The following is a 56,963-nucleotide window of genomic DNA, read 5'->3' as shown; positions in this document are numbered from 1 at the left end:
TGGTGTCGGCGAGCCCGCTGACCCGCTCGTCGCATCACGCCGGCGACGATTTCGCGAAGCTGCGGGCGGCGCGCGCGGCGCGAGCCGGCTGAGTCTTCCGATGCCGAAATTCTCCAGCAAGCGCCGGGTCCTTCACAGCGCCGGGCAGATGTTCGATCTCGTCGCCGATGTCGAACGCTATCCCGAATTCGTGCCCTTGTGCCAGGCGCTCAGGATCAGGCAGCGCACGCCCGGACCCGACGGCACCGAAATCGTGATCGCCGACATGACGGTTTCTTTCAAGCTGGTGCGCGAGGCGTTTACCAGCCGGGTGACGCTCGACCGTCCCAACATGAAGATCATGGTGGAATATCTGAAGGGGCCGTTCAGCAACCTGGAGAACCGCTGGAGCTTCGAGCCGCGATCCGAGACCGCCTGCGACGTCGGATTCTTCCTGTCCTATGAATTCAGGAGCCGGATGCTGGCGATGCTGATGGGCACCATGTTCGACACCGCGTTCCAGAGGTTTGCGGCCGCGTTCGAAAAGCGGGCGGATGCGATCTACGGGAAGCCGGCGGCAACCAACTCGCCGTCGTCCCCGGGATGAAACGCAACGTTCACCCGTGAGAGCCTCGGCGCCACAGGATGAAGCATAACGATGTTCACGCCCGCGGCGGTCGCCGCCGCTTCACCGCGCTGCGGCGTGGCGTGCGGGCGACGCGGGGACGTAGCCGGCTCATGGTCTGGCGCCGTGGTTTTGCCGGCGTCTGAGGGCCGCGCGCGATCTCGGTCAGCATGCGCAGTGCCTCCACCACCGAGCGCAGGCGCACCGCGCTGCGGCCGATCGCGCCGAACCGGCATTCGCGGTGCAGGATGCGGCCGTCGCGCGCGGCGACGGCGAGATGGACCAGGCCTACCGGCTTGCCCGGGGTGGCGCCGCCGGGGCCGGCAATGCCGGTGATGGAGACGGCGAGGTCGACGCCGGCTTTCTCCAGCGCGCCGATCGCCATCGCGGTCGCGGTCTCCTTGCTGACCGCGCCGAAGGTCGCAAGCGTCGTGTTCCTGACGCCGAGCATCGCGCGCTTTGCGTCGTTCGAGTAGGTGACAAAACCGCGGTCGATGACGTCGGAGGAACCGGGAATGTCGGTCAGCGCGGCGGCGACCATGCCGCCGGTGCAGGATTCAGCGGTGGCAATGGTGAGCTTGCGCATCCGGCACAGGTCGAGCAGCGAGCGGGAGAGGGCGCGGGCGTCGCTGCCGCTCATGCTACTCGCTCCAGCCTTTGGAATCCCAAGGCAGGCGGATGGTGGCGCTGGCGGTGGCGGCGATGCCTTCCTCGCGACCCGTAAATCCGAGCCGCTCGCTGGTGGTGGCCTTGACGGCGACCCGCGAGACGTCGAGCCCGGTGATGCCGGCGATCCGCGCCCGCATGGCGTCGCGCAGCGGTCCGATCTTCGGCCGCTCGCAGATCATGGTGACTTCGAGATTGGCGATGCGACCGCCGCGCGCGGTGACGCGGTCGACCGCGTATCTCAGGAAGCGGTCCGATGCCGCGCCTTTCCATTGCGGGTCGCTGGGCGGAAAATGCGAACCGATATCGCCGTCCGCCAGTGCGCCGAGGATGGCGTCGACCAGCGCATGCAGGCCGACATCGCCGTCGGAATGGGCGAGAAAGCCGCGGCTGTGCGGCACCCGGACCCCGCAGATCATCAGGTGATCGCCCTCGCCGAAGGCGTGCACGTCGTAACCGGTGCCGGTTCTGACATCGCCGAGCCGGGCGGCCAGGCGCGCTTCCTCGCGGACGAAATCTTCGGGAGTCGTCAGTTTCATGTTCGCCGGATCGCCCTCAAATGTCGCCACCGTCAATCCTGCCCATTCCGCCAGCGCGGCGTCGTCGGTGAAATCACTCAGGCCCTCGCGCGCAGCGCGGCGATGGGCGTCGAGAATCGCATCGAAGCGGAAGGCCTGCGGGGTTTGCGCGATCCGCAGTCGCGCGCGCTCCGGCGTCGCTTCGACATTGCCGCTGCCGTCGACGAGCTTGATGGTGTCGGTCACCGCGATCGCCGGCACCGCGGCGCCGGTGCGGCCGGCAGCTTCGATCGCGCGCGAAATCAGCGCCGCCGAAACGAACGGACGCGCCGCGTCGTGGATCAGCACGACATCCGGCCGCTCGCCGGCAAGCGCTTCGAGACCGGCATGCACCGAGGCCTGCCGCGTCGCGCCGCCATTGGCGGGCGGCGCGTGGCGCAATGTGCTGACGGCCTCGTTGAACATCACCGTGTCATCGGGATTCAAGACCGGCTGCACGGCAAACACCTGCGGATGGCGGCAGAACGGCTCCATCGCCCGAAAAATCACGGTCTGCCCGCCGATCGAACGGTACTGCTTCGGTCCTCCCGACCCGGCGCGCAGCCCGCGCCCGGCAGCAACAAGGATAGCGGCGGTACGCTCGGGTCTGGGCATTGGACCTAATTCACCGGCGAATGGGGTTATGGGGCAGGAAACGTCGGCCGCCTACGCACTGCCCTTATCATGCCGAGGGCTTAAAGACAGGCCGTTTCCCGAGAGCTGTGGGAAAAGCATATTTTGTTGCAGTGCACTTGCACAATTTCAAGAACTGTCTAAAGTGTAGGCATGAAGCTTGACTGCACAAGATTTGTGCTCACAATGACTCTCGGTGGCCGCAATGCTGCGTCCGCCAGAAAAACGAGACATCCGTGACCACCCCGGACTGCTCACAGCGTAAGCCATTGAAGATAGGCGATGTTGATGTCGCCAACCGGGTCTTCCTTGCGCCGATGTCTGGCATCACGGATGCCCCGTTCCGGCGCCTGACTGCGGCGCTGGGGGCCGGACTCGTCGTCTCCGAGATGACCGCCAGCGACGATCTCGTCAATGGCCGCCCGATGTCGCTGCTGCGCTGCGAGGCCACCGGCATCGGCCCCCACGTCGTTCAACTCGCGGGCTGCCAGGCGCACTGGATGGCGGAGGGCGCGCGGATCGCCGAGTCCGCCGGCGCCGACATCATCGATATCAACATGGGCTGTCCGGCGCGTCACGTCACCGGCGGCCAGTCCGGCTCGGCGCTGATGCGCGATCTCGATCACGCCATGACGCTGATCGACGCCACGGTCGCGGCGGTTAAAGTGCCGGTCACGCTGAAGATGCGGCTCGGCTGGGACGATCGCTCGCTCAATGCGCCGGAACTGGCGCGCCGCGCCGAAGCCGCCGGCGTGCGGATGATTTCGGTGCACGGTCGCACCCGCTGCCAGTTCTACAAGGGCGAAGCCGACTGGGGCGCGGTGCGCGCCGTCCGGAATGCGATTGCCATCCCGCTGGTCGTCAACGGCGACATCACCTCGTTCGACAAGGCGGTGACGGCGCTGCAGATGTCCGGCGCCGACGCGATCATGATGGGCCGCGGCGCGCAGGGCCAGCCGTGGCTGCCGGGCCAGATCGGACGCCGGCTCGAATCGGGCATCGCGGAGGCCGCGCCTGATCTGTCGCAGCAGCTGGTTTATATCCGCGCACTCTACGACGAAGTCTGCAGCCTCTACGGCCTGCGGATCGGACTTCGCCATGCCCGCAAACATCTCGGCTGGGCGCTGGACGTCGCAGCGCAGACCAGTAGCGCGCCGGTGGCAGCGCTCAAGGGGTGGCGGCAGAAGATACTGACCACCGACGATCCGGACCGTGTTCACCAATCCCTCGAAGATGCATTCGACGATTTTGCATGGAGTGCTGCTGCATGAGTCTAGCCGCAGACCAACGCCGGCGGGCGCCCTCGGAAAGCGAGGCCATCCTCAACGCCTTGCCGAATCCGGTGCTGCTGATCGCACCCGACGGCAAGATCATGGACGCCAACATGGCGGCGGAATCGTTCTTCGAGATTTCCACCCAGTTTCTGCAGCGCCAGTCGCTGAAGGAACTTGTACCGTTCGGCAGCCCGCTGCTGGCCCTGATCGACCAGGTGCGCTCGAGCGGTTCGCCGGTCAATGAATACAAGGTCGATCTCGGCACGCCGCGGATCGGCGGCGATCGCCAGGTCGATCTGCACGTCGCACCGCTCAACGAGCGACCCGGCCATATCGTGGTGATGCTGCAGGAACGCACCATCGCCGACAAGATGGACCGGCAATTGACGCATCGAAGTGCAGCGCGCTCGGTGATCGCGCTGGCTGCGATGCTGGCGCACGAAATCAAGAACCCGCTGTCCGGCATTCGCGGCGCGGCGCAGCTGCTCGAACAGGCGGCCTCGTCGGAAGACCGCATGCTGACGCGGCTGATCTGCGACGAGGCGGACCGCATCGTCACCCTGGTCGATCGCATGGAAGTGTTCGGCGACGACCGGCCGGTGGCGCGCGGCGCGGTCAACATTCACAGCGTGCTCGATCACGTCAAGCGGCTCGCGCAATCCGGCTTCGCCCGCAACATCCGCTTCGTCGAAGACTACGATCCGTCGCTGCCGCCGGTGCTCGCCAACCAGGATCAGCTGATCCAGGTGTTTCTCAACCTGGTGAAAAACGCCGCCGAAGCCGTCGTCGATCTCGGCAGCGATGCGGAGATCCAGCTCACCACCGCGTTCCGTCCGGGCGTTCGCCTCTCGGTACCCGGCAAGAAATCGCGGGTGTCGCTGCCGCTCGAATTCTGCGTCAAGGACAATGGCGCCGGCGTGCCGGACGATCTGCTGCCGAACCTGTTCGATCCGTTCGTCACGACCAAGCCGACCGGCAGCGGCCTTGGCCTTGCGCTGGTGGCCAAGATCATCGGCGATCATGGCGGCATCATCGAATGCGAATCCCAGCCGCGCAAAACCACCTTCCGGGTGCTGCTGCCGATGTTCAACCCGACCAAACGATTCGACCAAAGCAATCGCGATGGCGTTACGGGGACGCCGTCGCATGCCTCACACGACTCCAGATGAGGAATGACAATGCCCGCAGGTAGCATACTTGTAGCCGACGATGACACCGCCATCCGTACGGTTCTGAACCAGGCTCTCTCGCGCGCCGGATATGAGGTGCGCCTGACCGGGAACGCGGCGACGCTGTGGCGCTGGGTAAGCCAGGGCGAGGGGGATCTCGTCATCACAGACGTGGTGATGCCGGACGAGAACGCCTTCGACCTGCTGCCGCGGATCAAGAAGATGCGGCCCAACCTGCCCGTTATCGTGATGAGCGCCCAAAACACCTTCATGACGGCGATCCGGGCTTCGGAACGCGGCGCCTACGAATATCTGCCGAAGCCGTTCGACCTCAAGGAGCTCATCACCATTGTCGGCCGCGCGCTGGCGGAGCCCAAGGAGCGGGTGGCCAGCCATCCCGACGAAAACGAATTCGATTCGATTCCGCTGGTCGGCCGCTCGCCGGCGATGCAAGAAATCTACCGCGTGCTGGCGCGGCTGATGCAGACCGACCTCACGGTGATGATCTCCGGCGAGTCCGGCACCGGCAAGGAACTGGTCGCCCGCGCGCTGCACGATTACGGCAAGCGGCGCAACGGCCCGTTCGTCGCGGTCAACATGGCGGCGATCCCGCGCGACCTGATCGAATCGGAATTGTTCGGCCATGAACGCGGCGCCTTCACCGGCGCCAATACCCGCGCCTCGGGCCGGTTCGAACAGGCCGAAGGCGGCACCTTGTTCCTCGACGAGATCGGCGACATGCCGATGGAGGCGCAGACCCGGCTGCTGCGCGTGCTGCAGCAGGGCGAATACACCACGGTCGGCGGCCGCACGCCGATCAAGACCGACGTGCGCATCGTCGCGGCGAGCAACAAGGACCTGCGTATCCTGATTCAGCAGGGCCTGTTCCGCGAAGACCTGTTTTTCCGCCTCAACGTGGTGCCGCTGCGGCTGCCGCCGCTGCGCGAGCGGATCGAGGATTTGCCGGATCTGATCCGGCACTTCTTCACGCTGGCCGAGAAGGACGGCTTGCCGCCGAAGAAGCTCGATGTGCTGGCGCTGGAACGCCTGAAGCAGCATCGCTGGCCGGGCAATGTGCGCGAACTCGAGAATCTCGCGCGCCGGCTGGCGGCATTGTATCCGCAGGACGTGATCACTGGTTCCGTCATCGACGGCGAGCTGGCGCCGCCGGCGGTAACCTCGGGGGGCAGCGTCCAGCACGGCGTCGACAATCTCGGGGGCGCAGTCGAGGCCTATCTGTCGTCGCATTTTTCGGGCTTCCCCAACGGCGTGCCGCCGCCGGGGCTCTATCACCGCATCCTCAAGGAAATCGAGATTCCGCTGCTCACGGCGGCGCTGGCGGCCACGCGCGGCAACCAGATTCGCGCCGCCGATCTGCTCGGTCTCAACCGCAATACGCTGCGGAAGAAGATCAGGGATCTCGACATTCAGGTCTATCGGAGCGGGAGTTAGCGGCCGCACGATCCGGAAACTCGTTCATAAATCGGACCTGCGCAGTTCAGCGTCAGCACACGCCGCGGAATTGTCGCAATTTGGCAACATTGTGATATGAATGCATCAGTCCGCTGCCGGCGGACATTGGCCTTCAGCTCACGACCTTGCCGGAATGACCAGCGCAGACACCGCGGCCCCATCGCTCGATCAGACGCTTGCCGAACCCAGGGGGTCGTCCCTGCGGCGGTGGCTGGCGCCGTTCGCCGTCGCCATTGCGCTGCTGTCGGCATTCCTCACTTTCGTCGTCCTGACCGGCCTGACGCCGATCGAACCGACGCGCGAGGTGGTCTATTCGTTCCTGCTGATCAACGCGGCGTGCATCCTGCTGCTGGTCGGCATCATCGTCCGCGAGGTCTGGCAGGTAGTCCAGGCCCGCCGCCGCGGCCGGGCGGCGGCACGGCTGCACGTCCAGATCGTCAGCCTGTTCTCCGTCATTGCCGTGTTGCCGGCCGTGCTGGTGGCGATCGTCGCCAACATCACCATCGACCGTGGCCTCGACCGGCTGTTTTCGGGGCCTACGCGGGAGGTGATTCAGAATTCGCTGATCGTGGCCAACGCGTATCTGCATGAGCATGCCCAGCTCATTCGCGGCGACATTATTGGAATGGCCAACGACATCGCCAACGCGCGGCCGCTGTTCGACCAGGATCGCGGAACCTTTCGCCGGCTGCTGACTGCAAGCGCGGCCTCGCGCAACCTGCCGGGCGCCATGGTGATCGACAAGGACCGCAACGTCCTGGAGACCGCGCAAACCGGCATCGAGCAGGCCTTTACGACGCCGGCTCCGGAGTTCCTCAGCGGCGTCGATGAATCCGAGCCCCAGATCGCGGTGTTCATCGAAGCCAATTACGTCGCCGCCGTGGTCCGGCTGCGCGCATTCAACGACACGTTCCTCTATGTCGCCCGTCTGCTCGATCCGCGCGTGGTGGCGCAGCTCAGGCAGACCCAGGCCAGTGTCGCCGAATATGCCCAGATGGAGTCGCGCAAACTCGGCATCCAGGTGGCGTTTGCGTTGATGTTCGCGGTGATCGCGCTGACCATCCTGATGGCTTCGGTTCTGATCGGGCTGAATTTCGCCAATTGGCTGGTCGCGCCGATCCGGCGGCTGATGAGCGCCGCCAACATCGTCTCCACCGGCGATCTCCATGTGCAGGTGCCTGTCCACAAATCGGAGGGCGATCTCGCCCAGCTCGGCGAAACCTTCAACAAGATGACGCAGGAGTTGCGCACCCAGCGCGACGAACTGGTCGGCGCCAGCGAGCTGATCGACAGCCGGCGCCGGTTCATCGAAGCGGTCCTGTCGTCGGCGAGCGCCGGCATCATCGGCGTCGATGCCGCCGGAAATGTCGGCATTCTCAACCGTTCCGCCGAAAAGCTGATCGGTCATGCGGAATCCGAGACCCTGGACCATCCGCTGTCGGACGTGCTGCCAGAACTCGACGATATGATGAGGACCGCCCGCGAGGGCACCCAGCGGCTGGTACAGGGCCAGATCACGCTTCTGCGCGACGGCCATGAGCGCAATCTCTCGGTCCGGGTCAGCGCCGAGCAGACCAGCCAGTCGCGCGACAGCTATATCATCACGCTGGACGACATCACCGAGCTGGTTTCGGCGCAGCGGACCTCGGCCTGGGGCGACGTCGCCCGCCGCATCGCCCACGAAATCAAGAACCCGCTGACGCCGATTCAGCTTTCGGCCGAACGCATCCGCCGCAAATTCGGCAAGGTCATCACCGAGGACAAGGCGATCTTCGAGCAATGCACGGATACCATCGTGCGGCAGGTCGACGATATCAGGCGGATGGTCGATGAATTCTCGCGCTTCGCACGCATGCCGAAACCCGTCATGGAAGGCGAGGACGTTGCCGACACCGTCCGGCAGGCGGTGTTCCTGATGCGGGTCGGAAATCCCGACATCGACTTCGAGGCCGAGATCAAGGACGACCCGATGCGGGCGCAGTTCGACCGGCGGCTGATTTCGCAGGCGCTGACCAACATCATCAAGAACGCGTCGGAAGCGATTGAAGCCGTGCCTCCCGAGGAATTGGGCAAGGGCCGGATCGAGGTCGTCGCCGCCATCGAGGGAGACGACATCGTGATCGATGTCATCGACAACGGGATCGGCCTGCCCAAGGTGGCCCGGGCGCGGCTGCTCGAACCCTATGTGACGACGCGGTCAAAGGGCACCGGCCTTGGCCTTGCCATCGTTGGGCGGGTGCTGGAAGACCACGGCGGCAAGATCGAACTGCACGATGCCGCGGACATCCGGCCGGGTCAGCGCGGCGCCTGGATGCGGTTGCGATTTGCCATATCGGGCCACGCGCCGAAGGCGGAGATCAAGGAGCCGGCCGCGGAAACAAAGCCGCCGATCCCTGAAACCATTGGGCCCGCTGACACGACCAACAATGAAACAAAGATCGAAGCCGCAACCGGCAACTGACAAGACAGGGCGCGACTCATGGCAAATGACATTCTGATTGTCGATGACGAAGCAGATATTCGGGATCTGGTTGCCGGCATTCTCGATGATGAGGGCTTCAGCACGCGGACTGCGCGCGACAGCGATTCGGCGCTGGCGGAAATCGCCAACCGGCGGCCGCATCTGGTGTTTCTCGACATTTGGTTGCAGGGCAGCAAGCTCGACGGTCTGCAATTGCTGGAGCAGATCAAGAAGGACCATGCCGACGTGCCGGTGGTGATGATCTCCGGCCACGGCAACATCGAGACCGCGGTCGCGGCGATCAAGCGCGGCGCCTACGACTTCATCGAAAAGCCCTTCAAGTCGGACCGGTTGATCCTGGTGGCAACCCGGGCGCTGGAGACGTCGCGGCTGAAGCGCGAGGTGAAGGAACTCAAGCAGATGGCGCCGGCCGCCAGCGTGCTGACCGGACGCTCGGCCTGCATGAACCAGTTGCGCCAGACCATCGAGCGGGCCGCCAAGGCCAACAGCCGCATCCTGATTGTCGGTCCGTCCGGCGCCGGCAAGGAACTGGCGGCGCGCACGCTGCACCACGCATCGACACGTGCCGAGGGACCGTTCGTGGTCATCAACGCCGCGGCGATCACGCCGGAGCGCATGGAAGTCGAACTGTTCGGCATCGAGCAGTCCAACGGCGAGCAGCAGCGCAAGGCGGGCGCGCTGGAAGAAGCCCATGGCGGCACCCTGTTCATCGACGAGATCGGCGACATGCCGCGGGAGACCCAGAACAAGATCCTGCGCGTGCTGGTCGACCAGACCTTCCAGCGCTCCGGCGGCACGACCAAGGTCCATGTCGACGTACGCATCGTATCGTCGACCGCGCGAAACCTGGAAGAAGAGATCGCGGAAGGCCGCTTCCGCGAGGATCTCTATCACCGTCTGTCGGTGGTGCCGATCCGGGTGCCGCCGCTGTCGGAAAGGCGCGAGGATATCCCCGAACTGATCGACTATTTCATGGACCAGATCTCGGTCGCGACCGGGCTGCCCAAGCGTCAGATCGGCCAGGATGCGATGGCGGTCTTGCAGTCGCATGTCTGGCCCGGAAACGTCCGCCAGCTTCGCAACAACGTCGAACGCGTGATGATCCTGGCCAGCGGCGGTCCGGAGGTCATCATCACGGCCGACATGCTGCCGCAGGATGTGGGCTCGATGGTGCCGGCGATGCCGACCAGCAACAATGGCGAGCACATCATGGGCCTGCCGCTGCGCGAGGCGCGGGAGGTGTTCGAACGCGATTATCTGATCGCCCAGATCAGCCGTTTTTCGGGAAATATCTCGCGCACGGCGGAATTCGTCGGCATGGAGCGGTCGGCGCTGCATCGCAAGCTCAAGGCGCTCGGCGTCGGCTAGGTCAGGCTGGGCGTGCTTATTCTTGAGAAAATTCGTCTTTTTCCGTGCATTTACGGCGAATCGCACCGTTGTTATGTGCGCCTGACGCGCGATCCGGCTTGCCTAAAAAGCGCGCCTGCCTTCTAATCGAACTGCCGCGCCCTCGGAGGGGGATCTCAGGGGAAGCCGGCAACCGGGGGACGGCTCCACCAGAGAGCAGCCATCGGTTCAATAAAAAGAAGCAAACAAGACTGCGGGACAAAAACAATGGCGGCAGACCGCGCACAAAATCTACAAGACACCTTCCTTAATCACGTTCGTAAGACCAAGACGCCACTGACGATCTTTCTGGTCAATGGAGTGAAGCTGCAGGGGATTGTCACCTGGTTCGACAATTTCTGCCTGCTGCTCCGTCGCGACGGTCATTCGCAGCTTGTCTACAAGCACGCGATCTCGACCATCATGCCGGGCGCTCCGATCCAGCTGTTCGAAGGCGGCGAGGATGCTCCGGCTTGAGAGTGATCTGATTGGAACCCCGAAATCCTGAAGGGGGCGCCGACCGACCGCGGTCGGCAGGGGGCAAAGAATCAGGGCGGGTGGTTGTCATCGGCCCCTATCTGCGTGTGCGTCGCGGCGACCCCGACGCGCCAACGGAGTCGCATGTCATGCGCAACTCCGAGGCGCGGCTGGAGGAAGCCGTCGGCTTGGCGCGCGCCATCGATCTTGAGATCGCGGACTCGCTGATCGCGCCGATCAGCGAAGTGCGGCCCGCGACCTTTCTCGGCAAGGGCAAGGTCGAGGAGGTCGTCGGGCTGATCACCGGGCACGAGATCGAACTTGTCGTGATGGACTGCGCGCTGTCGCCGATCCAGCAGCGCAATCTCGAGAAGGCGTGGAACACCAAGGTGCTCGACCGCACCGGACTGATTCTCGAGATTTTCGGTCGGCGCGCCAAGACCCGGGAAGGTTCGCTTCAAGTCGAACTGGCGCATTTGAACTATCAGCGCAGCCGCCTGGTGCGGTCCTGGACCCATCTGGAGCGCCAGCGCGGCGGCTTTGGCTTTATGGGAGGCCCTGGCGAAACCCAAATCGAAGCCGATCGACGCCTGATTGGCGATCGCATCGCCCGGCTGGAAAACGAAATCAAAAAGGTACAGGCGACGCGGCGGCTGCATCGTGAAGGGCGCAAGCGGGTGCCGTATCGCGTCGTGGCGCTGGTCGGCTACACCAACGCCGGCAAGTCGACGCTGTTCAATCGCCTCACTCGCGCCGAGGTGCAGGCGGCCGACATGCTGTTCGCGACACTGGACCCGACCTTGCGTGCGCTGCATCTGCCGCATGGCGGCAAGGCGATGTTGTCGGATACCGTCGGCTTCATTTCCAACTTGCCCACGCAACTGGTGGCGGCGTTTCGCGCCACGCTGGAGGAAGTGCTGGAAGCCGACGTCATTCTGCACGTCCGCGACATCTCGCATGAGGATGCCGAAGCCCAGCAACGCGACGTCGATACCGTGCTGCGCCAGCTCGGGATCGATCCGGACGCCGGCCGCATTCTCGAGGTCTGGAACAAGATCGACCGCTTCGAACCGGAAACGCGCGAAAACCTGCAAAACATCGCCGCCCGCCGGCCGCCGGAACGCCCGTGCTTTCTGGTCTCGGCCGAGACCGGCGAGGGGGTCGATGCGCTATTGGCTGCGATCGAGGACCGGCTCGCAGCCAGCCGGATGACGCTGGATCTGTCGATCGACGCCTCCGACGGCGCCGGCATCAGCTGGCTGCACCGCAACTCCGAAGTGCTTGCCAAGGAACTCCACGACGGCCGCTTCGACATGACCGTGCGCGTCGATGAAACCAAACGCGACATCGTGGTGACCCGGTTCGACGCCGTGCCACACGTGATGTAGCTGGCCTGTACGACGAAAATCCTACTCCTTGCCCTTTGCCTCGTCCCATAATGCGTCCATTTCCTCGAGCGAGGCCTGCTCGAGAGACTGCCCCCGTGCCGCCAGCGTTCGCTCGATGTAGCCGAAACGGCGTTCGAATTTGGCGTTGGTGCCGCGCAGCGCCAGGTCGGGATCGGCGCCGACATGGCGCGCCAGATTGACCAGCGCAAACAGCAGGTCGCCGGTTTCCTCGGCGAGTTCCCTGGCGTCGCCGTTATCCAGCGCCGCCTCGATCTCGTCGGCTTCCTCGCGGATCTTGCGCAGCACCTCGCGCGGATCGTTCCAGTCGAAGCCGACGCTGGAGGCCTTGCGCTGCAATTCCATCGCGCGCGACAGTGCCGGCAGTCCCGCCTTGACGCCAGCCAGCAAGGAAGTGGGCGCATTTTCCCCGGCAGGCCGCCTTGCGGCGCGTTCGGCGCGCTCCTCGGCCTTGATGCGCTCCCACGCGCTGGTGACGCCGACCGGCGTCAGCCGGCCGTTCTCGTCGGCGAATACGTGCGGATGGCGCCGGATCATCTTGCGCGTCACCGCCTCGACCACGTCGCCGAACGCGAACGCATCCTGCTCCTCGGCCATGCGGGCGTGATACACCACCTGCAGCAGGAGGTCGCCGAGCTCGTCCTTGAGGTCGTCGAGATCGCCGCGCGCGATGGCGTCGGCGACCTCGTAGGCTTCCTCGATGGTGTAGGGCGCGATGGTCGCGAAACTCTGTTCGAGATCCCACGGACAGCCGCTGCCGGGCGTGCGCAGCGCCGCCATGATGTCGAGCAGGCGTGAAATATCGCGGGAAGGGGTCATGACGCTGCCAAAGGCCGGAGAGAAGATCAGGCCTTATGCCGCAAGCGGGGTCTCCATCCCAGCGAAACGAGCCGGGCAGGGCCAGGTTTCCACCGATTGGCCCCGCGGTCGATGAGTGCTATGGGCACGCCATGAGCGACCAACCCCAGACCGAAACCGCGCTGGTGCTGTTTTCCGGCGGACAGGATTCCGCCACCTGCCTCGCCTGGGCGCTGCAGCGTTTTGCGCGTGTCGAAATGCTCGGATTCGATTACGGACAGCGCCACGCCATCGAATTGAAATGCCGGGACCATCTGCTCGACGGCATGAAATCATTGCGAACGGGTTGGGCAGACAAGCTCGGCGAAAGCCATACCCTGGCTATTCCCACCTTGGCCGATATCTCCGACACCGCGCTAACGCGCGATGTCGCGATCGCCATGGGCGCGGATGGCCTGCCCAACACCTTCGTGCCCGGCCGCAACCTGGTGTTCCTGACATTCGCCGCCGCGCTGGCCTACCGGCGCGGCATCACCCATATCGTCGGCGGCATGTGCGAGACCGATTATTCCGGCTATCCGGATTGCCGCGATGAAACCATCAAGGCGTTGCAGACCGCGCTCAATCTCGGCATGGCCAGGCGGTTCGAACTGCATACGCCGCTGATGTGGCTGGACAAGGCCGCCACCTGGAAGCTGGCGCATGATCTCGGCGGAACAGGGCTGGTCGACCTGATCCGCGAACATTCCCACACCTGCTATCTCGGCGAACGCGGCGCACGGCACGACTGGGGCTATGGCTGCGGCGAATGCCCGGCCTGCGCGTTACGCGCCAAAGGCTGGCGTGAGTATGCAGCGACGTCCGCCTAACTCGCAAAATCTTCCGGCAGCAGCACGATCGGCGAGCCATGCGGGGTGCGGTCGGCGGCGTGGTCCCAGGCGTCGCGGTAGCGGTGCAGGGTGGCCGGCGTGGCGACGCCCTTGTCGGCGATCAGCCTTTCCAGCGTCGCCAGCCAGTGCCGGTAATAGGTTTCGCCGGTATCGGCATCACCGGCCGCCTGTGCGCGCTTGATCTCTTCGGCAAGCGCGGCCGCCCATTCGTTCCAGCTGAACAGGCCTCGCGCATGCAGCGCCAGCGCCATCGCAAATGCCTGCGCTTCCCAGGGCTCGCGGAACACCGGGCCGTCGGCGTCGCGGGGAATGCCGGGAACCGCGCGGGTGGCATCGAGAGCGGCCTGGGGGTCGAGCGACATCAGGCGGGCTCCAGATAGGATTCCCAGGCGTCGACCGAGGTCTTCACGCTGGCGTCGCCGTCGGCTCCCCACAATTCGCGGCCGTCGAAGGTCACGGTGTAAAGCCACTGCGGATTCTCCTGGCCCAGCGCGTTGCTGTCGGGAAATACGTGGACGCCGTGCAGCAGTTCGACCACGCCGACATGCCCGCGCACGTAACGCGGCAGCCTTGTATGGGTCGGGGGATGAATCATTCTGGTGCGGACGCGGTCGCCGACCGCAAACCGGGCAGGGCTCCCCGCCTCGCGCTGGGTCGGTCCGCCCCGATGCAGCATGGCAGCGACGCCGTCGGCCGACAGCGTCCGCGCCACCGGCTTGGCCGGATGCAGCGGCTTGCCGGCCTCGATCTCGTCCGCCGTGACCAGGCCACGCTCCAGCATCAGTCGCTCGAGGCCTGCGAGCCATATCTGGTAATAGCTCAAGCCCAGATAGTCTTCGGGCGGCCGGTTCTCGCGCGCAAAGCGCGACATGTCGATGTTCCAGCCGCCGGGCCTCGCCATGGCCAGCGTGATGGCGAAGGCGCGCCGTTCCCATTCGGCGTGAAACATCGGCTCATCGGGTTCGGGGCGCACCGGGCCGGACCACGCCACGCCGCCCATATCGTGCGCGCCCTCCATCAGGCGGCCTCGTGCGGTTGCTTCGGCAGCCCGGTACCGATCATGCTGTCGCGGGTGACGAGGTCGGCGAGGCGCTGCTCGCTCCAGTCCCCGGTGCCGGCCGGACGCATCGGCAGCACGAAATAGCGAATTTCCGCGGTCGAGTCCCAAACCCTGATATCGGTGCCGTCGGGCAGCTCGAAACCGAAATCAGCCAGCACGCCGCGCGGATCCTTCACCGCCTTGGAGCGGTAGGGCGCCGATTTGTACCAGACCGGCGGCAGCCCGAGCACCGGCCACGGATAGCAGGAGCACAGCGTGCACACGACCATGTTGTGGAGGCGAGGGGTGTTCTCGACCGCCACGATGTGTTCGCCCTGGCGGCCGGCATAGCCGAGTTCCGCGATCGCAGGCGTGGCGTCCTTGATCAGGCGGGCGCGAAACGCCGGATCGGACCATGCCCGCGCCACCACCCGGGCGCCGTTGCGCGGGCCGACCTTGGTCTCATAAGTATCGATCAGAAGGTCGAGCGCGGCCGGATCGACATAGCCTTTTTCGGTCAGGATGGTCTCGAGCGCGCGCACCCGCAGCTCGGTCTCCGACAATTCGGAATGATCGTGGTCGTGATGATGGTGGTCATGGTCATGTCCGGTCATACCGGCAAGATACGCAAGATTGCGGTGATGTCGAGGCCTGCGGGCGCTGCCGTGGTTTGCGAACTGACCGCTCAGGCCGCAACCAGCGGAGCCGCGTCGGTCCGAGCGCGATCGTGTCCTCCTGAATTGACGAGAGACCGGCCATGTTGCGGAGGGATTGAACCCGGCTATAAGAAATCAGTTAAGCGCCATTGGAAAACGGCGCAACGCGACGGGCAGGGAGACGCTGAGTTGGCTGGCTTTGTCACCATCGAGAAGGGCCTCGGGCCCGAGGGACGCATCGCCGTGGTGCGCTTCGACCGCGGCGACGGCATCAACGCGTTGTCGCCGGAAGCGCTGCGCCAGCTAACCGACGCCGCGCGCAGTTTCGAGGACGACGGCGACACCTCGGTGGTGGTGCTGACCGGCGGCGCCAGGGCGTTCACCGCCGGCTTCGACCTGAAGGACCCGGAAGGCCGCGCGCGCGCCACGATGGACCTGGGGACGCTGCGGCGGCACCTGAAACTGGGACCGCGGCTGACCCGCGCCTGGCAGGAGATGGAACAGATCACGATCGGCGCCATCGAGGGCTTTTGCGTCGGCGGCGGCGTGGCCTTGGCGGTGGCGCTGGACTTTCGCGTCATGGCCCGCGACGGCCACATGCGGGTGCCGGAAATCGGCCTCGGCATGAACATGAGCTGGCAGAGCGTGCCGCGCATGCTGCATCTGATCGGACCGGCCCGCACCAAGCAGGCGGTGATCCTGGCCGACCAGCGCATCACGGCTGCCGAGGCCCATCAATGGGGCCTGGTTGAAGAGGTGGCCGACCCTGGTCAGGCCTTCGCCGCCGCCATGGCGCTGGCCGCCAAGGTCGCCGCCCAGCCGCCACTGTCGGTGGCCATGACCAAGCTGACCGTCAACCGGCTGACCCATGCGCTCGACGACCTCGCCAGCCACATGGACCTCGACCAGTTCGCGCTGGCGAGCCTCAGCGAGGACCACAAGGAAGGCGTCGCGGCGTTCCTCGGCCGGCGCAAGCCGACCTTCAGGGGGCGGTAGAGGGGCCCCGGACAAAAAATCGAAAACAACCCCATGCAATGGAAAGTCAAGGGCTGCCCATATCTTTGATTCGCATAAGGTATATTATGGAATATAAAATAGCTTATTTATCCCAGAGGGTTATCTGAAACTCTTTCGATCTCACGCAATTTGGTCCGCGCCTCCTGCGCTTCAGGACCGAAACCAACTTCCGACCCTGCGGCCCGGATCGTAGAGTATGCTGCGCGCAAAATGCGGAAGTCACGGGAGGATCAAATGAGCAGCCAGGATCAGTACAGCATCGGTCTGGACAAGACGCCCGCCAACTACGTGGCGCTGACCCCGCTGAGTTTTCTGGCGCGAACCGCCGCTGTGTATCCGGACCATATCAGCGCCGTCTATGAAGGCCGCAGCTTTACCTGGTCGCAGACCTATGCGCGCTGCCGGCGTTTTGCCTCCTGGCTCGCGGGCCGCGGCATCGGCCATGGCGACACGGTCGCGGCGATGCTGCCGAACATTCCCGCGATGAACGAGCTGCATTTCGCGGTGCCGATGGCCGGCGCCGTGCTCAATGCGCTCAACATCCGGCTCGATGCCGGATCGATCGCGTTCCAGCTCGATCATGGCGGGGCCAGGATCATCCTGGTCGATCCGGAGTTTTCCGGCGTGATCGGCGAGGCGCTGACCCTGATGAAGGGTCCAAAACCCTTCGTCATCGACGTCGACGATGCGGCGTATGCCGGCGGCCAGCGGATCGGCGAACTCGAATACGAGGCCGCGGTGGCTCAGGGCGACGAAGGTTTCGTTGCACGGCTGCCGGCCGACGAATGGGACGCCATCGCGCTCAGCTATACGTCGGGCACCACGGGGAACCCGAAGGGCGTCGTGACCCACCACCGCGGCGCCTACCTCAACGCCGTCAGCAATATCCTCGCCGGCGGGCTCGGCCAGCATCCGGTCTATCTCTGGACCCTGCCGATGTTCCACTGCAACGGCTGGTGTTTTCCCTGGACCATCGCGGCGTCGGCCGGCGTCAATGTCTGTCTGCGCAAGGTCGATCCAACCAGGATATTCGAGTTGATCAAGGCCCATGGCGTCACCCATATGTGCGGCGCGCCGATCGTCTACAATGTGCTGATCAACGCGCCGGACGCGCCCAAGGGAAAGGCCGCGCGGCCGGTCGTCGGGCTGATCGCGGGCGCGGCACCTCCGGTCGCGGTGCTGGAAGGCGCCGAGCGCATCGGCATCAGGCTGACCCATGTCTATGGCCTCACCGAGGTCTATGGCCCGGCCTCGGTGTGCGCGGAGCAGCCGGGCTGGGATGACCTGCCGGCCGACCAGCGCGCGCAGCTCAAGCGCCGGCAGGGAGTGCCCTACCCGCTGCAGGAAGCTGTCACCGTGCTCGATCCCGCCACAATGCGTGAGGTACCGCGCGACGGCGAGACCATCGGCGAAGTGATGTTCCGCGGCAATATCGTGATGAAGGGGTATCTGAAGAACGAGAAAGCCACCCAGGAGGCCTTCGCCGGCGGCTGGTTTCATACCGGCGATCTCGGCGTGCTCGACGCGCACGGCTACGTCATCATCAAGGACCGCTCCAAGGACATCATCATTTCAGGCGGCGAGAACATCAGTTCGGTCGAGGTCGAGGACGTGCTCTACAAGCACCCGGCGGTGCTGTTCGCGGCCGTGGTGGCCAAGCCGGATTCCAAATGGGGCGAAGTGCCCTGCGCGTTCGTCGAATTGAAGGAAAATGCGCAGGCCACCGAGGCCGAGATCATCGCGTTCTGCCGTCAGCAAATGTCCGGCTTCAAGACGCCGAAAACCGTGGTGTTCGGACCGATCCCGAAGACGTCGACGGGAAAGATTCAGAAGTTCATGCTGCGTAATCAGGTGGATTCGGCAAAGGCGATCACGGCATAGCGGTCGTCCCAACTCCACTGTTTGAGTTGCCGCAGGCCGCCGCACCACCACAACTCGTCATCCTCCGCGAACGCGGAGGATGCAGCATTCCAGAGACGCCAGCGGCGAATAGAGAGGTCGCGGCGTACTGGATCCTCCGCGTTCGCGGAGGATCACGAGTTGCGGTGTGGCGGCGCGCGTACCACCTCAAACAGTAGCGCCGGGATGACAGCGTCCCTCACATCTTCTTGTAGGCGTCGACCAGGGCCTGGCCATCGGCCCCGGCCTTCTTCAGCCAGTCGGCGGTGAGCTGTTCGCCGATTTTCTCGAAGCCCGCCTTCAGCGCCGGGCCCGGCGGTTCGACGGTCATGCCCTTGGCCTTGAGCTGGTCGAGATACCAGTTGCTCTTGGTTTCCCACGCCTTCCAGCCGCGCGTCTCCGCCGTCGCGGCTGCCTTCAGGATGGCTTCCTGGGTCGGCTTGTCGAGTGCGTCGAACGCGGCCTTGTTGACGAAGGTGAAGTTCTTGGGGAGCCACGCCTGCACATCATAGAAATACTTCAGGGACTCCCAGACCTTGGAGTCGTAACCGGTGCCGCCGGAAGTGATGAATGCATTCACCACGCCGGTTGCGAGCGCCTGCGGCAGTTCGGCCGCCTGCACCGTGACGGGCTGTGCGCCGACCAGTTCGCCGATTCGTGTCGTGCCGACATTGTAGGCGCGCCACTTCATGCCCTTGAGATCCTCGATGCTGGCGAGCGGCTTGTTGGCGTAAACGCCCTGCGGCGCCCATGGCACGGCGAACAGCAGCTTGAGCCCCTGGGCTTCCAGCTTCTTGGAGATGGTCGCTTTCGACGCCTGATACAGCTTCATCGCCGCCGGATAGCTGGTGGAGAGAAACGGCACGACATCGAGACCGAAGATCGGGTCCTCGTTCTCGTGGATCGAGAGCAGCACCTCGCCCATCTGCGCCTGCCCGGTCGCCACCGCGCGCTTGATGTCGGGCGCCTTGAACAGCGACGCGCCCGGATGAACCGTAATCAGCAGTTTTCCCGATGTGGCGGCATCGACGTCCTTGGCAAAGGCCATCAGGTTTTCCGAATGCGGATTGTCGGCCGCGTAGGCGGCCGGCAGGTTCCATTTGGTTTGCGCCTGGGCCGGCGCCGCGGCCAGAGCGAGACCGGCAACAAGACTTAGGCCGAGTAAGCGAGATTTCATCGAACTACTCCTCAAGGTGACAGGGAAAGTGTAGCGGGTTCAGTCGGGAAAAGCGAGCTTGGGCAGATACAGCACGATCTGTGGAAACTCGGTGATGATGAATACGGTCGCCAGCAGCAGGATGAAAAACGGAAATGCCGCACGCGTGACGGTCATGGTATCGCGCCCGCTCATGTTCTGCAGCACGAACAGATTGAAACCGACCGGCGGCGTGATCTGCGCCATCTCGACGTGGATGATGAGATAGATGCCGAACCAGATGAGATCGAAGCCGGCTTCCTTGACCATCGGCAACACGACGACGGCGGTGAGAACGATCATCGAGATGCCGTCGATCAGGCATCCGAGAATGATGTACATGACGCTGAGATACAGCGCCAGCATGCTGGGCGTGAGATCCTGTCCCTTCACCCATTCGGCCAGCGCCGCCGGTATGCCGGTGTAAGCCATCGCCGCAGTGGTGTAGGCCGCGCCCGCCAGGATCAGCATGATCATGCAGGTCAGGCGCGTCGCGCTCATCACGCTCTCGAAGAAAGTCGCGCGGGTCAGCGTGCCGCTCCACCATGCCAGCAGCAGCGCGCCGGAAACGCCCCATGCCGCGCATTCGGTCGCGGTGGCAAAGCCGAGGACCAGCGAGAGGAACACCGCGAGAATGAGCAGGAGACAGGGAAAGAGCTTGGCGGATTCCTGCATCTTCCGGCGCAACGGCATCGGCGGGTCGCGCGGCGGTACCTTGCCGGGATTGAGCAGCGACCAGGCGATGATGTAGCCGGAATAGAGCGCCATCACGAGCATGCCCGGCAGGAAGCCGCCGAGGAATACCTGCAGCACGGAAACGTTCGCAGTCACCGCATAGACCACCATCGGGATCGACGGCGGGATCAGCAGGCCCAGGGTTCCGGAACCGGCCAGCGAGCCGAGGCTGAGGTTCTTGTCGTAACCGCGCTTGTCGAGTTCAGGGAGCGCAATCTTTCCGATGGTCGCGCAGGTCGCGGCCGAGGAGCCCGATACCGCGGCGAAGATGCCGCAGCCGATCACGTTCACATGCGTCAGCCGCCCGGGCAGCCACTGCACCCAGGGTGAAATGCCGCGGAACATTTCCTCCGACAATTTGGTGCGGAAGAGAATTTCTCCCATCCAGATGAACAATGGCAGCGCGGCCAGCGTCCATGATGCGCTCGCGCTCCAGGTCGCGGTGGCAAGCACCGTGCCGAGCGGTACCGACGTGGTCAGCGCCATCGCCACGAAGCCAACGAGCCCCAGCGCGATCGCGATCCAGACGCCGCTCGCCAGCAGCGCGACCATGACGCCGAGCAGAATGAATGCCAGTTCGACCAGGCCGAGGTTGAGCATCATCAACCTCCGCCGCCTTGCGCGATCCGTTCGATAAACTCATCGGGGGTTTCGTCCGGCGAACCCTTTTCATAGCTCGGCCGGCGGCCGCGGCTGACGCTGACCAGTTCGTCGATCAGCGCGATCGACAGGATCGCCAGACCGCCGGAAAAGCCGAGCTGCGGAATCCAAAGGGGCAGCGCGACGACACCCTGCGCCATGTCGTTGAATCGCCAGGAATCGTAGGTCATTTGCACCGCGTGGCGCGTAAAATAGAGCACGAATCCCGTGGCGATGGTCAGCGCCGCGATCTCGGCGATCTGCTTGGTCCGCCCGCGCAGCCGCTCCAGCACCATGCCGACGCGGATCATTTCCCCGCGTTTGAAGGTGTGGGCGAGGCCGAGAAACGCCATCGCGGCCATGCACCAGGATGCGAAATCGTCACCGGCGGGAATATTGAGCGCGAACTGCCGCCCCACCGACATCAGCATCATGATCGCGAAGATCACGAGCAGGAAAACGGCGGCCAGATACCCGGCGCCAAGATAGAGACCGTCGAGCACACGCCTGAGCAACCCGTCAGCCGGCAGATCGTCAGCGCGCTCTGTCAATCAGTCCCCCATTCTATCGCCGTAACCCCGTCCGGGAGCTGACGTTAGACCAACCTGTTGATTATCAAAAGCAAGACCTGTGCCGCTATGGCCCCCGAATTGCAACCAGGTCCGCATTATCACGATCGAACGGCGCCAAGGCAAATGCGGCCTATTCTGCCTGGTCCAGCGTCAGCCGCATCCCATCGAACGCCGGAATCACGCCCTGAGGCAGGCTCTTTCGCAACACCTCGTAGTCCAGGTCGGAATGCATGTTGGTGATGACGGCGCGACGCGGCTTGAAGCGGTCGATCCAGGCCAGCGCATCGTTGACGCTGAAATGGCTGGGGTGAGCGGCATAGCGCAGCCCGTCGATGATCCAGAGATCGAGATCTTTCAGGTAAGGCCAGCTCTCGGCCGGAATGTCGCTGACATCGGGCGTATAGGCGGAATCGCCGATCCGGTAGCCGAGTGCCGGAATGTTGCCGTGCTGCATGATGAAGGCGGCCAGCGTCACCGGACCGCCCTTGCCTTCGATGGTCCGGCTCTCGCCGCTTTCGATCGAATGATGGTCGAGGATCGGCGGATAGTCGCTGCCGGGCGGCGCCACGAAGCAATAGGAGAACCGCAGCAGGACATGGTCCGCGGTCGCCTGGTTCAGATAAACCGGAATCCGCCGGCGCTGATGCAGCACAACCGAGCGGAGATCGTCGATGCCGTGGGTCTGGTCGGCATGCTCATGGGTCAGGAAGACCGCGTCGATGTGGTCGACCTCGGCATCGATCAGCTGCTCGCGCAAATCGGGCGAGGTATCGATCACGATCCGGGTGAGGCCGCCCTCCCCGGCGCGCTCGGCCAGCAGCGAGCAGCGGCGGCGGCGGTTTTTCGGATTGCCGGGATCGCAGGCGCCCCAGCCCAGCGCCGGACGCGGCACGCCGGCCGAGGAGCCGCAGCCGAGGATTGTCAGCGTCAGCGTCATGCCGCAGCTTTCGGCGCCGGCACCTTGCTGAACAGCCGGAAGAAGTTTTCGGAGGTCTGGCGCGAAATCTCCTCCAGCGAGACGCCGCGCGCCTCCGCCAGCACTTTTGCCACTTCAACCACGTAGGAAGGCTCGTTGCGCTTGCCGCGGAATTTTCCGGGTGCCAGATACGGCGCGTCGGTTTCCACCATGATGCGATCGGCCGGCAGTTCGGCCGCGAGGTCGCGCAGGGCCTGCGACTTCTTGAAGGTCAGAATGCCCGTGAACGAAATCGACAGCCCGAGGCCGATCGCCTTCAACGCCAGCTCGCGTCCGCCAGTGTAGCAATGCAGCACTGCGCGAAAGGCGCCTTTGGCCATCTCGTCCTCGAGCACGCGGCCGCAGGCCTCGTCGGCGTCGCGGGTATGGATCACCAGCGGCAGGCCGGTGGCACGGGCGGCGGCGATGTGGGCGCGAAAGCCGCGCTCCTGCGCTGCCGGCGAGCCGTTATCGTAGAAATTATCCAGCCCCGCCTCGCCCAGCGCCACCACCTTGGGATGGCTGGTCAGCTCGATCAGTTCGGCCGCGGCAATCCCGTCCTCCTCGTCGGCGTGATGCGGATGGGTGCCGACCGAGCAATAGACGTTGGGGAACCGTTCGGTGATTTCGAGCAGTCCGGCAAGCCGGCGTACCCGCGTCGAGATGGTGACGATGCGCCCTACTCCCGCGCTTTCCGCCCGCGCGACGATGCCGTCGAGATCGTCGGCGAAATCAGGGAAATCGAGATGGCAGTGGCTGTCGACGAGCATGGCGATCCAACCGTTCAGCCGGCGGTCGGTTCGACGTAGCGCGGGAAGATTCCGGTCGGCGCAGGCAGTTTGCTGCCGGCCTTGATCCGCGTGGCGAGGGCGGCAAAACTGCGCGACTCGATGTCGCCGGGAATGCCGAGACTGTCGAGCATCTTCGCCGATGAATCCGGCATGACGGGTTGCGCCAGAATGGCGACCTGGCGCACGACCTCGGCGGTGACGTACAGCACGGTGCGCTGCCGCGCCGGATCGGTCTTCGCCAGCGCCCACGGCGCCTCGCCCGCAAAATAGCGGTTGGCCTCCGCCACCACGGCCCAGACCGCATTGAGCGCCTGGTGGATCTGCTGGGTCGCCATCGCGGTGCGCGCCAGTTCCAGCATGCCGTCGGCCTGCGCCAACATCGCCCTGTCGCTGTCGCTGAACTCGCCGGGCTCGGGCAGCACGCCGTCGAGTTGCTTTGCGATCATCGACAGCGACCGCTGCGCCAGATTGCCGAGATCGTTGGCGAGGTCGGCATTGATGCGGGCGACGATGGCTTCGTGGTTGTAGTTGCCGTCCTGGCCGAACGGCACCTCGCGCAGGAAGAAATAGCGCACCTGATCGACGCCGTACTGGTCGGCGAGATTGAAGGGATCGACGACATTGCCGAGCGACTTCGACATCTTCTCGCCGCGGCTGAACAGGAAGCCGTGGGCATAGACGCGCTTCTGCACCGGAATGCCCGCCGACATCAGGAACGCCGGCCAGTACACCGCGTGGAAACGGATGATGTCCTTGCCGATCACATGCAGATCCGCCGGCCAGAATCGCCAGTTGGCGTCGCCCTCGTCGGGAAAGCCGACGCCGGTGATGTAGTTGGTCAGCGCGTCGACCCAGACGTACATGACATGCTCGGGGTCGCCGGGTACCTTGACGCCCCAATCGAACGTGGTGCGCGAGATCGACAGGTCCCGCAATCCGCCTTTGACGAAGCTGACCACCTCGTTCTTGCGCGAGTCGGGCCCGATAAAATCGGGCTGGGTCTCGTAAAGTTTCAGCAGCCGGTCCTGATAGGCTGACAGTTTGAAGAAGTAGCTCTTCTCCTCAACCCACTCGACCGCCGTGCCCTGCGGTCCGCGCCGCACGTTGTCCTCGCCGACGATGGTTTCGTCCTCGGCGTAATAGGCCTCGTCGCGCACAGAATACCAGCCGGCATAGCTGTCGAGATAGATGTCGCCATTGGCGGCCATCCGCTTCCAGATTTCCTGGCTGGAACGGTGGTGCTGTTCTTCGGTGGTGCGGATGAAGCGATCGAACGAGACGTTGAGACGCTCGTCCATCTGCTTGAACCGAAGCGCATTGCGGGTCGCGACTTCCAGCGTCGGGAGCTTCTCGGCTTCCGCGGTCTGGACCATCTTCTGGCCGTGCTCGTCGGTTCCGGTGAGAAAGAACACGTCCTTGCCGTCGAGCCGCTGAAACCGCGCCAGCGCATCGGTCGCGATCGCCTCATAGGCGTGGCCGATATGCGGCACTCCGTTCGGATATGCAATCGCCGTCGTGATGTAGAACCTGTTGGTGTCGACGGATGCCGGCACGGTCGCGACGATAGCAGCTGTTGTCGTAGGCCTGGCGGTGACCTTGCGGGCCGGCCTGGCGACGGGCGCTGGTTTCGGTGCGGAAAGCGCCTTGCTCGATGTTGCCCTGCTGGCGGATTGTTTTGCCGGGCGCTTGGCGCTTTTCTTGCTGGCGGTTTTCTTGCTGGCGGTTTTCTTGGCCCCCGCCTTTCGTGTCTTCTTCGCGGCTTTCTTGACCGCCTTCTTCGCGGCTTTCTTGACCGTCTTCCTGACGGTTTTCCTGGCTTTCTTCACCACGCGCTTGCCATGCTTTTTTGCGGTCGTCTTCTTGCTGGCGCGGGCCCGCGAGACCTTGCTGGCCTTCTTCGTCCTTGGCTTGCTGGAAGCCTTTTTTCTAGGTGTCGCCACCACAAATTCCTTTATCGCTCAAACCGGATTGCCGGGAGGTGATCGCGCACGGGACGCTTATCGCGTTGCTTCCGCAAGCATCCCGAACACCGAGAAAACCAGTGGTTTTCGCTCAAGATTGTAGGATTCGGTGTCGCGCGCGGCGCGGTTGATCTTTTCCCACACCTCCGCCAGCCGTGCAAGGCGCGGCAGGTTGGCGTTGGCATTGGCGTCGTCGGCGCGCAGCCGCGCGCTGACCCAGCGTTCGACGCTATCGACGAAGGCCGCCAGCGCCACCCGGTCGCTGCCGCCGAGCGCGTCGCCGAGCGCATGCAGCTCGCGCGGATCGACCCGCGGCAGCGTCGCCAGCAGCGCCGCGGTGCGCTGATGCAATTTCAGGGCGTCGCCGCCGAGCAGCGTCAGCGCCCGCGAAACGCTGCCCTCCGCCGCTTCCGCCGCCTCGTTCAGCGCGGGATCGTCGATCGCGACGCCGGTGGCTGCCGCGGCGGCGCCGAGGACGTCGGAGGTCGAGAGCGGCCGCAACGCCAGTTTGCGGCAGCGCGACTGGATCGTCGCCAGCACCCGGGCCGGTGCGTGGCTGACCAGCAGGAACAGCGATTGCTGCGGCGGCTCCTCGAGAATCTTCAACAGCGCGTTGGCGGCATTGGGATTGAGTTCGTCGACGGTATCGACGATGCAGACCCGCCAGCCCTCCACCGCCGCGGTCGAGCCGAAAAACCCGATGGTCTCCCGGGTCTCGTCAACGGTAATCACCGTACGCATCACCCCCTTGTCGTTGAGGCTGCGTTCCAGCGTCAGCAGGCCGCCATGGGCGCCGGCCGCGACATGGCGCGCCACCGGGTCGGTGGGCTCGACGTGAAGGGTCCGGGCGTCCTGCACAGCCGAAGCCTGCGGATTGCGATGGGCGAGCACGAACTTGGCCATCCGGTAGGCCAGCGTCGCCTTGCCGATGCCCTGGGCGCCGCCGATCAGCCAGGCGTGGGGAATGCGTCCGCCGCGAAACGCGTCCAGCAGCGCCAGCTCGGCGTCGCGATGGCCGAACCAGGCGGTGGTTTCGCGCGGATGGGGCGCCGCGATTTGCTGCTCGACCTTGCGGGCGCTCATGCGAGACTGGCCATGCTGCCGACATCGGCCTTGAAGAAGCGGTCGCGCACGGCCGTCCACACGCTGGCCGCAACGGTAGCCGTGTCGGCATCGGCGTCGACCAGCACGCAGCGCTGCGGATCTTCGGCGGCAATCTGCCGGTAGGCCTCGCGCAGATCCTGATGGAATTTGAGGTTTTCCGATTCGAACCGGTCTGGCGCGCCGGCGCCGCGCCGGATCGCCGCCCGCTTCATGCCGACCTCCACGGGAACGTCGAGAATGAAGGTCAGATCGGGCTTGAGGTCGCCGATGGTGACCCGCTGCATCGCGTCGAGAAAGGCCGGCGTGACCTGGCCCAGCCTGCCCTGATAAGCGCGCGTCGAATCCGAGAACCGGTCGCACAGCACCCATGTGCCCCTGGCCAGCGCCGGCTCGATCACCGTGCGCACATGGTCGTCGCGCGCGGCCGCGAACAGCAGCGTCTCCGCGTCGGGGCCGAGCAGCTTGCCCATGCCCGACAGCACCAGATGGCGGATAATCTCCGCGCCCGGCGATCCCCCGGGCTCGCGGGTGACGAGGGTGCGCAGCCCGGCGGCGTCGAGGCGTTGCGCCAGCGCCCTGATCTGGGTGGATTTGCCGGATCCCTCGCCGCCCTCAAAGGTGATGAATCGTCCGCGCCCGGGAACTCGTTTGACCGCTGGCTCGGCCATGGTCAGAGCTTCTCGACGCCGGCGCGAAACATCCCGATCACGAGTTCGCTCACCCCGTCGAGCGCCCGCCGCACCGTCGATCCCCGCGCTACCGGCTCGGCCGCAACGACCGGAGCTTCCACCGCGAGGTTGGGGCCGCGCCAGACCTTGACGAACCCTATCCGCTGGCCCGCCTCGACCGGCGCGCGCACCGGCCCGTTATAGACCACCCGCGCGATCAATTTGTCGGTGCCGTTTTTCTGCACCATCACCTTGATCGGTTCGGAGCTGGTGAGCTTGACCGACCCGCTGTCGCCGCCAAATACCTTGGCCCAGCCGACCGTCTGCTCGGCCGCAAAAAGCGTGCGGGCCTCGAAATTGCGAAATCCCCATTCCAGCATCTTCCTGGCTTCCGAGGCGCGATCGCCGGCATCTTCAAGGCCGTTGACCACGACGATCAACCGCAAGCCGTCCTGCACGGCCGAGCCGACCATGCCGTAGCCGCCGTCCCGGGTGTGGCCGGTCTTCAGCCCGTCGGCGCCTTCGAGCGCGTTCAGCAGCGGATTGCGATTCTGCTGCCGGATCTTGTTCCAGGTGAATTCGCGTTCGCCGAACAGTTTGTAGAAATCCGGATGGGTCAGGATAATGTGGCGGGCGAGCCTGGCGAGCTCGCGCACCGTCATCTTGTTGGCGGGATCCGGCAGCCCGCTCGAATTGCCGAAGGTCGACTTGGTCAGGCCAATCTCTCGCGCGCGCCGGGTCATCATCTCGGTGGCGAAGGTGCGCTCGTTGCCGGCCATGGCCTCGGCCAGGATCATGCAGGCGTCGTTACCGCTCTGGATGATGGCGCCACGCAGCAAATCGTCGACCGAAATCTTGCTGTGGATCGCCGCAAACATCGTCGAGCCGCCCGAAGGCGCGCCGCCCTTGCGCCAGGCATTTTCACTGACGCGATATTCGTCGGTGAGCTTGACCTCGCCTTTCTTGATGGCGTTGAAGACCACCTCGGCGGTCATCAGCTTCATCATGCTGGAGGGCGCGCGCAACTCGTCGGCGTTCTTCTCGAACAGCACGCTGCCGCTGGAGGCCTCGATCAGGATCGCGGTCGGCGCATCGCCGTCGAAGCCGCCCTCGACCTCCTTCTTTGCGCCCTGCACGCTGTTGTTGGCGGCGTAGACCAGCCCGCCCCACCCGACCGCCATGGCGACAAGCGCCGCCAGCAGGCCGCCCCACAGGGGTCGCTTCGCGGACCCGGATTTGCGGGTGGATGAGATTTCGACTGCCATCGGGATGCCTTGAAGCCGGCCTTCTACCAGTTGGACGTAGCGCAAACAACACGGGGTTTGCCGGATGCCGCGGCGCCGATCTGATTGCGGTACCGATCAAACGATCTTATCCTGCCGCTTTGAGGTTTCCTCAACAAAACCCCCGAAACAAGGCGGAAAAGCGATGCCATCCACACGCACGGTCAGCGCCAATGGCATCGATATTTTTCTGCGCGAACAGGGCGAAGGTCCGCTCGTCGTGCTCTGCCATGGCTGGCCGGAATTGTCCTATTCCTGGCGGCACCAGATCCCCGTTATCGCGGCGGCGGGTTTTCGGGTCGCGGCCCCCGACATGCGCGGCTTCGGCAAGACCAGCGCGCCCGCCGAGGTCGGCGCCTACAGCATTTTCGACCATGTCGGCGACATGGTCGCGCTGGTGCAGGCGCTCGGTGAAAAGCAGGCCGTGATCATCGGCCACGACTGGGGCGCCCCGGTCGCCTGGCATGCCGCATTGTTCCGGCCGGACATCTTCACCGCCGTGGCGGGGCTGAGCGTGCCGCCGCCGCTCCGGGGGCGCGGCCGGCCGCTCGATACCCTGCGCGACAGCGGCATCACCAATTTCTACTGGCAGTACTTCCAGACCCCCGGGGTCGCCGAAGCCGAGTTCGAGCGCGATGTCGACTTGTCGATGCGAACCCTGCTGGGACGCGGATTTTCCGATCCCTCGGCGTCGATGTTCGTTGAGGATGGAAAGGGATTTCTCGGCAACCCGCGCGCCGATTTGCCGTTGCCGGCCTGGCTCAGTGAGGCCGACCTCGCTCATTTCAGCGAGGCCTATCGGCAATCCGGCTTCCGTGGCGGGCTGAACTGGTACCGCAACATCGACCGCAACTGGGAACTGACTGCGCCGTGGCAGGGCGCGCAAATCCACCAGCCCTCGCTGTTCATCGCGGGATCGAAGGATTCGGTCATCACCGGCCTGATCGGCGCCAAGCGGGTCGGCGATATGGAGCGGGTACTGCCGGGATTGCGTCAGAAGCTGATCATCGAGGGCGCCGGCCACTGGATCCAGCAGGAATGCGCTGCCGAGGTCAACGCGGCGCTGGTCACCTTCCTGAAGGCGACGGCGGCTTAGCCGGCAGGCTCAATAGAGCCCGCGTCCGGTCAGTAATTCACGGGGACCGCGCGGATCGACCGGCGCATAGGCGCTGACCGGCCTGATGCCGGGAGCAAACCGCGGGTCATTCTCGTAGGACACCGTGCGGGGATTTTCGATCGCGCGTCCGGCCGGACGGGTACGGCTGGAGGCGGACATCTCGGACGTGGCGTTGATCGAGGCCAGATCCTGCGAGGTGTTGCCGAGGCTGTAGGGCCTGCCCTCCGGCATCGGAACCTCACCACGGATGGCGCGGGCCGAGACCTCGGGAACGAACGGGCGGGCCGAAGCGACCCGCACCAGCGAGGGCGACGGCGCCGGTTCGCCGGTGCGCAAGGTCGCGACCAGCTGGCGGTCGTCGGAGCCCTCGAGCGGCGCCCGGCCGACATATTCGACCCGTACGCGAGCAACACCTTTGCTTTTGAATTCAAGTAGTTCGGAGGCTCTGTTCGAGACGTCTATCAGGCGATTGCTGTGGAAGGGCCCGCGGTCATTGACGCGGACGATCAGCGATTTGCCGTTAGAGAGATTGGTCACCCGCGCGTAGCTGGGAATCGGAAGCGTGGGATGGGCAGCGGTCAGCGAGCTCATGTCGAAGACCTCGCCATTGGCGGTCAGCCGGCCGTGGAAGTCGTCGCCGTACCATGAAGCCATGCCCTCGGCGCGGTAGTTGGGGTCATGTTCCGGCACGTAGACACGGCCAGCGACCGAATAGGGCTTGCCGACACGGTAGGTGCCGCCGCCCTTCGGCACCGGGTCGCCCATCGCGACCACCCGGGGACTGGAGGAAACGCCATATTTGGGATCGACCTTGCTGGCGAACTTGCCCGACGAGGCGCAGTTGGCGAGCACGAGACACGCGGCCACCGCGAGCGCGCCTCGCGCCGCCCCGGCCGCCCGATTTGACTGTCGAATCCCCATCCGCCCCAATTACCATTTCGCCGGCCATGCGCCACCTGGCGACCTTTGCCGGTCACGTCCTGATGTAGCCCACCTCCACATCAAGTCGTGAAGATAGCGCATCCGGATCAAGGCGGAAATGGGGAGAGCGGCGGTGTGGTGAATCAATGGTTGCCGCGGCGTGGCGCGACATCCCCGACGGTCGCACGGGAAGAATGCTAGCGGGTCAGCGACGTCGGCGGTGCCAGCGGCGCGCCGCCGGTCGAGATCGCGCCGGTCGTCTGAACCGGAGGCGGCTTCTTTGGCCTGGCCGCCGCCGCTTTCGGCCTGGGAACCGGAATGGCTGCCTGCGCCGAGGCAATCGGACGCTGCAGGAGTTCGAGCTTCCCGGACAGCGCCGCGACCTGATCGGACAACCGCTTGATTTCGGCCTGCTGTGCCTGTTGCGCCGTCAGCAACCGTTCGGTCGATTGCACCGACCCTGCGATCTGTTGCTGCAGGGCCTGCAGGTCGCGCAGCCCGATTGGCTTCTCGGCAACAGGCGCAGCCGTACTGGCGACGGAAGTCGAAGAAGAAGGAAATCCCGGAACGGCAATGCCGAAGGCCCGCGAAGCCAAAGCGGTTCCCGAGCCGAAGCAAGCCAGCATCACGGCGACGACGATATGGAAGAGCGGCCCCCGTCCGGCATCTTCGTCCTCGGTATCGTCGATGTCGTCGTCCGTTCGGTACGTCACGGTACGCCCCCAAAAGCCCCTACCGCCAAGCCTCCCAACCGCAATGCCTTGTCGAGGTTAATTCTGCGTTTAATTTTGGCAGGGGCAAGGCGACATTCGATGAAAATCCCAGGGCGTAGCACCCTCCTGGACCCCCGCATGGCAACGCTGCGCCCTCTCGCTCGTTCCTCCCTCGCCCGGGCGAAAACTGTTGTCCCAAAGCATCACTCGGGGCGGATCTTCGATCCCGCCCCGGAATCCTTTTGACTGTGCGCGGTCTCGTGGCGTTGTGTCGTGCCCAGGGGCGCGAAGGATTTTTGCGATGATTGAGACGGTTACAGCGGTTTTGGGTCTGTTGAGCGCCGGCATTTTCCTTGCCCACGCATTTGAGGGTTTTCGTTCGAGGGCGTGACCTCGGCGATGACCGCCTCTTTTCAGAAAGCGGATTCCGAAAGTTTTAATCAATTCGGACCAGCTTCGAGAGTAGCAGGTGCAACATGCGTAATCATGACTTGGTGTCCGACGGTTTCCTCGCTTTGACTGCAGCCGGCTTCGTGCTGCTGTGCTCGAGCTTGCTGGCTTTCGCGTTCGCTTAGGACCAGCGGCCGGATCCCGGCTCTATACCCAACGCCAGCGCTTCGGCCGGGATTGCTGGAAGGTGATCTTCAGCCGGCCCTTTTGTTGATGAGGTTTTGGGCCAGCACCTGAACGGCAGCGCTCGGCAGCTGTATCCCGGAAAGCTTCCAGCCGTCCCCTTCGAAATGAAGGCTGACGCCGCCGGCGTTCTCGCCCTCTCCCAGCGAGAACATCAGCTCGACCGGCTTGATGAGCGACATGCCCCTCAACGTTTCGAGGACGTTCGAAGTGTCGAGCTCGCTGAGGCTTCGCATCCTCGCAATCGCGTTGCCGTCCGAGTTGATGGCGCCCTTGTTCAAGAGGTCGGTCAGATTTTCCGCGGTCAACATTCTGGCGATCATCGCATCGGCGACAGAAGCCCCGTAGGTATTGGCGGCCAGCCGCTCCAGTGGCTTTACCGGGCGGTCACGGCCCAATTGCTTCAAATAGGCGGACACGATCTGATCCACCAGCGACCGGCGCAGGCGGACAACGTCCGTCCTGGCAAGAACTTCCGCAGCGTCTGCCGCCTTCGCCGCTTCGGCCAAACGGGCCAGGGAGACCACAGCTGATCCAAGGTAGATTCCAACCGCAATGATCAAAGCCAAAAGGGTTCCCAGGAACCACCGCATGAGACACATCCTGAATCGCAGATAAGTTAAAGGTCATCTATGCCGGCAAATCGGCCGTGCCAAGGTCCTCAGCTTTGCGGACTCATCTCGCTGACAATGCTTGAGAGGCAAAATGCCCGCATCAGCGGCCCATTCAACGAGTTCGTTCATTTCACCTCCACCGCGCGAACCATCGCCCTGCCCGTCGCGGGTCCACGGCAATTGATTCTCGCCAGACCGGTCGGGTCCATGTCGCGCCCAAGTTCGCGTTGCGTTCGGCACCGCCCTGCGCTAAGCGACTAAAATCATGGATTTGGAAGGGTGGCCGAGCGGTTTAAGGCACCGGTCTTGAAAACCGGCGTGCCTGCAAGGGTACCGTGGGTTCGAATCCCACCCCTTCCGCCAGTATACTGTTCTCCCTTGTTCGCCATCGTTCGGAACGCACAGCAAAATCAGCGCGTTACGCCGGAGAGCTGTACATCTTCATTCGCCGGTATTCTCCCCAATCAGCGCTGAAACCGTAGCTTGCGACCGTGGGCAAATGCGGTGTACTTCCGTCCCGTTTCCTTGCCTGTTTCAAAATGGATTGCTGTTTCGAGTCAGATAGTGAAACAGTGAAACGCTGCGCGCAAATCGCAAGGGGCGGATCATCACTCCTCCCTGCGAGGTTGATTTCATTGAATGTTCCCACCGTCCAAAAAAAGCTACGACTTGCAACCACGGTAAGCGGTTCGTGATGCGCAGTTGCCTCTGGGTCGAGCCGGAAAGCAACATTGGACAATCAAAACGTCCGCCATGAGCCAAGCCGCCATCCGATGATAAACCTATAGGTATTCCTCAACAGCCCGCCTGCGTGCCCGCCGACAATCTGGGATTCGGCTGTGTTGCTTCGGCAACAGCGCATTGCGCCTAAAGGCACGACCTTGCCTGCTCAGGCGATGGCGATTGGGCGGATCGGCGAACCGGTGCTGCCTGAAAGCCGAAGCGGCAGTGCAACGAACAGAACGCGCGGACGGCGTAATGAACCGACCTCGTCCAGATTGAGATTCTCCATGATGTGGATGCCCTCGTCGACCAGCATGATCGCATGCACGGAGACACCCGGGGTAGGCAGGCATTCGTAGCCTGGGGTGTCAGATCCGACGAGCGTGGCGCCACGTTCGACCAGCCATCGCGCCGCCTTCTCGCCCGGTCCCGGCATGCCACCTTTCCGACCAATGAACATTTCCGGGTCGGACCAGTACCGCGCCCAGCCGGTACGGATCAGCACGGCATCGCCGGGTTGAATTTTGGCCTTGGCGTAAACCAGCGCCTTCTCCAGATCAGCGATCGAAATCTCTTCGGACGGCTGCAGGCAATCCACGCCCTTCGCGGCGGCGACATCGATCACGACAGCGCCTTGCAGGATCGGTGGAATGTCCGCTGCATTATGCTGGCGGTAGCCATCGCGGGTTTCAACCTCCGAAACCTTGATGCCGCCATGCAGACAGCCGTCGCGGGAAAAATGGCCGAGCGCGTCGATGTGGGTTCCGGAGTGCCCCGAAGTCACGATCACCTCATTGGCGAAACTGGAGCCATCCATCCGCTTTGCAGGATGCGGATCTCCATGACGCCGGTGCAGCGCCAGGGAATACGGAATGTGCTGGTGATATACCGGCATAGACGGCGCCATCGCATGCGACAATTCATAAATCTTGGCTCCTGCCCCGACGGCAGCCAAGAGATTCGGATCGAATGCAGGTAGTCGGTTACTCATGGCGGACACCCCGGTTGATTGAAAATGCTAGACGCCGATCTTCGGCGCGCGGTGCTTGTCGAGGCCAATGGCGATATTCTTCTGCTCCATGTAGATTTCGAAAGCGTAGTCGCCACCGTCGCGGCCGATGCCGCTGGCCTTGACGCCGCCGAACGGTGTCGGGAGATGGCGTACATTCTCCGAATTGACCCACACCATGCCGGCTTCAACGCCCTGCGCGATCCGATGGGCGCGGCCGACGTCTCTGGTCCAGATATAGGCGGCCAGCCCGTAACGCACGTCGTTGGCGATGCGCAAGGCGTCCGCTTCGTCCTCGAAGGGAATGACGGTCAGCACGGGCCCGAAGATTTCCTCCTGCGCGATCCGCATGGAATTGGCGGCGCCGGTGAACAGGGTTGGACAGACAAAATTGCCCTTGCCGTCCAGCGCGCGGGTACCGCCGGTGGCGATCTCAGCGCCGTCGTTTCTGGCGTGCTCCGCATAGCTCAGCACCTTCTCGACATGCCGTGCGTGGATCAGCGGCCCGATCTCGGTTGCCGGGTCAAGCGGGTGCCCGACCCTGATCTTCTCGACCCGCGCCTTGAGTTCTTCGGCGAACTTGTCGTAGATCGAGCGCTGCACCAAGGCCCGGCTCGACGACGTGCAGCGCTGTCCATTCAGGCTGTAGATCATGAACAGCACCGCATCGCGGGCGCGGTCGAGATCCGCATCATCGAACACGATCACCGGATTTTTGCCGCCCAACTCGAAGTGAACGCGCTTCAGCGTCGGAGCCCCCTGCGCCATGATGTGGCTGCCGGTAACGGACTCGCCGACAAAGGCGATGGCCTTGATGGACGGATGCTCGGTCAGCGCCTTGCCCGCACTCTCGCCGAAGCCGTGAACCAGATTGACAATGCCTTTCGGGAGGCCTGCCCCTTCGAACACTTCGCTCATGATTTCGGACAGGATGACCGCCGACAGTGGACTCCATTCCGCCGGCTTGTGAACGATGGTGCAACCGGCAGCAAGCGCCGGCGCGATCTTCCAGGTCGACAACATGAAAGGCGTGTTCCATGGCGTGATGACGCCAACCGGTCCGATCGGGTGCCGAACGGTGTAGTTGAGGTGCGTCTCGGTTGGCATCGATAGGCCATCGGAGGCGCCCGGCGCCTTGTCCGCATAGAACCGGAAGTTTTCTGCGCCGCGAAGTGCTGCTTTCGACATATAGCGGATCGCCTGGCCGCTATCGACGCTTTCCACCAGCGCGATTTCCTCGGCGCGGGCCTCGATCGTGTCGGCTATCTTGTGCAACAGCCCACGACGCTTCTCGCCCGGCACGGCTTTCCAAACCTGAAAGGCCTCTTCTGCCGCGCGGGCAGCGCGGTCGATCTCAGCAACGCCGCCGGACGCTACCTTGCAGAGCACCGAGTTATCGTTCGGATCGAGATTGTCGAAGGTTTCGCTGCTCGGCACCGCTTCCCCGGCGATGCGGTGCGCAACCGGCGAACTTCTGAAGCGCTTCAGATATTGCGCCGCCTTCAGCAGATTGCCCGTCAGTTCATCGTCGGCCAGAAGCTTGTTCATGCCGCGCTCCATTTTTTGTCTTTCGGAACCAAGGTCGATCTCTCTTTGCTCAGGACAGCGTTCCATCGGACCAGGCGATCTCGCCTGCAATGAAAGTCAACCGCGCCTTCGTATCGGCAATCGCAGGCGGCGCGCTTTCCAGAATGTCGCAATCGAGAACGGCGAAATCGGCCAATGCCCCGACGGCAATGCGCCCGCGCCTGTTTTCATGGCCCATCGCGAACGCGCCGCCCTCGGTATAGGTCTCAAGCGCCGCCTGCGGTGAAAGCGCCTCGGCTTCGTTGAGAACAAATCCCGCCGAGGTCGCGCGGCTGATCGCCGTAGCGATGCCGAGATACGGCGACAGTGGTCCGATGGGGTGATCTGAACTTCCGGCTATCACGATCCCAGCTTTGCGCAGACTGGAGCCGGGATAGAGGCGCTGAGCCCGCGATGGTCCCACGGCCTCGGCAAACGAAGCCCCGAGCCGGTGCAGAAAGCCATATTGCGGAACCACGATTGCGCCCAACGCGCGCACCCGGGCCGTCGCGTTCGCCGCCGGAACCGCAAAATGCTCCAGCCGATGGCGCGCGCCGGCGCGAGGTGCTGCAAGCTGTGCGGCCTCTAGACAATCGAGCCAATTGGCAATGCCGCGATCGCCGATCACATGCGCCGCCAATTGCCACCCCGCCGCATGCGCTTCGGTCACCTTGGCGCGTAGGCCGGCGGTATCTTCCATGAACAGGCCGCAGGTGTCACGGTCGGCATAGGGTTCCGAGAACGCCGCGGTACGCGCACCGATGATACCATCGACAAAAAATTTCAGAGTGTTCACCTGCCAGCGATCGTCGGTATCCGAGGGCACGAGGCCTCGCTGTCTGGCGGAAGCCGGGTCGATCCGCAGCATGAACCCCATGCGCAACGGCAGGCCGCCGCCATCGCGCAGTTCGTTCCAGATATTCCATTCAGTCTCGAATCCAGTGTTGAAGCCGACGGCCGCCTCGACTGCAGCAACCATCCCGTAGCGCAGACACTCCTGCGCAACCTGCCGGATGGCGGCGATCATGCGTGCCGGGGCCGGCGGCGGCATCAATGCAGCGACGGTATCGGCCGCATTCTCGGTAAGAACCCCGGTGAGCCGCCCGTTCTCGCGCTCGATGGTGCCACCCACCGGATCGGCCGTACCGACGTCAAAACCGGCAAGCGACAGGGCCGCGGAATTGGCTACGGAGAGATGGCCCCCGGTACGGCGTAAAAGGATGGGCCGGCCGCCGCTCACTGCATCCAATTCCTCGCGCGTCGGGTGCCGCTGTTCGGCAAGGAATTGCTCGCTGTAGTCGGCCGACATCACCCATTCGTTGCGCCCCGCGGCAGCACTCGCACGGCGCACCCGCTCGAGCAATGCAGCGACGGTCGCTGCCTCCGGACCGAGTTCGAGGTTCGTGAGTTCTTGGGCGCGCATGAACAGATGGAGGTGGGCGTCCGTCAGGCCCGCCACCAAGCGGCTATCCTGCAGGTCGATAACGCGATCGGCGGAAGGCGCGTCGCTACGTTGGCCGATCCAGCGAATGCGACCGTCTTCGACCAGGAGGCTGTCGTGCTCCCGGCCGCGGCCAGCGGCAACGGCCAGCCGGCCGTTCCGCAACAGCGTGGTAGCGGCCCTAGACGCCATCTTTAACCGCGGCGATCATGTCGATCTCTATTTTCAATCCGGTTCGCGCCAGATGAGCGACGCCGACCGTCGTGCGCGACGGCGGATCCTTTGGAAAATACTCGCGGAACACTTCGTTCATCGCGGCGAATTCGTTCAGCATATCGGTCATGTGAATGGTCATCTTCAGGGCGGTCTTGAACGACGCGCCGCCGGCCTCCGCCAACACCTTGAGATTGTCGAGCGCAATCCGCGTCTGCGCCTTGATGTCTTCAGGAAAGGCCCGCGTCACCGGGTCCGAGCCGGTTTGTCCCGAGATGAACAACAGCTTGTCCCAGCGGATGGCCGGCGAATAGGGAATGCCGGGACGTAGGCCCGTGGGCGGAACGATGACGGTACGTGACATGAGTTTTCCTTCTCTCGGTTGCGGGATTCTAGATGCCGGAGGCGCCGGTGTCGCGATAACGATCGCCACCGCCGATATAAGCTGCGAGCACGCGCGGATCGTTGCGAAGCTCCTGGGCCGGCCCGAAGGCCACGACGCTGCCGACTTCGAGCACGAAGCCACGGTCGGCGACCGAAAGCGCCAAGTGTGCGTTCTGCTCCACGAGAATGCCCGTCATGCCGTCGGCCTTCAACCGGTCGATCGCCTCGAAAATCTCCTCGGTCACCCGCGGCGCCAGACCGGTCGACGGCTCGTCCAGCATCAGCAGCTGCGGCTCGGCCATCAGCGCGCGGCCGACCGCCACCATTTGCTGCTCGCCGCCGGAGAGCGTGCCGGCGAGCTGGCGCCTTCGCTCGCCCAGCTTCGGCAACAGCTCGTAAATTCGCTCCAGTGCCGCCGTCATGGCGGCGCGCCCCCTCCCGCGCAACAGGAAGGCGCCGAGCCGCAGATGATCCTCGACGCTGAGGCCTGGAAACAGCTCGCGCCGTTCCGGCACGATGACGATTCCGCGCGCGACCCTGGCTTCCGGCCGCAGCGCCTTGAGTTCTTCGCCGTTGAACGTCACCGAGCCCGAATTCTGCTGCAGCACGCCCATCAGGCTGTTGAGCAGCGTCGTCTTGCCTGCTCCGTTGGGACCGATAAACGTTACGAACTCGCCGCGCGCGACATCGAAGCTCACGCCGTCGATAGCGGTGCCGGCGCCGTAGCTCACGGTCAAGTTTACGACCTCAAGCAGCTTTGTCACGTGAACCACCGAGATATGCCGCGATCACAGCCGGGTTGGCCTGCACTTCCGAAGGAGCACCTTCCGCGATGATCCGGCCGCGATCGAGCACCACCAGCCGCTCGACACACCCCATCACCAGTTCCATGTCATGCTCGACCAGAAGGATCGTGACGTGCTCCGCCTGAAGCTGGCGCAGAACTCTTACAAGCGTCAATTTTTCGGAGAAGCGGAGGCCCGCTGCAGGTTCATCGAGGAGAAGGATCTGTGGATCGGCAGCCAACGCCCGCGCGATCTCGACAATACGCTGCTTGCCCAGCGGAAGGCTCGCCGTTGCCAACTCGGCCTCGGCGCTCAATCCGACACGTTCAAGGGCCAGCCGTGCGGTGGCCAGCACCCGCTGGTTCTCGGCATTATCAAGCGCAAACAGCCCGCGCAGGAAACCCGCTTGCGTTCGCCAATAGGCGCCCAGCGCGACGTTTTCGATGACGGTGAGTTCTGGCACCAGTTGGACGTGCTGGAAGGTTCGCGCCATACCGCGCCGCACGATGGAATGGCTCGCGGGCAACTTTTCATTCGACAACAACACGCTGCCGTTGGTCGGATGCAGCAGGCCGGAAATGATGCTGAACAAGGTCGTCTTACCGGCGCCGTTAGGTCCGATCAATCCGACGAACTCGCCCCGCCGCAGCTCCATGTCGACTGCGTCGAGCGCCTGCAAACCGCCAAAGCGAATGCCAATTCCCTGCAGCCGCAGTAACACCGCCTGCCGGTCTTCCTTCATCACCGTCCGCGCAAGACCTTCGCCATCGCTGCTGCGGCCCGCCGGCTTGGGCAAGAACCGTTCGACGGCCGGCCACAGTCCAAGCGGCCATTTCAGCAGCATCACCACCAGGATGATGCCGAACACGATGACTTCCAGATTGCCCGTCGCCCCCCAGCGCGCCAGGATATCCTGCAATGCCCACTGTGCACTCTCCAGTGTCAACGCGCCGATGACGCCGCCGGCGGCGCTCAGCGGTCCCCCAACCACGGCCATGATCAAGACCTTGAAGGACGTCATCAGCGAGAACGGCGACGGGCTAACGAAACGGAGCATATGCACGTAGAGGCCACCCGCGAGTGCCGCGAGCACGGCAGAAAAGACGAAGACCTTGATCCGCAGCACGGTTGTGTCGACGCCAAAGCTCCGCGCCATGCCGTCGTATGATTCTAGCGTGGCGATCGCCCGACCGGTTCTGGACGCACGCAGCCGCGACATCCCGAGCACCGCCAACAATACGATTGCCCAGATCAACTGGCTGTAGAGCCGGTCGTCGGTGAGCGCGAAGCCGAACAGCGACAGCGGCGGGATCTTGTCGAGACCGGAGGCGCCGCCCGTCACATCGTGCCAGGCCGTGAATACGCTGACCAGCGCGATGCCGTAAGCGAGCGTGGCAAGCGGCAGATAATGTCCGCGCAATCGCAGCGTGACGAACCCGATTAGGGCGGCGACCAGCGCCGTCGCGCTCACACTCAGTACCAGCGTGACCAGGGTATCGACCCCATAGGCCCTTGCCACCAGCGCCGAGCCGTAGGCGCCCAGTCCCATGAATGCGCCCTGCCCGAGGGAAATCTGGCCCGCCTGCAGCAACAGCACGAGGCCGATGGCGACCAGCGCATAAATTCCGGCGTAGGCGAAGATTCCGACATAGAACGACGGCAAGACCCATGGCGCCGTCAGAAACACGGCGCTGACCGCAATGGCCAGCATACCTCGTATGGGCATAGCTAATGCCCCTCCACGCGCTGCCGCGAGCTTCGCCACAACAGAATTGGTATGAGAAGACTAAATACGATCGCGTCCCGATATGCGCTCGCGACATAGGCGGAGGTCGATTCGAGCGCGCCCACGATCATAACGCCCGCCAACGACAGCGGATAGTCGATGAGGCCTCCCATCGCACCGCCGACGAAGCCTTTCAGCCCCACCATGAAGCCCATTTCATAATTGGCCGTGATGAGCGGCGCGAGCAGCATGCCGCTGATGGCGCTGAATGCGGCCGCCAACAGAAATGCCAGCGCACCCGCAGCCGTGACCGGTATGCCGCAGAATTGCGCTCCACGGCGATTCATGGCCGAGGCTTGCAGCGCCTTGCCGACAAGCGTGAACTCGGAGAACAGATAAAGCCCGCCCATCGACAGCAGCGCCGTGATCAGAATCGCGAAACTCTGATATGGAATGAACACTGGTCCCATCATTACGCCGCCAGGCATGATCGGATCGACCGCATAGGGACTTGCTCCCCAGATCAGCAGCCCCAGTCCCTGTACGCTCATGGAGACGCCGACCGAGATGATGACGAATACGATCGTGCTCGCATTCGGGATCGGGTGCACGGTGAAGCGGTAGATCAGCACCCCTAGCGGGGCCACCAACATCAGCGCAACCGCCATCATGCCGATAACAGGCAGCTTCAGCCAAAGCGCCCCCCGCGTGATCGCCACCGCGAACGCCGCGGCAGCCACCGCGCCCAGAACGACAAGCAGAGCCTGACGCCAGTCCCGCCGCCACCGGCTGCCATCAAGGACAACGCATAGTGTCAAGCCGCCGATCAACAGATACAGCGTCCCGGGCATCCGTCCCTGCAGCAGGTCGGCGAGCGTCAGCGCGCCGAGCATGACATACTCGCCTTGCGCGATGTTCACCACCCGCGTGACGGTGAACACCAACACAAGACTGAGCGCAAGCAGCGCATAGACGAGGCCGTTGGTCAGCCCATCGACGAGAAGGAAGAGCGCGGTGTCGATCATGCCTTACTTGGAATCGTAAAGCCGGAACTCGCCATCCTTCACGACCGCAATGAACGTGCTTCGTTCATCGAGACCGAGATGATCCGTGGGGCTGTAGGTGAAGATACCGCCCACGCCGACGAACTCCTTGATGCTGCCTTCGATCTTGTCGCGGATCGCGGCGCGCGATGCGTCGAGATCATCGAACTTCGTCCCTGCCTTCATGGCCTCGCCGGCCGCCTTGAGCGCTATGTTGACTGCGTCCCATGACTGTCCGGGGAAGATGTCCACCTTCGGCACGTTGAAGCGCTTCTCGTAGAGCGCGGCAAACGACTTGATGACGGGCTTGAGCGGATTGCTGTCTGGCAGATCGGTATAGACGAGTACCGGCGTGGTGCCCAACAGAGCTCCTTCGACGTCCTTCTTGCCGATCGAGATGAAGGCGTTATTCGCGGAACCGCCGGAGTGATAGATCGGCCCGTTGTAGCCGACGCGCTTCAGCGCCTGATGCACCAGAGCCGAGGATGGCGGAATGGCGTGGATGTAGACCGCGCCCGGCTCGGCCTGACGAACTTTCAACGCCTGCGGCGTGAAATTGGTATCCGTTCGCGAGAAGCGCTCGGACGCAATGATCTCGACGCCCTTGGCCTTGGCGACGCTCTGCAACGCAATCCAGCCGCCCTCGCCGAATGAATCCTCCAGCCCGAGGAAGGCCACTTTCTTGATACCGCGCTTGACCATGTCGGCCACGAGGCCAGTGACCTGTAGCTGATCGGTGCTCGGGGTCTTGAACACCCACATCCGGTCCTTCACCGGTTCGATCACGCTCTGGCCCAGCGCCAGCGAGATATTCGGCACCTTTGCCTGCGTCACCGTTTCCAGGATGGCCATGGAAGTCGGCGTTGTCGTGCAGCAGATCACCACATGAGCGCGATCTTCGGTAATCAGCTTGCGGACATTGTTGACCGCCTTGGTCGGATCCGAGCCGTCATCATAGGTGATGAACTTGATCGTGAATGGCAAGCTGGTGTCGGATGCCAGCTGTTCCTGCCGCAGTTCGATCGCATTCTTCTCGGGCAGGCCGAGTGCGGACGCAGGCCCGGTCATCGCTACCACAGACCCAATGCGCAATTCCGGTTTGTCGGCGGCAAGCGCCGCTGTTGATGTCGCCAACATGGCGATGATGGCGGCGGATAGGATTTTCATGTTTCACCCCAGGCAGTTTTCGAGGAACGATTGATCATCAGCTAGTCCAGAACATAATTTGGCACCGCCTGCAGAAGCGGCGGCTTGGTCTCCTGCATCGCGGAGCCGTCAAAGGTCTCTACCGCCATCGATTCCTCGAACCAGCGGCGCGGCGGCGGGGCCCCCCACAAGGTCTGCCGCACCGGATTGTTCAAGCTCCAGCGGATCGGCTCCGCCGACGGATCGCCGGTCAGGTAATCGCCGGTGTAAAGTTCGAAGCGGTTGCCGTCGGGATCCCGAAAATACACGAACAGAGCATTGGAGATGCCGTGGCGCGCCGGCCCGCGTTCGAGATTGTCGGCGTAACCGGCGCCTGCGAGCATGTCGCAGGCCTTGATGATCGAGAGCTGATCGGGCAACGAAAAGCCAACGTGGTGCGCCGCGGGTCCGGCGCCGGTCATGACAGCGATATCGTGAACGGTCGCCTTTCGGAACAGCCAACTCGCCCAGATGCGGGGGTCCGGCGGCTCCGACTCGGTATATTCGGCGCAACCGAAACCCAGTTCCTGCGTGTACCAGTCGTAGCCGGCTTGCGCGTCTGGCGTGAGCACGTTGACATGATCGATGCGGGTCGGCGACGGGCCCTTGTGCAGATGGTATTGCTGCACCAGCCACGGCACAGTGGCGACCTCGGCATAATAATCTATGGTGAAGCCGAGCGGATCCTGCATGCGCAGCGTGCGCCCTTGGCCCAATACGTCATTGCCCGCCCAACGCACCGGGAGCCCAAGTGCCTCGAACCGCGCTTTCATGCGATCGAGATCTTCTTCGCCGGCGACGCGGAAACCGATGGGCCCGACACCGGCGGCATCGGCCTGGCGCAGCACGAAGGTGTGGTGCTGGCGATCCTCGGTGCAGCGCAGATAGATCCGACTCTCGTCGCGCGCCGTTTCGTGGAGCCCGATCAAATCGACGTAGAAGGCCCGCGCCCGCTCAAGGTCGGTGGTTCGGAACTCGATATGTCCCAATTTCAGGATATTGGCGATATCCTTGATGCGACCAGTGCTCACGGCTACCTCATTCTCATGGCGATGGCGCCCAAATCGGCACGTGACCCGACACCGGACCGGCGCTGCAGCACCGCAGACTATCGGGCGCCCAAGGCCCGTCTGTATCGCGCGCTACCAAGGACCAACAATCTTTGCCGCCAAAGGCCTGCGCTAGCGCGGTGCGTAGGCCACTGCCTTGATTTCAATCATCAGGCCGGGTCGCGCCAGCCCAGCGATTTCGAGAATGGTCCAGGTCGGGAACGGCTCCCTGATGTAGCCGTTCTTGATCTCCAGGAAACGGGCGAGATGGCCCTGCAAGCCGACGTGATAGCTGACCAGTTCGACGATATCGTCGAGCGAGGCGCCGGCCTCCTCCAGCACGATCTTCAGGCGGTCGAAGGCATTGACGATCTGTCCCTCGTCATCCTCCGGCATCGAGCCGTCGGGGTTGAGCCCAATCTGCCCGGCTACATAGATGAAGTCGCCGGCGCGGACGGTGGACGAATAGCCGAACTTCTTGAAGATCGTCGAACCGTCCTTGGTCGCGAAGATCGGGTTGGTGGATTCGATCGCCTGCTTTTTCATAAATTCTCTCCTGTTCAGACGCGCGCCGCTGGCGGCAACGGCAAGTCGAGCAATAACCTGCCATAGATTTCGCCGATGGCATCAGGCTGTAGAAGCATATGGCTGCTCATGGCATGCACATCGCGAAACAACCGCTCGATCCGCGTGCCGGTAGGCAGCACCGAGCCGCCCAATGCGGCAAACATCCGCTGCGCCGTGCGCAGCGCCAGCCGCGATGCCACCGCGATACGCGTGCGCATGGCGGCACGCTCGGCCAGACTGATGCCTCCGCAACGCTCCACCTCGCGCACGATGTCGTCGGCATCATCCAGCAAGGACCTGCGCAGGATGGTGAGCGTGGCTTCGCTGGTAGCCGCCTCGATCTGCGCCACCCGATCATCAACCAGGGCCTTCTGCGCCGCCAGGCTCACCTTGGCGCGGACAATGTTGCGAAACTCTTCCGACACCGCCGAGGCGACGCCGAGAGTCGGCGCCAGCGTGGACATGGCATTGATCGCGTTAAGCGGTGCATCGGTAATCGGGCCGTGATGCGGACATGTCGGATGCCGTCCGCCGTCCTGCAATATTTGCCAGTTCATCCAGCGGTGGGCCGGCACGAAGGTGCGCGTCAGCGCGATGTCCTTGCTTCCGGTGCCACGCATGCCAAGCACGTTCCAGCTCTCGTGATCGACGGCGAAGGCGTCCGCCGGGACCAGCACCACGTGCATGACCGGCTTGCCATCGACCGGTACAGGCACCAGCAGGCCGGCCCAGGTCGCGACATCGATGCCGGACGCATACCGCCAGCGGCCGCTGAGCAGCATGCCGCCATCGACATGCTCGACCTGGATATCCTGGCCGACGCCGCCGGTCAGCAGCGACACGATAGTCGGCTTTCCCGAGAGAAAGACATCCCGTTGCGCCTCGGCGGAGAATTTGCCGATCATGATCACATTGGCGCTCGACAAGCCCAGGATCCAGGCCGTGGACGAACAGCCGCGGGCGATCTCGAACACCGCCTGCCACGCCACGCGGGGCTCGAGGCCGAGGCCGCCATATTGGCTCGGCTGGGTGATGCGAAACAGGCCGTCATCGACCAGCCGTTCCACAACCTCCGAAGTCAGGCAGCGCTGCTGCTCGACCGCGGCGGCCCGACCGCGCAGCCAATCCTGCGTTTGCGTCGCCCGCGCCAGCAGCGGAGCGATCTCGTCATCTGCGTCCAGCCGGGCAATCGCTATTGACGACATCGGTACCATCCGAAAAACTTGCTGCCGGAGCCTAGACCAGCCGGGCTCGCACGATTGTATCGCGCTATACGGGATTGCACATCTTTATCGGATCAACTGAAATTTGACCGGCGATAGTCTGGAAGCTGATGCTCAAGAAGAAGCTCGGAACATGGCGGCTCGATCGTCAGCTGGTCGACTTGCTCACCAGGCATGCCGCCCACGGCCGCCGTCGCAGGTTCAAGAAGGACACCGTTCTTTATGAGCAAGGCGAGGTATCCCCGCATTTCTATTTCGTGCTCAAGGGTCTCGTCCAGATTTCCATCTTTCGTATCGACGGCTCGGAAGTGGTGCTTGAACTGATGGGTCCGGACACCATTTGCGGCGAGGGTTCGGCATTTGACGGATTGCCTAGATTTTCGAGCGCGGCGGCCATCGAGGACACCGAAACCATCGAGTTCGACACCTCTAAGATGACCGAAGTGTTCCGCGAGCATCCGGAATTTGCCCTGTCGCTGCTGCGCATCACCAGCCTGAAGCAGCGGGTCCTCGCCATTCGCCTCAAGCATCTTGCCTCACGCGAGCCGCGAGAGCGTATCATGGAGCTGCTGACGCGGCTGGAAGAAATGTTCGCCATTGACCATGCCAGGGGACGGCTCCTGGTGACGCATGTCACCCACGAGCAGATCGCGACGATGACGGGAACCTCCAGGGTGACGGTCACCCGCACCCTGCAGCGCCTGCGCGAGCAAGGCCGTATCGATATTCTGGACGGCCACATTCTGCTCAAACGGAACACAGTCCTGAAAAAACAGACGTGAGATGTATCGTTTCAGCCAACAGGGATCGGATCAAGCCGGCGCATTACACTGTAGGCGCCCTCGTGATAGAGCAGCGGCAATCGCGCCGTTGCCGGCGCCGCGATATCCTTCACTTCGCCGACGATGATGGTGTGGTCGCCGCCGGGATAGACGCAAGTGAGTTCGCAGAATAGCGCACAATTGGTCTCCGGGATCACGAGCCACTTGCCGTGGCGTTGGCAAGCCCCGACGTCCCACAGCGCCGTATTGCCGGCGAAATAGCCGGATATACCCAGTTGCGCAGCCGTCAGGATGTTGACCGAAAACAAGCCCCGATTCATCACAATCCCCGCGGTCCGGCTCACGTTCTTCGCACAGAACAGCAGCAACGGCGGATCGAGGCTGAGCGAAGTCAGGGAGTTGACGGTCGACCCCACCGGACCGTCGTCGCCCTCCGCCAGCACGACGGCTACGCCGGTGGTGAAGCGCCCCATCATCTGACGAAATGTCCGACTCTCTATCATCCCTTGCGGCCTCGATTGCTGCCTGATCAAGCATCGGGCATTTTTCAAGGCAATGTCGTATCGCGGTACACAAGCGCGGCGGTTTAGCCGGTTAACCGTCGATCGATGACACCGCTGTCCCGCCGCTGACTGGCGACCGCGGCGATAGCACCAATTCGTATTGACCTCGCTTGCAGCGCACCGTCCCATCGCGCCGCAGCTTCTGCATCGTCCGAGTTACGGTGATGCGCGACGCGCCGATCAGATTAGCGATCTGCTGATGGGTGAGGACAATCTTCGGTGATTCCGGCATTGTGATCTGGGACAGTAATTCGGTAATGCGCACTTCCGGCGAGGCTTGCGTGACCTGCAGAAGGCGGCTGGCGAGCATGCGCTGCTTCAGTGCGATGGTCTGCACGACCATGGCCGCCAAATCGGCGTGGGAGGACATCAACTCGCAGAATTCACCGGCCGGGATCGCCAGCATTTCGCTCGGTTCCAACGCGCCGGCGTTGGAGAAGCGCGGCAGGTGATCGAAGGCCGCGCCCTCACCGCACAAGGCGCCGGCGCCGACGATATCGATCAGCAATTCCTGACCGTCAGGGCGAAGCATGGTGATGCCGATCCGTCCCGACACAATGACGAAAATCTGGTCGCTCAACTCGCCCTGGCGGTAGATGGCATCCCCCTTGGCAACCTTGCGGCGCCTCGATGCCGGCACGATCCTGAGCAGGAACTGCGCCATGGCGGAAGGCACCCGCAAGGTCTCGCTGACCTCCTTGCGCCCGCCTGTGGCGTGTGTCGATTCCGCGCGAGCCATGCTGTTCTCCTCGATCCGCGTGCCGGGATCCGGAAAACCCCGCAAGCCGGCGGCCCGACTATAGCGGTTTATGCCGTTGCGGTGTAACGAGAATTCACCCGCGCGACAGCACTACTACCCCACGTCGACGGATCGATCGGCAACAAGCGGCAGTTGGCTCGGCCAGCGAATGCCGCCGTGGATGGAGTTGCAATGAATCTGAGTGTCGCCTGCGGTGATTACGACATAACGCGCCGATTACTCGATGGCTCGATCGGCATCGGTGACCATCGCCTGACGCTGGCGACATTTCCTCCGGAAGAAATGTTTCGGCGGGCGTTCGAGGCGGCGGAATTCGACATCAGCGAACTATCCGTCAGCCTGTTCATGCAACGCGTCGGCCAGGGCACATGTCCCTATATCGGCATCCCCGTCTTTCCCTCACGCGCCTTCCGTCACTCCGCGATTTACGTGCGCACCGATGGCGAGATACGCGCCCCCGTAGACCTGAGGGGCCGCAAGATTGGCGTGCGTACCTACCTCAATACGGCGGCCCTGGTTGTCCGCGGTCTGTTAGCCGATCGGTACGGCATCGCAGCAGGCGAGATGCACTGGCTCGTCGGCGATGTCGACAAGATCGAAAGAGATACGCTGCCCATTCCCCGGCTGTTGCGACCCGTCGATATCCAGGCAGCGCCAAGCGGCGTTCTGTTGAGCGATATGCTGATGGCGGGCGAAATCGACGCGTTGATTCACTACACGCCGCCTCGGGAACTCAGCCAGGACAGGCCGAGGATCAAACGGCTCTTTGCCGATCCCGGCCGCAGCGAACGCGAATACTTTCAATCCACCGGCATATTTCCAATCATGCATCTGGTCGGGATTCGCCGATCCTTGGTCGAAGAGCATGCGCCGCTGGCGCGGCAGGTCTGCGAAGCCTTTGCCCTAGCCAGGAATGCAGCAATCGTCGAAATCTGTTCTGATGCGCCACCGTCGGCTTCACCGAAATGGCCATACGGTATCCTAAAGAACCGATCCGCCTTGGACAGCCTTACGCGTTACGCCTTTGAGCAGGGATTAACGGACAGACAACTGTCCCTCGATGACCTTTTCGTATCAAACCTGCTGGATGAGTAGAACAGGGCCGACCAGGACTCCGTGCCCAGTCGCGGAACATCAATCCTCTGAATCCCATTGATTTTGTCGAGGGTCCTGATCGTTGGGGCCAAAGCTACGGTTCAAAGCCACGGTAAGCTGCTATTCGTGATGCGTGATGTCTCGGGGTCGAGGCAGAAGAAGAAAAACTGAGGCTCGGCATCGAAACGACCGCGTGCCATAACCGGCCGAGCCAGAACTCGGCAACATCAACCGTGTCAACAGGCGATACCGCCGGGGTTCGACATGGAGTGCATTTTTTGGGTTTCCCGATGAGCAAAGGTGTGGACCACTTGTCGAGGCATCCCATGACCAATCAATCCGGTGTATAGCAGCCGCTGCCGGTCCATCTCGTCGCGAAGTCTCTCTGCTTGCTCTTTCACGCTCTTCGTCGGCAAACCGATATCGACCCCCGAACTCTTTTCAATATCAACCTGCCGTCAAACGTTCTCAGAAAACGTAAAAATACGTTCGTCTTTCCTTTGTGAGAAATGCATCGCTCCCACCCTGCTACCCTCGAGTTTTTTATTGCGCGCGTCCGGGGCCCCCGTTGCAGTTCGTGGCTGGACCCGGGCAGAAAGTTTCGCCGGGCAGAACCGGCGCGGTCGGCGGCCGTTGGCCAGGCTTGGTTGGAGGCGGTGAGCAGGCGTCTTTCGCCGTGCGTGAAGCACGCCCGGCTCCAGGGAACGCCTCGCAAGAGTTGCTCCAGATCAACGCTTTCTTCGCGCAACCGACATTCATGTATCGGGAGAGGTCGAAATGAGAAAGACAGCGGAAACCCGGTTGGTCGTCACGGTGTTGCTCCTGTTCTGCGTCGCCGGATCAGTGATGCTCTGCGCACCCGCCTTTGCGCAGGATATACAGGCCTATGCGCAAAGGTCGGCAACGATGACCGTGTCCAGCCGGTTCCCGATGCCCTGCTGGCGAATGCGCGGCGGATGTTCGATGTTCCGGCTGACATGGTCGCCTCCCATGTCAAGGCGACCACCTCGGTTCGCTGCATGAACGGCGCGGTCTGGCTCTGCAATTACGGAGCGAACCTGTCCTGCGGGAAGGCCGACGCCAGCCGCCAATCGCCTGGAGCGGACCGATTCTGTAAACAGAACCCCGACTCTATCGGCGTGCCGATGAGCGCGACCGGTCACGCCACCGTCTACGACTGGAAATGCGTCGGCCGGGACGCGCGCATCATCGGACAGATCGTGGAGATCGACGGTCGTGGTTTCATAGCAGAAAACTGGAAGCAGCTTGAATGAAACACGGCCGCATCAGAGCATGTGACAGCATCTCCGCCTCATCGGTGACGTCGCCAAATGAACGAGGAAAACTCATGCACGCCTTTGCCGCGCTACTTCTCGCTCTCCTGATCAACTCTCCTTCATCGGTCGCGGCAGCGGAACCGTCCAGCCCCTCGCGCAAGCTCTGTGACCCCCAGAAAATCAGGCAAACCAATGTCTGGGTCGACTGCCTGCAAAACGCTCTCGACAAGTCCGAAACCGGCCTCACCACACTGGTGGGCAAGATCGCTGCGGCGATGCGGGCCAATGACATGCTGGAGGAGCCAAAGCGCGACGAGAACAGGAAGCTGTTCGAGGCGACCCAGATGAAATGGCTCCAGCTGCGCGACGACGACTGCAAGTCGTTCGCCGCCAACCATGCCGGGTTGGGGTTCGGCGCCGCGCAGTTTCGTCTTGTTTGCCTGCTGGACGAAACCGTGGCGCGGGAACAGACATTGAAGCGACGCTACCGCGATGATCTGCAGTAGAGCGACACGGATCCATCACCTCCGGCTGCCTCCGCCCCTCCTGCCCTTAAGCCGTACTCGCCGCCAAACCTTCGATTCAAAATCGACAGAAGGGCAGATGCTTTGTTGCAAAAGGCGACGATCCTACACGACTTCTCGCGCCCAAGCCCACCAGTGCCCCTATCTCTAGGGCATACGGCCGCCTTCAAGATGGAAGTTCCAGCCGGCCGCAGCCGTCGCCTGCTCCAGCACACTGCGCACTTGTCCGTAGTTCAGCGAACCGCCGCCGCCGCCGACCGAGACATCGGTGCGATTCTCGTTTCGCGTCCAGCCGCTGATGGTCGTGGTCTCGACCGTCAGCGTTGGCGGTGGAATGCCCCAGCTGCGCTCGACGGCGGTCTCGCGAAAATGAACCGTTCGATCGGATTCCGTCAGGCGACACGACATCCGATAGGTGACCTTGCGACCGCCGAACCACCACTTCGCCCCGATCGAATCGACCTCTGCGCTGTATCCCTGCTGCTGATCGTCCTCGCGGACGGCAAGGCCCAGGCCTCCGGCCTTCTTCTTCAGATCGTCAAGCAGTTCGCGCCTGGCAAGAACTTCCGGCAACTGACATTACCTCGATCAACCCACGCCCCAGGCAACAACCCTGGGGGCCCCGGCCCGTTGATCAGGATCAAGGCCGGACGCTCTCTCTCGTCTAGCGTCATGCCCTCGCAGGCCTGCGCGGACCCAATACCTTGACCTGGGGCAAGGCGGCGAATTGGCCGCGATCTAGTCTCGATCCCGTCGTCAAGGATCGCAGGGGGATGTGTCATTGTCGATTTCCTCGCATTGGTTGCGCTGGCTGCTGATGGCCGTCGCGGTACTGGCCGCTGCGTCGATACTTCTGGTCATCGATCCCTCCGGCGCGTTGCTGTTCCGTGTCGTCGGGTTGATCGGTATGGCGCTGTTCGCGCTGTCGATCGTCACCATGCTGCTGACCTTCCGCAAGGCGCGAAAACTGTCGCCCTGGTCGCTGGCGATCGGTGCGATCGTAAGCGTGCTCTGCACCTGGATCTTTTTCGCGCTGGCCGGCGCTCCACTATCGGCCACGGCGATTTTGCTCGCCATCGCTGCCGGTGCGATGGTCGGGATCGGCTGGTCGCTGACCAATCTGCTGTTCATCGACGGCGAAGCGATACGGGCGCGCGGCAACATCTGGTTTCTGGCGGTGTGGGCGCTGTCCCTGCTGATGACTCAGGCTGCGACGCTGGCGGGCGGGCAAACACCCTATGCCGTGGCGCTGGTTTCGTTTCTCGGGATGGGCCTCGCCGTCGGCAACAGCCTTGGGCTGCTGGCCCGATACGTTCGCGCCCGCGCCGCCATTTCTGTCACCGGAGCGAAACGATGAGTGCCTTCTGCACGCGATGCGGCGCGCCGCTGCCTGCCGACCAAAAATTCTGCACCAAGTGCGGCGCAGCCGTTGATTCGAACCCGCCGGCAGCCTCTGCAGGGACGAAACAGGCTGCTGCGGTAACGCCAGCCACGCCGCCGGCTTCGGGCTTCGGCAAGTCGCGCGCCATCGCTGTCGCGGCTCTCGTGGTCGCCGGCGCGGCTCTCGCAGCGGCTCTGATCATGATCGGACCCCAGTCACCGCCATCGCCACCGAAGTCTTCGACCGCCGCCGCGCCACCCAGGGCCGCGCCGCCCGCGATCCGGCCCGACAGCCCGGCGGCTCCGCCAGCAGGCGCCGCCGCGACTGCGATCCAGGCGAGCCGGTGGGAAGGCTACACCAACACGCGGTATGGCGTGATGATCGACTATCCGGCCGATCTGTTCGCGATCCAGCCGCCGCCGCCCGACAATGCCGGGCGGCACTTCACGGCTGAAAAGGCCGGTGCACGCTTTCATATCTATAGCCACGCCAATGCCTTGAATTTCTCCGTTGAGGAATTGCAGGCCGAGGACGTACTCGATATCGGCGATGCCGAGGCCGTGAAACAGGATGGCGCGAACTGGTACCAGGTCGTGGCCCGCAAAGAGGCCGAGACCATCGTGCGCCGGGTGGTTCTGAGCGAGGGCGGGGCAACGGTCCATCGGCTCGAAATCGCCTATCCGAGAACGGCCGCCACGGCGTTCGAGCCGGTGATCGCGCGAATGGTCAAAAGTTTCCGCGTCGATCCCGCGATTCCCGAAAAGGCCGCCAATGCGGCCGATTCGCCGGTTCCACCTCCAGCCGGGAAGTCCGCAACAAAGCCGCCGGAGGCGAAGCAGCCCGAAGCGAACCGACCAGAGGCAAGCGAGCCAGCGTGGCAGCGCATCGATTCCATCGCGCTTGGGATGCGTATTCCCGGCTATAGCGGCAAGGCCGGCGTATCGGCGGAGGTGCCGGCGAACTGGACGAAATCCGACATGCCCGAACCGAACGTGATCGAGTTCCAGGGGCTCGAATCGGCCGGCGAAGACGTCCTCCACGTCTTGTTCCGTGCCGAGCGCCGCGGCGCCAAGGCGACGCTGGCGAACGAGGCCAAGATCATCAAGACCCGGCTCTCCGAGGGTGCCGACAACTATCGCCTGCTCAGCGAGCGCACGACGCAGATTGCGTTGCGGCCGGCCATCGTGTTCTCGATGCAGTTTTCCGGTTCGGATTGGCCTGATCTGCTGCGCGAGGATGTCGCCATCATCGACGCCGGCCAGGTCTTCTACTTCGTCACCTTCGGCGCGCCGCAAGCGCGCTATGCGGCCGCTAGCAACGTCTTCACCCATGTCCTCGGGACGATCGGCTTCGCGGAGTGAATGCAGTGGGGTGCAGGAATATCTCGCCTCGCCTCCTGATAACCTTGGCGGCGCTGACGCTGGTTGGGCCGGCTCTTGCCGACAGAGAGAAGCTGTCGGATGCGTGGCCCGCCGGGAAATGGATTTTTTCGTTTTATCTTCCCGACTCTTACCTGCCCAATGGATTCTATTACGACCCGAACGGACGCCACTTCATCTTCAAGACCGTCGATCCCGGTTGCAACGAGGCGCATTGCCGGCGCTATTTCATTGGGCCGCACGCCCACTGTGCGAACTACAGCCTCTCCGCCAAACCCGGCGAGTCAACCTCGCCAGTAGGTTATGGGGTCAATGTCACTTTCGCTCCGCGCAGCATAGGCGACGGCATTCAGGGTTATTGGAACCTGGGCTACCAGTCCGAAAGCTCCTTGCAGAGTACCTTTGTCTTCAAGATCGGATCCTGCGTGATGGGCCTCTCCGCCCACGCCGACGAGGCGAGCCCCAGGCGGGGCAATCGCAAATTTGCCCGTCCCAGCGAAGACGAAGTTCTGCAGACCTATCGACAGTTTCATGCCGCGTTTGGCCGATATATCGCCGATCGCGGCTGGACCAACCTCGAAACATCGCGAGCCAAACCCGATTTCGACCGGAAGACACCACTGCCCAGCGACGTGGGTAACGAATCAGGACAGTCGCCGCCTGAGGCGGAGACCGAATCCGCGGTCTCTGACCTCACGCCCGCCGAGATTGCGACTGCGGCAGGGATCGCGGGTGGGGCTGCTTTATTGGGCTCGCTGCTGATGCTGGGGGCTACCGGCGTGCGGCGCGAGGAGGCGATCGCGGCGATCCGCGATCTGCTGCGCGGGCGCGTGCCGGAGGACCCGTTCGAGGCGTGGAAGCGCAAGTACGAGGCGCTGGGCTGGAAGTACAGCGAGAAGAACGGCGTGGCGACCTTCGATCCCGTCGATGGTTCGCGCAACGAGGGCGGCGAGACCTATTCGGCCGAGCGCGGCGGTTTTGTGCGGCCGGTCAGCGAGACGCCGCCTGCCCCGCCGCCGCTGCCGCGCGACGGCGACGTCAACGCGCACGGCGAGGTGTGGAGCGACTACTCGCACGGTTACGTCGGTCGCAACACCTATGAGCAGGACAAGGCCAGTCAGGCCTGGCTCGCCGACAAGGCAAAATCCGACCTCGCCGACATGCAGCGGCCGGACGAGGATGTCGCCGAACTGCAGCGCAAGATCGCAGCGACCCGCCGGCAGGGCGCGGAGATGCGCACCTACTTCAAGGCGCGCGACGAGCTGTTGGGCGCGCTCGGCGGGCAGCGCGGTCGCGAGGGCGTCGATGCGTTGCTCGACGAGCCCCGCTCCGGGCTGTTCGACGAACTCAGCGACCGCCTGCTGACGACGCCCGCCGACAACGACTACCGCAGGGGTCTCGAGGGCCTGCTGCCGCTGGCCGACGTGATCGGCAATCAGATGCGCCCGGGCTACACGCCCACCTACACCTACAAGGACGCCGCGCAGGACACCCTGCTGCAGAGCGGCGCGGCGGCGCTCGATGCGATCCTGACCAAGGGCTGGGCGAGTTCGGCGGTCGGCAGTTCGCTGGCAATGCGCGACGCGGCGCGCGCCGGCGGCGGCGTGCTCGACATCGCGACCGCGGGGGTCAAGTCGGCGGTGACCGACGTGCTGTTCGGCAAGGCGATTCATTACGGCGCCGGCTATGCCGGCGAGGCCTGGCGCGCCGGCAAGAACGCGGTCGCCGGCGTCGCCGACAGCGGAGCTGATTTGCTGGCGCAGGCGAGCCGGCGCTCCAGGGTCGCGACCGACCTGGTCGAGAAGATGCGGGAGAATCTAGCCACGCTGGACAAGGGCGTTCATTACGACGGCTCCGGGCGGCTGCGCGCCTCGCTGACCGACGTGCTGGAGGTGCAGAAGAACCCGCACCAGGTGCGGGCGCTGAAGCAAAGCGGGTCGCTGTCGACCCAGGAAGCCTTCAACCACACGCTGCGCAACGAGGTCTACAAGCCGCACGACCAGATGCTGCTGGAGCGGCTGCGCCAATCGAGCCCGGAACTGGCCGACAAGAAGCTGGTGGTGCACGACTTCCGCACCCCGGGCAAGACGGCCAATCCCATCAACACCGACCGCGACTTCCGGGTATTGACCCAGAACGCTGACGGCAAATGGGTCGAGGTGCCCAAAACAAAATGGGAGCAGCATTCCAACGACGCCTTCGCCGAACTGACCTTCTTCGACAAGACAAAATGCCCTGATGGCATGAGCCCGGCGCAGCAGAAGGCGTGGTGGGCCGAGCAGCACGGCCATACCCCGACCGACCGTGCCTTCCGCGAGGCCGGCCGGGACTACTCCGACCAGATCGGCGACCTGCGCAGCGGCCAGCGCGCCAACCTTCCCGGTGGCGAGGCCGGCGGCACCGGCACCACCCGGATCGCCGAACTGAAGGATATCGCGGCCAAGGCCAAGGATATCGCGGAGGGCAAGGTGCCGCCTCCGTCACAACCGATAAGACTCGCCGATCCGCAGGGGCTGGCGCAGCAGTTCCACGAGAAGGTGACCGGCAATCTGCGCCGCGGCGATCCGTTCGAAGCGATCGCGCAGGCGCAGAAGGGCGTCGACACGCTGGACACCGTGCGCAAGGCCTATGGCGCGCAGAATATTCCGGCCGGCACCCTGCCCGGCAATTTGCGCCAGGCGATGGACCTCGTGAAGTCCTCCAATCTGCCCACCCATCCCGACGCCGCGGTGCTGCACACGCTGGAGGGCAAGCTCGAGCGGCTCGGCTTCAGCGACCTCAGCGACTTCAGCAACAAACTCTCCAGCCAGTTCGAGGGGCTGAAATGGGCGCGATGAGGCCGGGTCATCTCGGAGCAATTCTCGGGGGAGCGACCACCCGGCTTTTGGTCGCCTTCCTGCTTCTGACGTTGATTGGGGTTTGGACCGTTGCGGATGCCCAGCCTGCCTCCGGCAACATCCATGCCGGCATGTTTCCCGACCCGGCAAAGGACCTGCCGCAAGGCTGGTGGTGGGCGAAGGACCAAGGTGCTGTATATCAGCCACCGAAGAAATGGACCGAATCCGTCACCCCGATCTGGGTGCAGACGATCGAGCTAAGCCGCGCCAGCGGATACGTCTACAAGCCCTATCCCAGTACGCCCGGCGGCGTCTGGTGCCGGCCGGAAAGAAACGGCAAATGCGATCTGCCCTTCTTGCGCGTCACGATCGAAATCATGGACGCCGGGGCAAAACAATGCATGAGCGCGCAAAATCTTGCCTTTTCTCAGGAGACGAGATGGCAAAAGACCAGGCTTTCCGAACGGTCCTTCTACTTCACGCGCAACGATCCGCCACAGTATTGGCTGGAATCCTGCGTCGGACGGTACCGGACGGTGGCCAACGTCGTTGGTTACGATGGAGAACCACCCAATCTGGATGTCGCCCGCCATTTCGATGCGGTTGTCGCGCGCCGCATCGGCGGGGCCATCGGTCCCCAATCCCAATCCGGGGATCAGGGTGTTCCAGGAGGCGATCCGTCAACGCCGGTCACATCGAGCGATACGGCCGCAACAGATGGAGGCGCGGTCAACGCTGGTGCGAATGAACTCACCGATGCCGAGATTGCGATTGCGGCAGGGATCGCGGGTGGGGCTGCTTTATTGGGCTCGTTACTGATGCTGGGGGCTACCGGCGTGCGGCGCGAGGAGGCGATCGCGGCGATCCGCGATCTGCTGCGCGGGCGCGTGCCGGAGGACCCGTTCGATGCGTGGAAGCGCAGGTACGAGGCGCTGGGCTGGAAGTACAGCGAGAAGAACGGCGTGGCGACCTTCGATCCCGTCGATGGTTCGCGCAACGAGGGCGGCGAGATCTATTCGGCCGAGCGCGGCGGTTTTGTGCGGCCGGTCAGCGAGACGCCTGCCCCGCCGCCGCTGCCGCGCGACGGCAACGTCAACGCGCACGGCGAGGTGTGGAGCGACTAC

Annotated in this window: 54 protein-coding genes and 1 tRNA gene (1 of these 55 running past the window's edge); 23 read left to right on the top strand and 32 right to left on the bottom strand. The window is 63.7% G+C overall.

Going from position 1 to position 56,963, the window contains the following annotated elements:
- Positions 1–92, top strand: partial view of a lipoyl synthase gene (lipA, locus tag Q8R73_RS00755; RefSeq protein WP_305717640.1) — the end only. The gene continues 868 nt to the left of window position 1, outside the view; the window shows 92 of its 960 coding nt (coding positions 869–960); its start codon lies off the left edge, out of view; its stop codon occupies positions 90–92.
- An 8-nt stretch (positions 93–100) separates the two neighbouring features.
- Positions 101–586 (top strand): type II toxin-antitoxin system RatA family toxin, encoded by a 486-nt coding sequence (locus tag Q8R73_RS00750; RefSeq protein ID WP_305717639.1) that lies wholly within the window; start codon positions 101–103, stop codon positions 584–586.
- Between the two features lie 55 nt (positions 587–641).
- On the opposite strand, the gene Q8R73_RS00745 is transcribed toward Q8R73_RS00750, so the two are convergent.
- Positions 642–1,244, bottom strand: a complete 603-nt coding sequence (locus Q8R73_RS00745; protein ID WP_305717638.1) for a CinA family protein — start codon at positions 1,242–1,244, stop codon at positions 642–644.
- A 1-nt stretch (position 1,245) separates the two neighbouring features.
- Positions 1,246–2,442, bottom strand: coding sequence for a bifunctional 2-C-methyl-D-erythritol 4-phosphate cytidylyltransferase/2-C-methyl-D-erythritol 2,4-cyclodiphosphate synthase (locus Q8R73_RS00740; protein ID WP_305717637.1), 1,197 nt, complete (start codon positions 2,440–2,442; stop codon positions 1,246–1,248).
- Between the two features lie 287 nt (positions 2,443–2,729).
- Between Q8R73_RS00740 and dusB the strand changes: the two genes are divergently transcribed.
- From dusB to hflX, 7 genes are all read left to right on the top strand, one after another.
- Positions 2,730–3,731 (top strand): tRNA dihydrouridine synthase DusB, encoded by a 1,002-nt coding sequence (gene dusB / locus Q8R73_RS00735; RefSeq protein WP_305717636.1) that lies wholly within the window; start codon positions 2,730–2,732, stop codon positions 3,729–3,731.
- On the top strand, positions 3,728–4,903 hold the full coding sequence (locus Q8R73_RS00730; protein ID WP_305717635.1) for a nitrogen regulation protein NR(II): 1,176 nt from the start codon (positions 3,728–3,730) through the stop codon (positions 4,901–4,903). The genes dusB and Q8R73_RS00730 overlap by 4 nt, the downstream gene beginning before the upstream one ends.
- A 9-nt stretch (positions 4,904–4,912) precedes the next feature.
- Entirely contained in the window at positions 4,913–6,355 is a 1,443-nt protein-coding gene (gene ntrC, locus Q8R73_RS00725) for a nitrogen regulation protein NR(I) (protein WP_305717634.1), read from the top strand.
- A 154-nt stretch (positions 6,356–6,509) separates the two neighbouring features.
- A complete protein-coding gene (locus Q8R73_RS00720) occupies positions 6,510–8,837 on the top strand; it encodes a PAS domain-containing sensor histidine kinase (RefSeq protein ID WP_305717633.1) in 2,328 nt (775 codons plus the stop codon).
- A gap of 18 nt (positions 8,838–8,855) precedes the next feature.
- Positions 8,856–10,226, top strand: coding sequence for a sigma-54 dependent transcriptional regulator (locus Q8R73_RS00715; RefSeq protein ID WP_305717632.1), 1,371 nt, complete (start codon positions 8,856–8,858; stop codon positions 10,224–10,226).
- Between the two features lie 246 nt (positions 10,227–10,472).
- A complete protein-coding gene (gene hfq, locus Q8R73_RS00710) occupies positions 10,473–10,721 on the top strand; it encodes an RNA chaperone Hfq (protein ID WP_006020546.1) in 249 nt (82 codons plus the stop codon).
- An 11-nt stretch (positions 10,722–10,732) separates the two neighbouring features.
- Positions 10,733–12,109, top strand: coding sequence for a GTPase HflX (gene hflX, locus Q8R73_RS00705; protein WP_305717631.1), 1,377 nt, complete (start codon positions 10,733–10,735; stop codon positions 12,107–12,109).
- A gap of 21 nt (positions 12,110–12,130) precedes the next feature.
- On the opposite strand, the gene mazG is transcribed toward hflX, so the two are convergent.
- Complete coding sequence (gene mazG / locus Q8R73_RS00700) at positions 12,131–12,946, bottom strand: nucleoside triphosphate pyrophosphohydrolase (protein ID WP_305717630.1); 816 nt, start codon at positions 12,944–12,946, stop codon at positions 12,131–12,133.
- Positions 12,947–13,077: 131 nt separating this feature from the next.
- Here mazG and queC point away from each other — a divergent pair, with 131 nt between their 5' ends.
- Entirely contained in the window at positions 13,078–13,794 is a 717-nt protein-coding gene (gene queC / locus Q8R73_RS00695; protein WP_305717629.1) for a 7-cyano-7-deazaguanine synthase QueC, read from the top strand.
- On the opposite strand, the gene Q8R73_RS00690 is transcribed toward queC, so the two are convergent.
- The 3 genes from Q8R73_RS00690 to nthA are packed head-to-tail and all read right to left on the bottom strand — an operon-like array spanning position 13,791 to position 15,468.
- Positions 13,791–14,177, bottom strand: a complete 387-nt coding sequence (locus tag Q8R73_RS00690; protein WP_305717628.1) for a nitrile hydratase accessory protein — start codon at positions 14,175–14,177, stop codon at positions 13,791–13,793. The genes queC and Q8R73_RS00690 overlap by 4 nt on opposite strands.
- Positions 14,177–14,833 (bottom strand): nitrile hydratase subunit beta, encoded by a 657-nt coding sequence (gene nthB / locus Q8R73_RS00685; protein ID WP_305717627.1) that lies wholly within the window; start codon positions 14,831–14,833, stop codon positions 14,177–14,179. Before nthB ends, Q8R73_RS00690 begins: the two co-directional genes overlap by 1 nt.
- Positions 14,833–15,468: a nitrile hydratase subunit alpha gene (nthA, locus tag Q8R73_RS00680; protein ID WP_305717626.1), complete on the bottom strand. Its 636-nt coding sequence runs from the start codon at positions 15,466–15,468 to the stop codon at positions 14,833–14,835. Before nthA ends, nthB begins: the two co-directional genes overlap by 1 nt.
- Before the next feature lie 231 nt (positions 15,469–15,699).
- Here nthA and Q8R73_RS00675 point away from each other — a divergent pair, with 231 nt between their 5' ends.
- Together Q8R73_RS00675 and Q8R73_RS00670 are read left to right on the top strand one after the other, a co-directional pair.
- A complete protein-coding gene (locus tag Q8R73_RS00675) occupies positions 15,700–16,506 on the top strand; it encodes an enoyl-CoA hydratase/isomerase family protein (RefSeq protein ID WP_305717625.1) in 807 nt (268 codons plus the stop codon).
- Positions 16,507–16,761: 255 nt separating this feature from the next.
- Positions 16,762–18,408 carry an acyl-CoA synthetase gene (locus Q8R73_RS00670; RefSeq protein WP_305717624.1) on the top strand — a complete coding sequence of 549 codons (1,647 nt, stop codon included), beginning with the start codon at positions 16,762–16,764 and terminating at the stop codon, positions 18,406–18,408.
- 217 nt (positions 18,409–18,625) lie between these two features.
- Here the strand turns inward: Q8R73_RS00670 and Q8R73_RS00665 are convergent, their stop codons facing one another.
- From Q8R73_RS00665 to metG, 6 genes are all read right to left on the bottom strand, one after another.
- Positions 18,626–19,603: a TRAP transporter substrate-binding protein gene (locus Q8R73_RS00665; protein ID WP_305717623.1), complete on the bottom strand. Its 978-nt coding sequence runs from the start codon at positions 19,601–19,603 to the stop codon at positions 18,626–18,628.
- A 39-nt stretch (positions 19,604–19,642) separates the two neighbouring features.
- Entirely contained in the window at positions 19,643–20,956 is a 1,314-nt protein-coding gene (locus Q8R73_RS00660; protein ID WP_305717642.1) for a TRAP transporter large permease, read from the bottom strand.
- A 2-nt stretch (positions 20,957–20,958) separates the two neighbouring features.
- On the bottom strand, positions 20,959–21,546 hold the full coding sequence (locus tag Q8R73_RS00655; RefSeq protein ID WP_305717622.1) for a TRAP transporter small permease: 588 nt from the start codon (positions 21,544–21,546) through the stop codon (positions 20,959–20,961).
- A gap of 151 nt (positions 21,547–21,697) precedes the next feature.
- Entirely contained in the window at positions 21,698–22,504 is an 807-nt protein-coding gene (locus tag Q8R73_RS00650; RefSeq protein ID WP_305717621.1) for an MBL fold metallo-hydrolase, read from the bottom strand.
- The gene (locus Q8R73_RS00645; protein ID WP_305717620.1) at positions 22,501–23,292 is read right to left on the bottom strand and encodes a TatD family hydrolase; all 792 of its coding nucleotides are present in this window, start codon (positions 23,290–23,292) and stop codon (positions 22,501–22,503) included. Before Q8R73_RS00645 ends, Q8R73_RS00650 begins: the two co-directional genes overlap by 4 nt.
- A gap of 14 nt (positions 23,293–23,306) precedes the next feature.
- Positions 23,307–24,866: a methionine--tRNA ligase gene (gene metG, locus Q8R73_RS00640; RefSeq protein WP_371125995.1), complete on the bottom strand. Its 1,560-nt coding sequence runs from the start codon at positions 24,864–24,866 to the stop codon at positions 23,307–23,309.
- On the opposite strand from metG, the gene Q8R73_RS26000 reads away from it, so the two are divergent.
- Positions 24,847–25,377: a hypothetical protein gene (locus Q8R73_RS26000; RefSeq protein ID WP_371125994.1), complete on the top strand. Its 531-nt coding sequence runs from the start codon at positions 24,847–24,849 to the stop codon at positions 25,375–25,377. The genes metG and Q8R73_RS26000 overlap by 20 nt on opposite strands.
- On the opposite strand, the gene Q8R73_RS00635 is transcribed toward Q8R73_RS26000, so the two are convergent.
- Genes Q8R73_RS00635 through Q8R73_RS00625 form a run of 3 tightly spaced genes read right to left on the bottom strand, consistent with a single transcriptional unit; the run spans position 25,311 to position 28,227 of the window.
- The gene (locus Q8R73_RS00635) at positions 25,311–26,357 is read right to left on the bottom strand and encodes a DNA polymerase III subunit delta' (protein WP_305717618.1); all 1,047 of its coding nucleotides are present in this window, start codon (positions 26,355–26,357) and stop codon (positions 25,311–25,313) included. The genes Q8R73_RS26000 and Q8R73_RS00635 overlap by 67 nt on opposite strands.
- Positions 26,354–27,046, bottom strand: a complete 693-nt coding sequence (gene tmk, locus Q8R73_RS00630; RefSeq protein ID WP_305717617.1) for a dTMP kinase — start codon at positions 27,044–27,046, stop codon at positions 26,354–26,356. Before tmk ends, Q8R73_RS00635 begins: the two co-directional genes overlap by 4 nt.
- A 2-nt stretch (positions 27,047–27,048) precedes the next feature.
- Complete coding sequence (locus Q8R73_RS00625; protein ID WP_371125996.1) at positions 27,049–28,227, bottom strand: D-alanyl-D-alanine carboxypeptidase family protein; 1,179 nt, start codon at positions 28,225–28,227, stop codon at positions 27,049–27,051.
- A gap of 247 nt (positions 28,228–28,474) precedes the next feature.
- Here Q8R73_RS00625 and Q8R73_RS00620 point away from each other — a divergent pair, with 247 nt between their 5' ends.
- A complete protein-coding gene (locus Q8R73_RS00620; protein ID WP_305717615.1) occupies positions 28,475–29,425 on the top strand; it encodes an alpha/beta fold hydrolase in 951 nt (316 codons plus the stop codon).
- 9 nt (positions 29,426–29,434) lie between these two features.
- Here Q8R73_RS00620 and Q8R73_RS00615 read toward each other — a convergent pair whose 3' ends face one another.
- The 3 genes from Q8R73_RS00615 to Q8R73_RS00605 form a co-directional block, all read right to left on the bottom strand.
- Positions 29,435–30,367 carry a septal ring lytic transglycosylase RlpA family protein gene (locus Q8R73_RS00615; RefSeq protein WP_305717614.1) on the bottom strand — a complete coding sequence of 311 codons (933 nt, stop codon included), beginning with the start codon at positions 30,365–30,367 and terminating at the stop codon, positions 29,435–29,437.
- 197 nt (positions 30,368–30,564) lie between these two features.
- The gene (locus tag Q8R73_RS00610) at positions 30,565–31,080 is read right to left on the bottom strand and encodes a hypothetical protein (protein ID WP_305717613.1); all 516 of its coding nucleotides are present in this window, start codon (positions 31,078–31,080) and stop codon (positions 30,565–30,567) included.
- Between the two features lie 644 nt (positions 31,081–31,724).
- Entirely contained in the window at positions 31,725–32,306 is a 582-nt protein-coding gene (locus Q8R73_RS00605) for a DUF2939 domain-containing protein (protein WP_305717612.1), read from the bottom strand.
- 294 nt (positions 32,307–32,600) lie between these two features.
- On the opposite strand from Q8R73_RS00605, the gene Q8R73_RS00600 reads away from it, so the two are divergent.
- Positions 32,601–32,690, top strand: a tRNA-Ser gene (locus Q8R73_RS00600).
- Positions 32,691–33,216: 526 nt separating this feature from the next.
- On the opposite strand, the gene Q8R73_RS00595 is transcribed toward Q8R73_RS00600, so the two are convergent.
- From Q8R73_RS00595 to Q8R73_RS00545, 11 genes are all read right to left on the bottom strand, one after another.
- A complete protein-coding gene (locus tag Q8R73_RS00595) occupies positions 33,217–34,041 on the bottom strand; it encodes a cyclase family protein (protein ID WP_305717611.1) in 825 nt (274 codons plus the stop codon).
- 27 nt (positions 34,042–34,068) lie between these two features.
- On the bottom strand, positions 34,069–35,607 hold the full coding sequence (gene hpaE, locus Q8R73_RS00590; RefSeq protein WP_305717610.1) for a 5-carboxymethyl-2-hydroxymuconate semialdehyde dehydrogenase: 1,539 nt from the start codon (positions 35,605–35,607) through the stop codon (positions 34,069–34,071).
- Positions 35,608–35,656: 49 nt separating this feature from the next.
- A complete protein-coding gene (locus tag Q8R73_RS00585; RefSeq protein WP_305717609.1) occupies positions 35,657–37,258 on the bottom strand; it encodes an amidohydrolase in 1,602 nt (533 codons plus the stop codon).
- Entirely contained in the window at positions 37,248–37,643 is a 396-nt protein-coding gene (locus Q8R73_RS00580; protein ID WP_305717608.1) for a RidA family protein, read from the bottom strand. The genes Q8R73_RS00585 and Q8R73_RS00580 overlap by 11 nt, the downstream gene beginning before the upstream one ends.
- A gap of 28 nt (positions 37,644–37,671) precedes the next feature.
- The gene (locus Q8R73_RS00575; protein ID WP_305717607.1) at positions 37,672–38,427 is read right to left on the bottom strand and encodes an ABC transporter ATP-binding protein; all 756 of its coding nucleotides are present in this window, start codon (positions 38,425–38,427) and stop codon (positions 37,672–37,674) included.
- Positions 38,411–40,159, bottom strand: a complete 1,749-nt coding sequence (locus tag Q8R73_RS00570) for an ATP-binding cassette domain-containing protein (RefSeq protein WP_305717606.1) — start codon at positions 40,157–40,159, stop codon at positions 38,411–38,413. Before Q8R73_RS00570 ends, Q8R73_RS00575 begins: the two co-directional genes overlap by 17 nt.
- A gap of 17 nt (positions 40,160–40,176) precedes the next feature.
- A complete protein-coding gene (locus tag Q8R73_RS00565) occupies positions 40,177–41,199 on the bottom strand; it encodes a branched-chain amino acid ABC transporter permease (RefSeq protein ID WP_305717605.1) in 1,023 nt (340 codons plus the stop codon).
- 3 nt (positions 41,200–41,202) lie between these two features.
- On the bottom strand, positions 41,203–42,384 hold the full coding sequence (locus tag Q8R73_RS00560) for an ABC transporter substrate-binding protein (protein WP_305717604.1): 1,182 nt from the start codon (positions 42,382–42,384) through the stop codon (positions 41,203–41,205).
- Between the two features lie 41 nt (positions 42,385–42,425).
- The gene (gene hpaD, locus Q8R73_RS00555) at positions 42,426–43,433 is read right to left on the bottom strand and encodes a 3,4-dihydroxyphenylacetate 2,3-dioxygenase (protein ID WP_305717603.1); all 1,008 of its coding nucleotides are present in this window, start codon (positions 43,431–43,433) and stop codon (positions 42,426–42,428) included.
- A 150-nt stretch (positions 43,434–43,583) separates the two neighbouring features.
- Positions 43,584–43,997 carry a RidA family protein gene (locus tag Q8R73_RS00550; protein ID WP_305717602.1) on the bottom strand — a complete coding sequence of 138 codons (414 nt, stop codon included), beginning with the start codon at positions 43,995–43,997 and terminating at the stop codon, positions 43,584–43,586.
- Positions 43,998–44,011: 14 nt separating this feature from the next.
- Positions 44,012–45,223, bottom strand: a complete 1,212-nt coding sequence (locus Q8R73_RS00545) for an acyl-CoA dehydrogenase family protein (protein ID WP_305717601.1) — start codon at positions 45,221–45,223, stop codon at positions 44,012–44,014.
- A 128-nt stretch (positions 45,224–45,351) separates the two neighbouring features.
- Here Q8R73_RS00545 and Q8R73_RS00540 point away from each other — a divergent pair, with 128 nt between their 5' ends.
- Complete coding sequence (locus Q8R73_RS00540; RefSeq protein ID WP_305717600.1) at positions 45,352–46,023, top strand: Crp/Fnr family transcriptional regulator; 672 nt, start codon at positions 45,352–45,354, stop codon at positions 46,021–46,023.
- A gap of 11 nt (positions 46,024–46,034) precedes the next feature.
- On the opposite strand, the gene Q8R73_RS00535 is transcribed toward Q8R73_RS00540, so the two are convergent.
- Together Q8R73_RS00535 and Q8R73_RS00530 are read right to left on the bottom strand one after the other, a co-directional pair.
- Positions 46,035–46,499: a flavin reductase family protein gene (locus tag Q8R73_RS00535; RefSeq protein WP_305717599.1), complete on the bottom strand. Its 465-nt coding sequence runs from the start codon at positions 46,497–46,499 to the stop codon at positions 46,035–46,037.
- Between the two features lie 118 nt (positions 46,500–46,617).
- Complete coding sequence (locus Q8R73_RS00530; RefSeq protein ID WP_305717598.1) at positions 46,618–47,325, bottom strand: Crp/Fnr family transcriptional regulator; 708 nt, start codon at positions 47,323–47,325, stop codon at positions 46,618–46,620.
- A 192-nt stretch (positions 47,326–47,517) separates the two neighbouring features.
- Here Q8R73_RS00530 and Q8R73_RS00525 point away from each other — a divergent pair, with 192 nt between their 5' ends.
- The 3 genes from Q8R73_RS00525 to Q8R73_RS00515 all read left to right on the top strand — a co-directional run bounded on the left by Q8R73_RS00525 (position 47,518) and on the right by Q8R73_RS00515 (position 50,224).
- On the top strand, positions 47,518–48,441 hold the full coding sequence (locus Q8R73_RS00525) for an ABC transporter substrate-binding protein (RefSeq protein WP_305717597.1): 924 nt from the start codon (positions 47,518–47,520) through the stop codon (positions 48,439–48,441).
- Positions 48,442–49,397: 956 nt separating this feature from the next.
- The gene (locus Q8R73_RS00520) at positions 49,398–49,715 is read left to right on the top strand and encodes a hypothetical protein (RefSeq protein WP_305717596.1); all 318 of its coding nucleotides are present in this window, start codon (positions 49,398–49,400) and stop codon (positions 49,713–49,715) included.
- Positions 49,712–50,224 carry a lysozyme inhibitor LprI family protein gene (locus tag Q8R73_RS00515; protein WP_305717595.1) on the top strand — a complete coding sequence of 171 codons (513 nt, stop codon included), beginning with the start codon at positions 49,712–49,714 and terminating at the stop codon, positions 50,222–50,224. The genes Q8R73_RS00520 and Q8R73_RS00515 overlap by 4 nt, the downstream gene beginning before the upstream one ends.
- A gap of 165 nt (positions 50,225–50,389) precedes the next feature.
- Here Q8R73_RS00515 and Q8R73_RS00510 read toward each other — a convergent pair whose 3' ends face one another.
- A complete protein-coding gene (locus Q8R73_RS00510; RefSeq protein WP_305717594.1) occupies positions 50,390–50,815 on the bottom strand; it encodes a hypothetical protein in 426 nt (141 codons plus the stop codon).
- A 208-nt stretch (positions 50,816–51,023) separates the two neighbouring features.
- On the opposite strand from Q8R73_RS00510, the gene Q8R73_RS00505 reads away from it, so the two are divergent.
- The 4 genes from Q8R73_RS00505 to Q8R73_RS00490 form a co-directional block, all read left to right on the top strand.
- Positions 51,024–51,599 (top strand): hypothetical protein, encoded by a 576-nt coding sequence (locus Q8R73_RS00505; protein WP_305717593.1) that lies wholly within the window; start codon positions 51,024–51,026, stop codon positions 51,597–51,599.
- On the top strand, positions 51,596–52,984 hold the full coding sequence (locus Q8R73_RS00500; RefSeq protein ID WP_305717592.1) for a zinc ribbon domain-containing protein: 1,389 nt from the start codon (positions 51,596–51,598) through the stop codon (positions 52,982–52,984). Before Q8R73_RS00505 ends, Q8R73_RS00500 begins: the two co-directional genes overlap by 4 nt.
- Positions 52,985–53,391: 407 nt before the next feature.
- Positions 53,392–55,839 carry a hypothetical protein gene (locus tag Q8R73_RS00495; RefSeq protein WP_305717591.1) on the top strand — a complete coding sequence of 816 codons (2,448 nt, stop codon included), beginning with the start codon at positions 53,392–53,394 and terminating at the stop codon, positions 55,837–55,839.
- Positions 55,827–56,963, top strand: a 1,137-nt coding sequence (locus Q8R73_RS00490) for a hypothetical protein (RefSeq protein WP_305717590.1), incomplete at its 3' end; no start/stop codon positions are given. The genes Q8R73_RS00495 and Q8R73_RS00490, both read left to right, overlap by 13 nt.

The sequence above is a fragment of the Bradyrhizobium sp. genome, from assembly GCF_030697065.1.
Lineage (GTDB): Bacteria > Pseudomonadota > Alphaproteobacteria > Rhizobiales > Xanthobacteraceae > Bradyrhizobium.
This window is presented reverse-complemented; position numbering and strand designations above follow the sequence as displayed.

Excerpts from the sequence above, each read along its gene's own strand:
- Q8R73_RS00730 (WP_305717635.1), top strand. The coding sequence starts at position 3,728 with ATGAGTCTAGCCGCAGACCAACGCCGGCGGGCGCCCTCGGAAAGCGAG.
- Q8R73_RS00565 (WP_305717605.1), bottom strand. The coding sequence starts at position 41,199 with ATGATCGACACCGCGCTCTTCCTTCTCGTCGATGGGCTGACCAACGGC.
- Q8R73_RS00570 (WP_305717606.1), bottom strand. The coding sequence starts at position 40,159 with ATGCTGGCCATTGCGGTCAGCGCCGTGTTTCTGACGGCGCCATGGGTC.
- Q8R73_RS00625 (WP_371125996.1), bottom strand. The coding sequence starts at position 28,227 with ATGGCGGTCGGGTGGGGCGGGCTGGTCTACGCCGCCAACAACAGCGTG.
- Q8R73_RS00690 (WP_305717628.1), bottom strand. The coding sequence starts at position 14,177 with ATGTCGCTCGACCCCCAGGCCGCTCTCGATGCCACCCGCGCGGTTCCC.
- Q8R73_RS00530 (WP_305717598.1), bottom strand. The coding sequence starts at position 47,325 with ATGGCTCGCGCGGAATCGACACACGCCACAGGCGGGCGCAAGGAGGTC.
- nthB (WP_305717627.1), bottom strand. The coding sequence starts at position 14,833 with ATGGAGGGCGCGCACGATATGGGCGGCGTGGCGTGGTCCGGCCCGGTG.
- Q8R73_RS00750 (WP_305717639.1), top strand. The coding sequence starts at position 101 with ATGCCGAAATTCTCCAGCAAGCGCCGGGTCCTTCACAGCGCCGGGCAG.
- Q8R73_RS00520 (WP_305717596.1), top strand. The coding sequence starts at position 49,398 with ATGTTCGATGTTCCGGCTGACATGGTCGCCTCCCATGTCAAGGCGACC.
- Q8R73_RS00670 (WP_305717624.1), top strand. The coding sequence starts at position 16,762 with ATGAGCAGCCAGGATCAGTACAGCATCGGTCTGGACAAGACGCCCGCC.
- Q8R73_RS00515 (WP_305717595.1), top strand. The coding sequence starts at position 49,712 with ATGAAACACGGCCGCATCAGAGCATGTGACAGCATCTCCGCCTCATCG.
- Q8R73_RS00740 (WP_305717637.1), bottom strand. The coding sequence starts at position 2,442 with ATGCCCAGACCCGAGCGTACCGCCGCTATCCTTGTTGCTGCCGGGCGC.
- Q8R73_RS00560 (WP_305717604.1), bottom strand. The coding sequence starts at position 42,384 with ATGAAAATCCTATCCGCCGCCATCATCGCCATGTTGGCGACATCAACA.
- Q8R73_RS00720 (WP_305717633.1), top strand. The coding sequence starts at position 6,510 with ATGACCAGCGCAGACACCGCGGCCCCATCGCTCGATCAGACGCTTGCC.
- Q8R73_RS00500 (WP_305717592.1), top strand. The coding sequence starts at position 51,596 with ATGAGTGCCTTCTGCACGCGATGCGGCGCGCCGCTGCCTGCCGACCAA.
- queC (WP_305717629.1), top strand. The coding sequence starts at position 13,078 with ATGAGCGACCAACCCCAGACCGAAACCGCGCTGGTGCTGTTTTCCGGC.
- Q8R73_RS00665 (WP_305717623.1), bottom strand. The coding sequence starts at position 19,603 with ATGAAATCTCGCTTACTCGGCCTAAGTCTTGTTGCCGGTCTCGCTCTG.
- Q8R73_RS00745 (WP_305717638.1), bottom strand. The coding sequence starts at position 1,244 with ATGAGCGGCAGCGACGCCCGCGCCCTCTCCCGCTCGCTGCTCGACCTG.
- Q8R73_RS00545 (WP_305717601.1), bottom strand. The coding sequence starts at position 45,223 with ATGTCGTCAATAGCGATTGCCCGGCTGGACGCAGATGACGAGATCGCT.
- Q8R73_RS00660 (WP_305717642.1), bottom strand. The coding sequence starts at position 20,956 with ATGCTCAACCTCGGCCTGGTCGAACTGGCATTCATTCTGCTCGGCGTC.
- hfq (WP_006020546.1), top strand. The coding sequence starts at position 10,473 with ATGGCGGCAGACCGCGCACAAAATCTACAAGACACCTTCCTTAATCAC.
- Q8R73_RS00645 (WP_305717620.1), bottom strand. The coding sequence starts at position 23,292 with ATGCTCGTCGACAGCCACTGCCATCTCGATTTCCCTGATTTCGCCGAC.
- Q8R73_RS00535 (WP_305717599.1), bottom strand. The coding sequence starts at position 46,499 with ATGATGGGGCGCTTCACCACCGGCGTAGCCGTCGTGCTGGCGGAGGGC.
- Q8R73_RS00585 (WP_305717609.1), bottom strand. The coding sequence starts at position 37,258 with ATGGCGTCTAGGGCCGCTACCACGCTGTTGCGGAACGGCCGGCTGGCC.
- hpaE (WP_305717610.1), bottom strand. The coding sequence starts at position 35,607 with ATGAACAAGCTTCTGGCCGACGATGAACTGACGGGCAATCTGCTGAAG.
- Q8R73_RS00620 (WP_305717615.1), top strand. The coding sequence starts at position 28,475 with ATGCCATCCACACGCACGGTCAGCGCCAATGGCATCGATATTTTTCTG.
- ntrC (WP_305717634.1), top strand. The coding sequence starts at position 4,913 with ATGCCCGCAGGTAGCATACTTGTAGCCGACGATGACACCGCCATCCGT.
- mazG (WP_305717630.1), bottom strand. The coding sequence starts at position 12,946 with ATGACCCCTTCCCGCGATATTTCACGCCTGCTCGACATCATGGCGGCG.
- Q8R73_RS00580 (WP_305717608.1), bottom strand. The coding sequence starts at position 37,643 with ATGTCACGTACCGTCATCGTTCCGCCCACGGGCCTACGTCCCGGCATT.
- Q8R73_RS00605 (WP_305717612.1), bottom strand. The coding sequence starts at position 32,306 with ATGCGGTGGTTCCTGGGAACCCTTTTGGCTTTGATCATTGCGGTTGGA.
- Q8R73_RS00540 (WP_305717600.1), top strand. The coding sequence starts at position 45,352 with ATGCTCAAGAAGAAGCTCGGAACATGGCGGCTCGATCGTCAGCTGGTC.
- Q8R73_RS00650 (WP_305717621.1), bottom strand. The coding sequence starts at position 22,504 with ATGACGCTGACGCTGACAATCCTCGGCTGCGGCTCCTCGGCCGGCGTG.
- Q8R73_RS00715 (WP_305717632.1), top strand. The coding sequence starts at position 8,856 with ATGGCAAATGACATTCTGATTGTCGATGACGAAGCAGATATTCGGGAT.
- tmk (WP_305717617.1), bottom strand. The coding sequence starts at position 27,046 with ATGGCCGAGCCAGCGGTCAAACGAGTTCCCGGGCGCGGACGATTCATC.
- Q8R73_RS00525 (WP_305717597.1), top strand. The coding sequence starts at position 47,518 with ATGAATCTGAGTGTCGCCTGCGGTGATTACGACATAACGCGCCGATTA.
- Q8R73_RS00595 (WP_305717611.1), bottom strand. The coding sequence starts at position 34,041 with ATGAGTAACCGACTACCTGCATTCGATCCGAATCTCTTGGCTGCCGTC.
- nthA (WP_305717626.1), bottom strand. The coding sequence starts at position 15,468 with ATGACCGGACATGACCATGACCACCATCATCACGACCACGATCATTCC.
- Q8R73_RS00635 (WP_305717618.1), bottom strand. The coding sequence starts at position 26,357 with ATGAGCGCCCGCAAGGTCGAGCAGCAAATCGCGGCGCCCCATCCGCGC.
- Q8R73_RS00615 (WP_305717614.1), bottom strand. The coding sequence starts at position 30,367 with ATGGGGATTCGACAGTCAAATCGGGCGGCCGGGGCGGCGCGAGGCGCG.
- Q8R73_RS00550 (WP_305717602.1), bottom strand. The coding sequence starts at position 43,997 with ATGAAAAAGCAGGCGATCGAATCCACCAACCCGATCTTCGCGACCAAG.